The organism is Corynebacterium sp. NML120713, from assembly GCF_001875735.1.
GTDB lineage: Bacteria > Actinomycetota > Actinomycetes > Mycobacteriales > Mycobacteriaceae > Corynebacterium > Corynebacterium pseudogenitalium.
Genome location: NZ_MLCR01000015.1, coordinates 115,343 through 172,242 on the forward strand (window position 1 = coordinate 115,343; position 56,900 = coordinate 172,242).

The 56,900-nt window shown below is 62.7% G+C and carries 57 protein-coding genes and 2 tRNA genes (2 of these 59 running past the window's edge); 18 read left to right on the forward strand and 41 right to left on the reverse strand.

Annotation, left to right across the window (positions count from 1 at the left end):
- Positions 1–688: the 5' portion of a translation elongation factor 4 gene (lepA, locus tag BJP06_RS08430; protein WP_070362058.1), read on the reverse strand. 1,169 nt of this gene lie to the left of the window's left edge; only the first 688 of its 1,857 coding nucleotides appear in the window; it begins with the start codon at positions 686–688; the stop codon falls past the left edge of the window.
- Between the two features lie 81 nt (positions 689–769).
- Here lepA and BJP06_RS08435 point away from each other — a divergent pair, with 81 nt between their 5' ends.
- From BJP06_RS08435 to BJP06_RS08445, 3 genes are all read left to right on the forward strand, one after another.
- Positions 770–1,285, forward strand: coding sequence for a type II toxin-antitoxin system PemK/MazF family toxin (locus BJP06_RS08435; RefSeq protein WP_070362057.1), 516 nt, complete (start codon positions 770–772; stop codon positions 1,283–1,285).
- Between the two features lie 190 nt (positions 1,286–1,475).
- On the forward strand, positions 1,476–1,739 hold the full coding sequence (gene rpsT / locus BJP06_RS08440; protein ID WP_070362056.1) for a 30S ribosomal protein S20: 264 nt from the start codon (positions 1,476–1,478) through the stop codon (positions 1,737–1,739).
- 98 nt (positions 1,740–1,837) lie between these two features.
- Positions 1,838–2,854, forward strand: a complete 1,017-nt coding sequence (locus BJP06_RS08445) for a PHB depolymerase family esterase (protein ID WP_143110601.1) — start codon at positions 1,838–1,840, stop codon at positions 2,852–2,854.
- On the opposite strand, the gene BJP06_RS08450 is transcribed toward BJP06_RS08445, so the two are convergent.
- The 19 genes from BJP06_RS08450 to ndk all read right to left on the reverse strand — a co-directional run bounded on the left by BJP06_RS08450 (position 2,841) and on the right by ndk (position 20,536).
- Complete coding sequence (locus BJP06_RS08450; protein ID WP_071573595.1) at positions 2,841–3,485, reverse strand: LysE family translocator; 645 nt, start codon at positions 3,483–3,485, stop codon at positions 2,841–2,843. The genes BJP06_RS08445 and BJP06_RS08450 overlap by 14 nt on opposite strands.
- The gene (locus BJP06_RS08455; protein ID WP_071573544.1) at positions 3,485–3,889 is read right to left on the reverse strand and encodes an ankyrin repeat domain-containing protein; all 405 of its coding nucleotides are present in this window, start codon (positions 3,887–3,889) and stop codon (positions 3,485–3,487) included. The genes BJP06_RS08450 and BJP06_RS08455 overlap by 1 nt, the downstream gene beginning before the upstream one ends.
- Positions 3,890–3,904: 15 nt before the next feature.
- Positions 3,905–4,831: a DNA polymerase III subunit delta gene (holA, locus tag BJP06_RS08460; protein ID WP_070362053.1), complete on the reverse strand. Its 927-nt coding sequence runs from the start codon at positions 4,829–4,831 to the stop codon at positions 3,905–3,907.
- A gap of 5 nt (positions 4,832–4,836) precedes the next feature.
- The gene (locus tag BJP06_RS08465; RefSeq protein ID WP_071573545.1) at positions 4,837–6,471 is read right to left on the reverse strand and encodes a ComEC/Rec2 family competence protein; all 1,635 of its coding nucleotides are present in this window, start codon (positions 6,469–6,471) and stop codon (positions 4,837–4,839) included.
- Between the two features lie 3 nt (positions 6,472–6,474).
- Positions 6,475–7,134 carry a ComEA family DNA-binding protein gene (locus BJP06_RS08470; RefSeq protein ID WP_071573546.1) on the reverse strand — a complete coding sequence of 220 codons (660 nt, stop codon included), beginning with the start codon at positions 7,132–7,134 and terminating at the stop codon, positions 6,475–6,477.
- A gap of 127 nt (positions 7,135–7,261) precedes the next feature.
- Positions 7,262–8,059: a DegV family protein gene (locus BJP06_RS08475; protein ID WP_071573547.1), complete on the reverse strand. Its 798-nt coding sequence runs from the start codon at positions 8,057–8,059 to the stop codon at positions 7,262–7,264.
- Entirely contained in the window at positions 8,060–8,698 is a 639-nt protein-coding gene (locus BJP06_RS08480; protein WP_071573548.1) for a histidine phosphatase family protein, read from the reverse strand.
- A gap of 4 nt (positions 8,699–8,702) precedes the next feature.
- Positions 8,703–9,173 carry a ribosome silencing factor gene (gene rsfS, locus BJP06_RS08485; protein ID WP_071573549.1) on the reverse strand — a complete coding sequence of 157 codons (471 nt, stop codon included), beginning with the start codon at positions 9,171–9,173 and terminating at the stop codon, positions 8,703–8,705.
- A gap of 56 nt (positions 9,174–9,229) precedes the next feature.
- Positions 9,230–9,871: a nicotinate-nucleotide adenylyltransferase gene (nadD, locus tag BJP06_RS08490; protein WP_369822018.1), complete on the reverse strand. Its 642-nt coding sequence runs from the start codon at positions 9,869–9,871 to the stop codon at positions 9,230–9,232.
- Positions 9,872–9,875: 4 nt separating this feature from the next.
- Complete coding sequence (locus tag BJP06_RS08495; protein ID WP_070975217.1) at positions 9,876–10,292, reverse strand: hypothetical protein; 417 nt, start codon at positions 10,290–10,292, stop codon at positions 9,876–9,878.
- Between the two features lie 28 nt (positions 10,293–10,320).
- Positions 10,321–11,250 carry a cutinase family protein gene (locus BJP06_RS08500; protein WP_070478481.1) on the reverse strand — a complete coding sequence of 310 codons (930 nt, stop codon included), beginning with the start codon at positions 11,248–11,250 and terminating at the stop codon, positions 10,321–10,323.
- A gap of 98 nt (positions 11,251–11,348) precedes the next feature.
- On the reverse strand, positions 11,349–12,614 hold the full coding sequence (locus tag BJP06_RS08505; protein WP_071573550.1) for a glutamate-5-semialdehyde dehydrogenase: 1,266 nt from the start codon (positions 12,612–12,614) through the stop codon (positions 11,349–11,351).
- Entirely contained in the window at positions 12,614–13,522 is a 909-nt protein-coding gene (locus tag BJP06_RS08510; RefSeq protein ID WP_070478395.1) for a D-isomer specific 2-hydroxyacid dehydrogenase family protein, read from the reverse strand. Before BJP06_RS08510 ends, BJP06_RS08505 begins: the two co-directional genes overlap by 1 nt.
- Before the next feature lie 21 nt (positions 13,523–13,543).
- On the reverse strand, positions 13,544–14,680 hold the full coding sequence (gene proB, locus BJP06_RS08515; protein WP_071573551.1) for a glutamate 5-kinase: 1,137 nt from the start codon (positions 14,678–14,680) through the stop codon (positions 13,544–13,546).
- Between the two features lie 17 nt (positions 14,681–14,697).
- On the reverse strand, positions 14,698–16,218 hold the full coding sequence (obgE, locus tag BJP06_RS08520) for a GTPase ObgE (RefSeq protein WP_070975222.1): 1,521 nt from the start codon (positions 16,216–16,218) through the stop codon (positions 14,698–14,700).
- A 112-nt stretch (positions 16,219–16,330) separates the two neighbouring features.
- Positions 16,331–16,651 (reverse strand): 50S ribosomal protein L27, encoded by a 321-nt coding sequence (rpmA, locus tag BJP06_RS08525; RefSeq protein ID WP_070975223.1) that lies wholly within the window; start codon positions 16,649–16,651, stop codon positions 16,331–16,333.
- A gap of 25 nt (positions 16,652–16,676) precedes the next feature.
- The gene (gene rplU, locus BJP06_RS08530; protein WP_071573552.1) at positions 16,677–16,982 is read right to left on the reverse strand and encodes a 50S ribosomal protein L21; all 306 of its coding nucleotides are present in this window, start codon (positions 16,980–16,982) and stop codon (positions 16,677–16,679) included.
- A 200-nt stretch (positions 16,983–17,182) separates the two neighbouring features.
- Positions 17,183–19,930, reverse strand: a complete 2,748-nt coding sequence (locus BJP06_RS08535; protein ID WP_083433252.1) for a translation initiation factor IF-2 N-terminal domain-containing protein — start codon at positions 19,928–19,930, stop codon at positions 17,183–17,185.
- Positions 19,931–20,125: 195 nt separating this feature from the next.
- Positions 20,126–20,536: a nucleoside-diphosphate kinase gene (ndk, locus tag BJP06_RS08540; protein ID WP_070478404.1), complete on the reverse strand. Its 411-nt coding sequence runs from the start codon at positions 20,534–20,536 to the stop codon at positions 20,126–20,128.
- Between the two features lie 72 nt (positions 20,537–20,608).
- On the opposite strand from ndk, the gene BJP06_RS08545 reads away from it, so the two are divergent.
- Positions 20,609–22,075 (forward strand): AMP-binding protein, encoded by a 1,467-nt coding sequence (locus BJP06_RS08545; protein WP_071573554.1) that lies wholly within the window; start codon positions 20,609–20,611, stop codon positions 22,073–22,075.
- Here the strand turns inward: BJP06_RS08545 and BJP06_RS08550 are convergent.
- From BJP06_RS08550 to BJP06_RS08565, 4 genes are read right to left on the reverse strand one after another with little or no spacing between them, the layout of a single operon-like run.
- Positions 22,072–22,506 (reverse strand): DUF4233 domain-containing protein, encoded by a 435-nt coding sequence (locus BJP06_RS08550; protein WP_070975226.1) that lies wholly within the window; start codon positions 22,504–22,506, stop codon positions 22,072–22,074. The two genes, BJP06_RS08545 and BJP06_RS08550, sit on opposite strands and share 4 nt — an antisense overlap.
- Positions 22,503–23,999, reverse strand: a complete 1,497-nt coding sequence (locus BJP06_RS08555) for a folylpolyglutamate synthase/dihydrofolate synthase family protein (protein ID WP_071573555.1) — start codon at positions 23,997–23,999, stop codon at positions 22,503–22,505. The genes BJP06_RS08550 and BJP06_RS08555 overlap by 4 nt, the downstream gene beginning before the upstream one ends.
- A complete protein-coding gene (locus BJP06_RS08560; protein WP_070975228.1) occupies positions 24,000–26,708 on the reverse strand; it encodes a valine--tRNA ligase in 2,709 nt (902 codons plus the stop codon). It abuts the gene before it with no gap.
- A 42-nt stretch (positions 26,709–26,750) separates the two neighbouring features.
- Positions 26,751–27,737, reverse strand: a complete 987-nt coding sequence (locus BJP06_RS08565; RefSeq protein WP_070362033.1) for a malate dehydrogenase — start codon at positions 27,735–27,737, stop codon at positions 26,751–26,753.
- Positions 27,738–27,930: 193 nt separating this feature from the next.
- On the opposite strand from BJP06_RS08565, the gene BJP06_RS08570 reads away from it, so the two are divergent.
- Complete coding sequence (locus tag BJP06_RS08570) at positions 27,931–28,728, forward strand: TetR family transcriptional regulator (protein WP_083433253.1); 798 nt, start codon at positions 27,931–27,933, stop codon at positions 28,726–28,728.
- Between the two features lie 16 nt (positions 28,729–28,744).
- Here the strand turns inward: BJP06_RS08570 and clpX are convergent, their stop codons facing one another.
- Positions 28,745–30,022: an ATP-dependent Clp protease ATP-binding subunit ClpX gene (gene clpX / locus BJP06_RS08575; protein WP_070362031.1), complete on the reverse strand. Its 1,278-nt coding sequence runs from the start codon at positions 30,020–30,022 to the stop codon at positions 28,745–28,747.
- Between the two features lie 87 nt (positions 30,023–30,109).
- Here clpX and BJP06_RS08580 point away from each other — a divergent pair, with 87 nt between their 5' ends.
- Positions 30,110–30,919: an alpha/beta fold hydrolase gene (locus BJP06_RS08580; protein WP_255365825.1), complete on the forward strand. Its 810-nt coding sequence runs from the start codon at positions 30,110–30,112 to the stop codon at positions 30,917–30,919.
- Between the two features lie 49 nt (positions 30,920–30,968).
- Complete coding sequence (locus BJP06_RS12135) at positions 30,969–31,556, forward strand: hypothetical protein (protein WP_177224295.1); 588 nt, start codon at positions 30,969–30,971, stop codon at positions 31,554–31,556.
- Here BJP06_RS12135 and BJP06_RS08590 read toward each other — a convergent pair.
- The 6 genes from BJP06_RS08590 to BJP06_RS08615 form a co-directional block, all read right to left on the reverse strand.
- Complete coding sequence (locus BJP06_RS08590) at positions 31,553–32,848, reverse strand: MFS transporter (protein WP_255365826.1); 1,296 nt, start codon at positions 32,846–32,848, stop codon at positions 31,553–31,555. The genes BJP06_RS12135 and BJP06_RS08590 overlap by 4 nt on opposite strands.
- Before the next feature lie 190 nt (positions 32,849–33,038).
- On the reverse strand, positions 33,039–33,659 hold the full coding sequence (locus BJP06_RS08595; RefSeq protein ID WP_070362028.1) for an ATP-dependent Clp protease proteolytic subunit: 621 nt from the start codon (positions 33,657–33,659) through the stop codon (positions 33,039–33,041).
- Positions 33,660–33,679: 20 nt separating this feature from the next.
- Positions 33,680–34,261, reverse strand: coding sequence for an ATP-dependent Clp protease proteolytic subunit (locus BJP06_RS08600; RefSeq protein ID WP_070362027.1), 582 nt, complete (start codon positions 34,259–34,261; stop codon positions 33,680–33,682).
- Positions 34,262–34,452: 191 nt separating this feature from the next.
- Positions 34,453–35,805, reverse strand: coding sequence for a trigger factor (tig, locus tag BJP06_RS08605; RefSeq protein ID WP_071573559.1), 1,353 nt, complete (start codon positions 35,803–35,805; stop codon positions 34,453–34,455).
- Positions 35,806–35,882: 77 nt separating this feature from the next.
- Positions 35,883–35,956 (reverse strand) — tRNA-Pro (locus tag BJP06_RS08610).
- Between the two features lie 149 nt (positions 35,957–36,105).
- A tRNA-Gly gene (locus BJP06_RS08615) sits at positions 36,106–36,180 on the reverse strand.
- A gap of 152 nt (positions 36,181–36,332) precedes the next feature.
- Between BJP06_RS08615 and BJP06_RS08620 the strand changes: the two genes are divergently transcribed.
- The 5 genes from BJP06_RS08620 to BJP06_RS08640 are packed head-to-tail and all read left to right on the forward strand — an operon-like array spanning position 36,333 to position 41,247.
- Positions 36,333–37,142, forward strand: coding sequence for a hypothetical protein (locus BJP06_RS08620; protein WP_071573560.1), 810 nt, complete (start codon positions 36,333–36,335; stop codon positions 37,140–37,142).
- Between the two features lie 59 nt (positions 37,143–37,201).
- Complete coding sequence (locus BJP06_RS08625; protein ID WP_071573561.1) at positions 37,202–37,981, forward strand: electron transfer flavoprotein subunit beta/FixA family protein; 780 nt, start codon at positions 37,202–37,204, stop codon at positions 37,979–37,981.
- A gap of 23 nt (positions 37,982–38,004) precedes the next feature.
- Positions 38,005–38,985, forward strand: a complete 981-nt coding sequence (locus BJP06_RS08630) for an electron transfer flavoprotein subunit alpha/FixB family protein (protein WP_071573562.1) — start codon at positions 38,005–38,007, stop codon at positions 38,983–38,985.
- Complete coding sequence (locus BJP06_RS08635; RefSeq protein WP_071573563.1) at positions 38,985–40,403, forward strand: cytochrome b/b6 domain-containing protein; 1,419 nt, start codon at positions 38,985–38,987, stop codon at positions 40,401–40,403. Before BJP06_RS08630 ends, BJP06_RS08635 begins: the two co-directional genes overlap by 1 nt.
- Before the next feature lie 10 nt (positions 40,404–40,413).
- Entirely contained in the window at positions 40,414–41,247 is an 834-nt protein-coding gene (locus tag BJP06_RS08640) for an aldo/keto reductase (protein ID WP_070362022.1), read from the forward strand.
- On the opposite strand, the gene BJP06_RS08645 is transcribed toward BJP06_RS08640, so the two are convergent.
- On the reverse strand, positions 41,244–41,708 hold the full coding sequence (locus BJP06_RS08645) for a ribose-5-phosphate isomerase (protein WP_071573564.1): 465 nt from the start codon (positions 41,706–41,708) through the stop codon (positions 41,244–41,246). The genes BJP06_RS08640 and BJP06_RS08645 overlap by 4 nt on opposite strands.
- 21 nt (positions 41,709–41,729) lie before the next feature.
- A complete protein-coding gene (locus BJP06_RS08650) occupies positions 41,730–42,347 on the reverse strand; it encodes a DsbA family protein (protein WP_071573565.1) in 618 nt (205 codons plus the stop codon).
- Positions 42,348–42,429: 82 nt separating this feature from the next.
- On the opposite strand from BJP06_RS08650, the gene pepN reads away from it, so the two are divergent.
- On the forward strand, positions 42,430–44,838 hold the full coding sequence (pepN, locus tag BJP06_RS08655) for an aminopeptidase N (RefSeq protein ID WP_071573596.1): 2,409 nt from the start codon (positions 42,430–42,432) through the stop codon (positions 44,836–44,838).
- Positions 44,839–44,841: 3 nt separating this feature from the next.
- Here pepN and BJP06_RS08660 read toward each other — a convergent pair whose 3' ends face one another.
- Entirely contained in the window at positions 44,842–45,555 is a 714-nt protein-coding gene (locus BJP06_RS08660) for a GntR family transcriptional regulator (protein ID WP_071573566.1), read from the reverse strand.
- 381 nt (positions 45,556–45,936) lie between these two features.
- Between BJP06_RS08660 and BJP06_RS08665 the strand changes: the two genes are divergently transcribed.
- The gene (locus BJP06_RS08665; RefSeq protein WP_071573567.1) at positions 45,937–46,920 is read left to right on the forward strand and encodes a mechanosensitive ion channel family protein; all 984 of its coding nucleotides are present in this window, start codon (positions 45,937–45,939) and stop codon (positions 46,918–46,920) included.
- Positions 46,904–47,326, forward strand: a complete 423-nt coding sequence (locus tag BJP06_RS08670) for a globin (RefSeq protein ID WP_071573568.1) — start codon at positions 46,904–46,906, stop codon at positions 47,324–47,326. Before BJP06_RS08665 ends, BJP06_RS08670 begins: the two co-directional genes overlap by 17 nt.
- Here the strand turns inward: BJP06_RS08670 and BJP06_RS08675 are convergent.
- From BJP06_RS08675 to BJP06_RS12140, 7 genes are all read right to left on the reverse strand, one after another.
- On the reverse strand, positions 47,315–47,953 hold the full coding sequence (locus tag BJP06_RS08675; RefSeq protein WP_071573569.1) for a hypothetical protein: 639 nt from the start codon (positions 47,951–47,953) through the stop codon (positions 47,315–47,317). The two genes, BJP06_RS08670 and BJP06_RS08675, sit on opposite strands and share 12 nt — an antisense overlap.
- Positions 47,954–48,406, reverse strand: a complete 453-nt coding sequence (locus tag BJP06_RS08680; RefSeq protein WP_071573570.1) for a thioesterase family protein — start codon at positions 48,404–48,406, stop codon at positions 47,954–47,956.
- A gap of 24 nt (positions 48,407–48,430) precedes the next feature.
- The gene (ettA, locus tag BJP06_RS08685; RefSeq protein ID WP_071573571.1) at positions 48,431–50,101 is read right to left on the reverse strand and encodes an energy-dependent translational throttle protein EttA; all 1,671 of its coding nucleotides are present in this window, start codon (positions 50,099–50,101) and stop codon (positions 48,431–48,433) included.
- A gap of 106 nt (positions 50,102–50,207) precedes the next feature.
- Positions 50,208–50,816, reverse strand: coding sequence for a single-stranded DNA-binding protein (locus BJP06_RS08690; protein WP_070478429.1), 609 nt, complete (start codon positions 50,814–50,816; stop codon positions 50,208–50,210).
- A 134-nt stretch (positions 50,817–50,950) separates the two neighbouring features.
- Positions 50,951–52,969, reverse strand: coding sequence for a cytochrome c oxidase assembly protein (locus tag BJP06_RS08695; RefSeq protein ID WP_071573572.1), 2,019 nt, complete (start codon positions 52,967–52,969; stop codon positions 50,951–50,953).
- Positions 52,970–53,544: 575 nt separating this feature from the next.
- Positions 53,545–53,826 carry a helix-turn-helix domain-containing protein gene (locus BJP06_RS08700; protein ID WP_143110603.1) on the reverse strand — a complete coding sequence of 94 codons (282 nt, stop codon included), beginning with the start codon at positions 53,824–53,826 and terminating at the stop codon, positions 53,545–53,547.
- Positions 53,827–53,930: 104 nt separating this feature from the next.
- Complete coding sequence (locus tag BJP06_RS12140) at positions 53,931–54,107, reverse strand: hypothetical protein (protein WP_177224297.1); 177 nt, start codon at positions 54,105–54,107, stop codon at positions 53,931–53,933.
- A 79-nt stretch (positions 54,108–54,186) separates the two neighbouring features.
- On the opposite strand from BJP06_RS12140, the gene BJP06_RS08705 reads away from it, so the two are divergent.
- From BJP06_RS08705 to BJP06_RS08715, 3 genes are all read left to right on the forward strand, one after another.
- Positions 54,187–55,131: a sugar-binding transcriptional regulator gene (locus BJP06_RS08705; protein ID WP_071573574.1), complete on the forward strand. Its 945-nt coding sequence runs from the start codon at positions 54,187–54,189 to the stop codon at positions 55,129–55,131.
- A gap of 138 nt (positions 55,132–55,269) precedes the next feature.
- Positions 55,270–55,989, forward strand: a complete 720-nt coding sequence (gene deoD, locus BJP06_RS08710) for a purine-nucleoside phosphorylase (RefSeq protein WP_070478436.1) — start codon at positions 55,270–55,272, stop codon at positions 55,987–55,989.
- Positions 55,990–56,026: 37 nt separating this feature from the next.
- Positions 56,027–56,900, forward strand: partial view of an MFS transporter gene (locus BJP06_RS08715; RefSeq protein ID WP_071567636.1) — the 5' portion only. The gene runs 491 nt beyond the window's last position; only the first 874 of its 1,365 coding nucleotides appear in the window; the start codon lies at positions 56,027–56,029; the stop codon falls past the right edge of the window.

The window sequence follows — 56,900 nt, forward strand, 5'->3', positions numbered from 1 at the left end:
AGGTAACGACGCCGCGGTAGGTGTCGTAGACGGAGTCGAAGATCAAGGCGCGGGCCGGCGCATCGGCGTCAAACTCTGACGATGGTGCCGGGATTAGTTCGACGACCTTATCCAGAAGCTCCGGGACGCCTTCACCTGTCTTGCCGGACACGCGCAGCACGTCCTCCGGCTCGCAGCCGATAATGTTGGCGATCTCCAGCGCGTATTTCTCCGGGTCGGCTGCCGGCAGGTCGATCTTGTTGAGGACCGGGATGATTTCCAGGTCATTGTCCATGGCCATGTACAAATTCGCCAGGGTCTGGGCTTCGATGCCCTGGGCGGCGTCGACAAGCAAGATTGCGCCCTCACACGCCTCGAGAGCGCGCGAGACCTCGTAGGAGAAGTCGACGTGGCCCGGCGTGTCAATCATCTGCAGGACCATCTCCTGGCCCTCGTACTCGCCGGAGCGGGGCGTCCATGGCAGGCGCACGTTCTGGGCCTTAATAGTAATGCCGCGCTCGCGTTCAATATCCATATTGTCCAGGTACTGATCACGCATCTCACGGGCCTCGACGACATCAGACAGCTGCAAAATGCGGTCCGCGAGCGTGGATTTTCCGTGGTCAATGTGGGCAATAATGCAGAAGTTTCGGATCCGCTCCGGGTCCGTGAACGTGGTTTCCGCGAAATTTCGTTTTTGGGCAGCCATAATTGTGCCACTCTACCTCGCAGTGCCCCATTTCGAAACACAACCTTGCCCAGGCCAGGCAAAACACTTAAAGTTTGCACCATGGTTTTCTGGCGCAAGCTTCAACAGCAACGACGTGCCTCCCTCGAGGAGGGGCTCGCGCTGCTCAACGAGCGCCTCGGGCTCACCCCCGGCACCAAGACCCGCACCACCGCCACGCGTATCGACGTCCAACCTACGGAACAGCACGCCCGGAACCTGTATTACGGTCCGGACATGGACGGCAACGCCGAACCCGGCGAGGTCGTGTGGGCGCTCGTGCCGTCGACTCCCCCGGAGGAACGCGCGATGCTCGTCGTCGGACGCGACCACCACGATGTTCTTGCCCTGCTCATCCACTGCGGCGAGGAGCCGGTGTCGGACCCTGCGTCTGCCACTGAGGAGTGGCTCGGCATCGGCACCGGGGACTGGGACGCCTCCGGCCAACCCGGCTGGCTGCGCCTGGACCTGCTGCTTGTCGTGCCGGAGGCAAGTATCCACCGGCGAGGCGCCACCCTCCCCGCCCGGCGCTTCGATCGCGTGGCGAACCGGCTGCGCGACACGTACCACTGGACCTAGTAAGCCTGCCACTTGCCCCGTTTCTCGTGGTGGGGTATCTTAGTCGAGTTGTTTGTATCCGGTTTCGGGTGCGTGATCTACGCGGGCAGGACCTTGGGTTCGCGTCAAGTTCAAAGCATTACGCAGCAACAGCCCGTTGCCGAATCTTCGACATTGCAATCGATACCAACTTATTTAAGAGGTGCACATTATGGCTAACATCAAGCAGCAGAAGAAGCGCGTTCTCACCAACGAGAAGCGTCGCGTTCGCAACAAGTCCGTCCGTTCCGCTGTCCGCACGGAGATCCGTAAGTTCCGTGAGGCTGTTGAGTCCGGCGACAAGGCTGCCGCTGAGAAGCAGCTGCGTTTCGCTTCCCGCAAGCTGGACAAGGCTGTGTCCAAGGGCGTGTTCCACCGCAACAACGCGGCGAACAAGAAGTCGAACATGGCTCGCGCTCTGAACAAGATGGCCTAAGCTTTTCGCGCAGAGCAATCCTGTGCCCCGGCTCCGTCCGGTGCGCAGGATTTTTTGCATTCGTAACATTGCTGGATCTGCTCTACGATACTGAATTTGTGAAGAACTATCGTCGTGCGCTTTGCGCAGCAGTAACAGCTACAACTCTGACGTTGGGCGCCGTAGCGGTGGCCCCTGAGCAGTCCGCCGTCACCCCTACAGCGCAGGCACAGCAGATGCCTGACCTACGTCAGCTCCAGAAGATGTTGAACCCGCAAAACATTCGGTTGGACCGGCTGGCGCTGCTCGTCGGCCTTGTCGCGGCCATTGTGATTTTGGGCCCGGTCACCGGCACGATCGGCTCCTCGCACGAGCCGGGCCGCCGCGGTTCCCAGGAGCGCCGCACCGTCAACGCTGATGGCCTGTCGCGCTCCTACAATGTGGTGTTGCCTTCGGGCTATGAGGAAGGAAAGTCCTACCCCGTCATCATCGGCTACGGCGGGTGGCAGCACACCGCCGACCAGATGCAGGGCTACGCCCACCTCGAGTCCGCTGCTGCGGGCCGCGCCATCGTCGTCTACGCCGAGGGCGAGTCCCAGGCTTGGGCGGGTGCACCGTACGCACGTACGTCGACGCGCGAGGACATTGCATACACCCGCGCGATTATCGACGACCTCGTCGAGAACTTCGGCGCCGACCGCAACCGCGTGAGCGCCGTCGGACTTTCCAACGGCGGTGGCATGGTGGCCTCGCTTGCCTGCCACGCCCCTGAGCTTGTCAACGGTATCGCCTCTGTGGCGGGCGCCTATTACAACCCGACCGTCGAGGGCTGCAAGAGCGGTTCCGTGCCGACGCTCATCATGCACGGCACCAACGACAACGTCGTCGGCTACGACGGCGGCACCCGCCACGGCAAGCCGTTCCGTTCCGTCAACGACGTGTTCAACCTGTTCATGGACAAGAACGGCTGCATCGCGGGCTCCGCCACCGAGACCCGCCTGGGCAACGTCACCACGTTGAGCCCTGCCTGTGGCGCCCGAACTGAGCTGCAGCGCGTCGAAGGTGGCGGCCACACGTGGTTCACGGATCCATCTGCAAGTACCGCCACCGTGGACTTCCTGCTCAGCCTGCGCTAAGCAGACCACGCACCACGAGGAGCGCGCCAACAACGCAGAAGAAGCCGCCGGAGCCCATATCGATTGCGGGCCCGGCGGCTAGTAATTTGCGCCGCACCCGGTTCGTAGACACCACCTGCGTGAGCACGCCGAACAGGATGAACGAGCTGGCCCACAGCGACAGGATCACCACAATCTGCGTTGCCCACGACGGACTGGCTGGCAGCAGTGGCGCAATCATGGCGGACAACGCCAGCACGATTTTCGGGTTCGCCAGGTTCGTCGAAAGTCCCCGAACAAAGCTGGCTCGCAGGCTACCGAGCCTCTGCTCTGCTTCCTCGAGGGAAAGCGGTGGGTTGCGCCGGTCGCGCCAACCCTGGCGCACCGCGTTGATACCCATCCATACCAGATACGCTCCGCCGATCACCTGCACTACCTGCAGCGCGCGCGGCACGGCGGTCAGCAGCGCCGCCGCACCGAACACGGTCAGCGAGCACCACCACAGCACACCCAGCTGGATTCCGCACGTCGTTGCCCACGCGTGCGGCCGCGAGCGCGTCGCGGTACGGGTCACCAGGATGACGTCGGGCCCCGGGGCGGCCGCACCAACCAAGTTCAGACCGACAATGACCGCGAGATCTGCCGGCGCGATCAACGCTGCGTGCCCTTGAGCAGGTCGATGAGGTCCTCACGGCCGAACATGCTCGCCGTGTCGATGGCACTCGGAGTGCCGATGGTGGCGTCGGCACCCGCGTTGATAAGTGCACGGGCGATGTCGTCTTCCTTCTTGAAGATCGTCCCTGCCAGCGGGCTTTGCCCGCGCGCGTTCAGCGCGTTGACGTCTGCGCCGCGCGCGATGAGCCCTTCGGTCAGGGCGAGGTGCCCGGAGTAGCTGGCGAGCATCAACAACGAGTTTCCGTCCTGGTTCGCCAGATTGACGTCGACGCCCTGGTCAACGTAATCGAGCAGGGTTGCCTCGCCGTCACGCGCCATCTGGAAGAGGCGGGCGGCGAAGGCTTGGACGTCTTCGGGGATCTCGTTTGGTTGCTGCGTCATAGTTTTCTTACGCTATCACGCGAGTTGGGCAATCCTGCGGACTGCTTCTTCCACCGCGTACTCCGGCTCCCCGCCATTGCCCTTCACCGTAGACTCCAGCTCAGCGACGATGATGACGGCTTGCGACACCGCATCACCCGACCACTGGCGCGCAACGTTCATGGTCTTCTTCACCACAAAGGGGTGCATCCCGACCGTTCGCGCGAGCTGGTCCGGGTTACCCCGCACCCCGTACAGCTTGGCGATGTCCCCGACCTTGTGCGCGAGCGCCGCCGCGATCGCCACCGGACTCGTGCCGAGCTGCAGTGCCCGGCGTGTGGAGGCGAGCGCGCGGTCGGCGCGCCCGGCGATGGCCTGCTCCGCGATGTCGAAGCCCGCGACTTCCGCCACGCCCGTGTAGTAGTTGCGCACAGCGTTTACGTCGACTTCCCCGTCGGTGTCCGCCACGAGCTGGCTCACCGCACTGGCGAGTTCCCGCAGGTCAGAACCGACGGATTCGAGCAGCGCAGCGACAGTGTCCGGGGTTGGGCGCTGCCCGTAGCGCCTAAACTCCTGGGTGAGCCACGAGTGTCGGTCGCGGTCGCGCAGCGGGTTCGCGCGGTGGACCTCGGCGATCTTCTCGAACTTCTTCACATAGGCTTTTTGACGCCCACCTCCGGAGTGCTCGATGATCAGCGTCATACCGGGCGCCGGGTCCACGCAGGCGCGCAGCAGGATCTCGAGCGGTTCCTTGCCTGCCAGCTCGGTGTTCTTGATCAGCACGATGCGTTCCTCCGCGAACAGTGACGGGCTGGTCGCCATGGCCAGTTCGCCTTCGGTGACGTCGCCTGCGCGCAGGGTGGTGCGCTCCGCAGCTGGGCTGAGCTGGGCAATGATGGCTTTGGTGGCGCGTTCGGCGAGGAACTCGTCTTCCCCGAGGACCAGGTGCACTGGGTTGAGCATGCTTCTTAGCGTAGCTGTTGCCTCCCGTCTGCGTAGAGGACGGGCACCGCTCCCCGGTTGGGGAAGATGACGGGGATGCCGTCCGGGGTTGCTGCCGGGCGCTTGGGTGCGCTGCCTTCCTCGAGTACCACGACGAGCTCGGTGCCTGACGGGACGGGGAGGATGTCGTCTTTGGTGGCCACGACGTGGCTGCGGAGCGTCGCGGGATCCACAACGGTGCCTCGTGGCCACGCGAAACAAGCGCTTGCTACCACCGCGCAGGTCAGGCACAGCGCCAATGTCCGGCGGCGCCACGGCACAAGCAACAGCACGGCGACCACCCACCCATAGCCGATAAGCACCGTCACCGGATTCGCAGCGACGGTCGCGGCGGGCAGCGCCGCTCCACGTTCAGCCACAGTGTGGACCCACCAGGTCAGCGGGGAGATCAACCACAGCACGATCGCCTCAAGACCTCCCGGCAGCACCGCCAGCACCACCGCGCACAGCCCGAGCACCGTCACCAGGGGCGTGACGGGAGCCACCAGCACGTTCGCGCCAACAGAGACCAGCGAGACCTGGCCCGCCATCGCGGCCACGAGCGGCATCGTCGCAACGTCTGCGGCGATGGCGACCGCGACGGCGCGTACGAGGATGTCCGGCAACGCCGTCGGTGCGAGCGCCCTGTAGAACAGCGGGAAGAGCACCACGATGCCGACGGTCGCAGCCACCGACAGCGCGAACCCGTAGTGCATCGCCAGGTCGGTATCGAAGAAAATGAGCGCAATCACCGCCAGGCACAACGCGTGAATGACCTCCGTTTGACTCGACGCCACCACCGCAACGAGTCCCACCAGCCCCATCACCGATGCCCGCAGCACGCTCGGCTCCGGCCCAACGAGCAAGGCGAACACCGCCAACGCAGCACCCGCTGCAACGAGCCTGCCGTAGAGTCCGATGCGCAGCGCTGCAGCTACTACCACGGCGAACGTCGTCACGATGGCAACGTTCGAACCCGATACCGCCGAGAGGTGCGACAGCCCGGTAGCGATGTACGCCTGCTGCTCCGACGCCCCCTGCATCGAGGTATCGCCCAGCACCATGCCCGGGATGAGGCCCTGCGAGTGTTCCCCGACGTGCTCGCGCACCGCATCGGCGAACGTTGCCCGCACGTGCTGCGCCCACCCAGATGCCCCCGTCGGCCCGGTCAACGGCTCGACCGTGCCATTGACCGCCCACGGGTTCACGCCCGCCCGCGAGGACTCCGACACAGTGCCGTCCACCCGCACCGTCGCACCACTGACCACCCCATCGGGGACACCACCGCGGACAAACACCGGCAGCTCGGCGCCACCGCTCCCGGCGCGCACGCGTACCAGCATCCCGCCAGAGTCAAGCTCCTTTGGGGCAGCGGTCACGGTGGCCTCCACCGGCAGGCGCAGCGTTCCCGCCCGCGCCACCGTGATGCGGACCCAGGCCACCACGACGGTCGCCACACCACCGGAACCGACCAGCACCGCCTGGCCCACCGCACGCGCACACCCGCACAGCACTACCGCCGCGGCGACTACAGCGAACCCCGCCCACGGCGCGAGGGCAACAGTCACGATCGTCGCTATCCAGACGCACAGCGCCGTGGGCACCAGCCGAAGCTCCTGCACCGCTTACAGCCCCACCAGCGGCGCAATCGCCTCAAACTTCGCAGGGCCAATCCCCTTGACCTGCATCAGATCCTCGACCTTCTGGAACGGGCCGTTCGCCTCCCTGTGCGCGATAATCGCCGCCGCGGTCGCCTCCCCCACCCCGGGCAGCGTGACCAGCTCCGCGGCCGACGCCCTGTTGAGCGAAATCTGACCTGTCGCCTCCACAGCACCACCACCATCCCCACCCGGCACGGCAGGGCCTTCACCGATTGCGACGACGTGGAGCTGTTGGCCGTCGACAAGCACTTGAGCGAGATTCAACTGCAGCAAGTCCGCGTGGTCGAGCGGCTGCGCAATATCCAGCGCATCCGCCACACGGGAACCCTGGTTCAGCGTCACCAGCCCAGGATTTGCCACCTCCCCCACCACCGCAACCACCACGCGCTCCGGCACATCGGTCGCAGTAGCAACGTTCTCCCAAACAGGCGCGTCCTCCTCCGCAACGTCCGGTCCGCGGACCTGCACCACCGCCCACAGCACCAGTAGGCTCATCACAACCCCCATCACCGCAGCCGCCGGCTTCACCGGAACGTGCACGCGAGGAGTCGGGTACTTCACCTGCAGCAGCGCCTCCTCACCAGTCGGGCGCGTAAGCTCTTGAATCCGTTCACTGACCTGCATAACCACAGGCTAAAACCGGCGTCCTCGCCCCAACAGACCAAGCAAACCCGTTGTGGACAACCCCCAAACCGCACACCCCGTGCAGGCTACTTCTCCACAGCCGCAGCCAACCCCCTTGACAGCGCCGCTACGTGCGCGAACCAAACACGACCGACAGCCCGATCGCGCCGGGCCCGGTGTGCGCAGCAAGCACATCGACCATTGGCTCCACCAGCACCCGCGAGTGCCGCGGCAGCACCTCATCAAGCATGCCCGCCAGCTGCTGCGCGGACTCTTCCGCGTCCGCATGCTGCACCGCAGCAAACACCGGCTGGGAATCCGCACGCTCCAGAACAAGCTCCGTGAGCTTGGAAAACGCCTTCGTCTGGGTGCGAGTCTTGCCTGCTAACTCGAGCTTGCCGTTGTGCATCCGCAGAATCGGCTTCGTTGCCAGCAACGCCGCCGACAACACCGCAGTCCCCGTGGAAATCCTGCCAGACTTGCGCAACCAGTCCAGCTGGTGCAGGTAGCACCACGTCTCCGAGCGCTTCAGCGTGGAGGACGCCATCGCTTCTACCTCGTCGAGGCTCGCCCCCTCGCGCGCGACGGTCGCCGCCGCCATCGCTGCCGCCCCGACCGCCATGCCGACGGTACTAGTCTCGAGCACCCGCACGTTCCCCGGGAACACCCCCGAAGCAGAAACCGCCGCGGACCAGGTGGAAGAAAAGTGCTTCGACAGGTGTAGGGCTACCACGCCATCGTCCCCAGAGCGCTCGAGCTGACGCCCGTAAGCCGCTGCGAGTTCCAAGGCCGACAGCCCGCTCGTCGATACTTCATCGTCTTCGACATGCTCCATGACGTGCAGCGGGAGCACCGTAATGTCGAGCTCACTGGCAATATCAGCTGGCAAACCCGCCGAGGAATCAACAACAACCCGTACCGCCATTTAGACCGTCAACCCCTGGTTCCACGCCTCGAGGTACCACTGCACGCCAGTGTCCGGCTCGCCGTAGCGCGGCAACGCCTGCAGCTGCGCAAAGTTCGCGTTACGCAGGCTCTTCATCATCGGGTACTGCGAGATCTCCAGGTCTAGCAGGCTCGACGTCAGCGCCGCGATCGTACCTCCGTGGGCGACAAGCAGCACCGCCGCGTCATCCCACCCGTCGAAGTGCTCCATCAACTCGTCAACAACCGGGCGTGCCCGTTGCGCGACGTCAATCCGGCTCTCGCCTTCCGGCGGCGCCCACGTTGGGGTATTGCGCCAGTGGGCGCGAACGCTGCCGTCGGCGCCATCGACCTCGGCGTGTGTCTTGCCCTGCCACTGCCCGAGGTGCGTCTCGCGCAGGCGCGCATCATAGGTCACCGGCAGCTCGAGGTGCTCCGCGACGATCTGTGCCGTGACTGCAGCCCTGCTCAGGTCCGAAGCCACAATCTTGGCGACGCCCATTTCTGTCAACACCGGCGCAATGTTTCGCGCCTGCTGCCTCCCCTCTTCCGACAACTCCGTGTCGAGTTGCCCCTGCATCCTCGACGTGGCGTTATACGTGGTTTGGCCGTGTCGCAGCAAGATGAGTCGTCGCGCCATGGTGTTAGAACTCGTCCTCGTCCTCAGGGGCATCGCCTGCCAGCGGAAGGTCTTCAATCTGCTGCGCCGAACGCACACTCTCGCCGTCCGCGAACGCACCAGGGCGTTCGTAGGCTGGCAGGCCCTCCACGCTAATTGCCGGGCAGTCTGCGTACAGGCGGTCCAGGCCGTAGAAGTCGCGCTCCGGGCTGCGCTGCACGTGCACCACGATGTTGCCGTAGTCCAGCAGCACCCAGCGGTTTTCGCGAACGCCCTCGCGGCGCTTCGGCTCGAAGCCGGCGTCGGTCATGTCGTCCTCAATCTCCTGGACGATCGCGTTTACCTTGCGCTCGTTGTCCGCGGAGACCATCACAAAAATATCGGTAATGCCGATCACGTTCGACACATCGATGACGCCGATGTTCTCGCCGAGCTTCTCGTCGGCGGCCTTCGCGGCGATCGCGGCCTGATCAAGAGAGATCTGCAGAGCAGTCAAGTACTCAGTCCTTCGTCAGTAATGAAAAATAGCAGTAACGCGCCTATTGTCCCACGCTAAGGGCGCTGTTCGCCACTTGAACGATATAGGTCGTTTTTCGCAATGTACTGCACCACGCCATCTGGCACCAGGTACCACACCGGGCGGCCTTCTTTGGCGCGCTCGCGGCACCCCGTGGACGAGATCGCCATCGCAGGAATCTCAATCAAATGCACCTGCTCCTGCACGTCTTCGGGCAGGAAGGATTCGCTCAGCTCGTAGCCGGGGCGCGTCACGCCGACAAACTGCGCCAGGTCAAACATCAGGTCCCAGTCGCGCCACGACATTATCGACGCCAACGCATCCGCGCCCGTGATAAAGAACAGTTCCGCCTGCGGCAACAGGGCGCGCAAATCCCGCAGCGTGTCCAGGGTGTAGGTCGGCCCCTCTCTGTCAATGTCTACCCGAGAGACCGAGAACCTCGGATTCGAGGCAGTCGCGATGACCGTCATGAGGTAGCGATCTTCAGAGTCGGTGATCTGCCGATCCGCCTTCTGCCAGGGCTGACCCGTCGGCACAAACACGACCTCGTCGAGGTCAAAACGGTCGGCGACCTCGCTCGCGGCCACGAGGTGGCCGTTGTGGATCGGGTCGAAAGTACCGCCCATGACGCCCACTCGTCGGGCGTCGCGCAATGATGCTGCTACGGCCTCTGCCACGTGCTTACCCGATCCAGACGTTCGCCTGCTCGAAAGCGAGCCAGAACGCTGTAAGCCCCACGCCAACAATTGAGCCAAGCACAATGAGCAGGATGCCCCACCACGGCAACTTCTCCTTGCCTTCTGCGGATGAATCTGGGCGCTGCTTCATCGATGACATCGAGCTGGCGTTGAGGTCTTCACACACCGGCTTGCCATGCTCGTCAAGCACTGGGATGCGCTGCCCGTTGGCGTCGACAAGTACGTTGCCCTTGCCATCCGTCCGGAACTGGCACTTCTGCGACTGGATGTATACCCCGCGTGACGGCGTCGGCACCGCCACGCCTGCTTCAGTCTCCTGAGCCTGCGCAACCGACACCCCACTGGTCAACAGCGTCGCTGTTACAAGAGCGCTACACGCTGCCCGCTTCCACGAAACCATGACTGTGTCCTTGTCCTTCCTTCAACTCTTAGCGGTACCGAACCTGATCAACAAAGCGACCAAAAGAGTCTGCCACCTGGTCATCCCAACGGTTCCACCGCAGGAAGTACTGGCCGTGGGTACCGCCCGTCGGGGCAGCGGCCCGCAGGACCTGGACGGAAAGATCGCACACTGCATCCAGCGGCAAGCAGTAGTTGACCTTGTTGCGGGTCGCACCCGCGGTGCGGGTGTTAAACGGCAGGAAGCCGAGCATGCCGCCTGCACCGCCGTTTGCCACGCCCACCGTGCCAGCATCACGCGCGGCAGTCATCGGGTTGCCAAAGTAGACAACGCCCGCCAGCTTGCCGCGGCGTGCCAGCTCACGCTCGTGCTCCAGCAGGATCATCGCGCCCTGTGAGTAGCCGGACAGCACGTACTTCGGATGGCACCCGCTCGCGCGTTCGTAGTCGTTCACCAGCGCCATCACGCCAGTGCGCCCAATGTTGACGGAGTCCATAAAGTCCGTGCCAGCCTGTCGCGCCATCGTAAACAACGGCACCGCGTACTGGATAGCCAAACCCAGCGCCTGCAGCAGCGTCGCGGGTGCTGCGACGGAAGGGACATCATAATCCGGGTAAATCGCTGGGTAGTAGCGCGGCTCCATACCGAGGACTTCCACGTCCTTCATCAGGGAGTTCCCGCCGTGAGTGGCACGGTAGCGCGACTCCGAATAGCGAAGGAAAGCGCGAATGGTCTCCCCCTCCCAACCATTCGAGGTCCACGGGGCTTCCCCGGCATAGCGTGTTCGGTAAATCTGGTTATTCTGACCGGAGCCGCGTGCAGCGATTACCGCGACCGAAGGGCACCGCTGCTGGGCGGTCGCTTCTTCCGTCGGCAGCACGGGGGTAACCACTGCAGCTGCTGCTGCGGCGAACGCAACTGCAGTCACGGGTAGCCGACGACGGAAAAACGTACGCATTTTGCGGAACACTATGCACCTTCTCTATGGATGAGTCACACCTTGGACTCCGGGTGTGAAGAAACTGCGCATTAGTGTAGCCCGCCCACACCATTTTCCTAACTTCGAGTCTGCCCGCTGCCCTCCAGGATCCACTTCGTGCTTGTCAGTTCAGGCAGCGCCATCGGTCCACGTGCGTGCAGTTTCTGGGTAGAGATCCCGATCTCTGCACCCATGCCGTATTGCTCGCCATCCGTAAACGCGGTCGAGGCATTGAGCATGATGGCTGCCGAATCCACGTGGTCCGCGAAGTACTGCAGCACGCGCGCATCAGTGGCGACCACGGCTTCCGTGTGCCCCGAGGAGTAGCGTGCGATGTGCTTCGCGGCCTCCTCAACGCCGTCGACGACACCGACGGCAACGTCCATCGAAAGGTACTCCTCCGCCCAATCGTGCTCGTCGGCCTCGACTACGTCGCAAGCCCCGAACGCACCAAGTGCTGCCGGGTCCCCGTGGACGGTCACGTCGGCGTCCTGCAGTGCCTTTACGACGGCCAGCTTGTCCGCATCCGGCAACGCCGCGTCAAGCAGCACCGTTTCGGTCGCGTTGCACACCGACACCCGGCGCGTCTTGCCATTGACGACAATGTCGGTCGCCTGCTGAATGTCCGCTGAAGCATCCACGTATACGTGGCAGTTGCCAGTGCCGGTCTCGATGGTTGGCACGGTTGCTTGGGTAACGACGGCGTCGATAAGCCGGGCGCTGCCGCGCGGAATGACCACATCGACGAGGCCGCGTGCCGTGATGAGCGCGGTGACGGAGTCGTGCGAGTCGCTCGGCAGCAGCTGGACCGCCTCGGTTGGCAGCCCCTCCTTCGCCAGCACGTCCTGCAGCACCGCGACCAGCGCCGCGTTCGAATGCGCCGCCGACTTCGAACCACGCAGCAGTGCCACGTTGCCTGACTTCAGCGCCAGGCCAAACGCATCGACCGTGACGTTCGGGCGGGCCTCGTAGACCATGCCCATCACGCCGAGCGGCACGCGAACCTGGCGCATCCGGATCCCGTTGTACATCGTGCCGCCGCGCACCACATCCCCAACTGGGTCGTGGAGGCTCGCGACCTGACGCAGTCCGTCCGCGATGCCCGCGATGCGTTGCTCATCCAGCGCGAGCCTGTCTACCAACGCTTCGTCCATGCCAGCCGCGCGGCCTTCCTCGATGTCGCGGGCGTTGGCCTGCAGAATCTCCGCAGTACGTGCTTCCAGCGCCTGCGCCGCGTGCTGCAGCACAGCGTTTTTGCGGACGGTCGGTAGCGTCGCGATCACCGGCGCCACCTGCTTCGCAGCCTTCGCCAACTGCAGTACCTGAGCTTCGATAGTCGTCATTAGTATCCTTCCTCCACATCAATCTGCGTCGGCAACGGGCGGCCCTCTTGCAGTGCCTCCCAGTTTCGGCGTGTCAGTTCACCCACGCGCGCTTGCATGTAGCGCGGGATGTTCGCGGTGTGCGGGGTAATCAGGCAGCGGTCCATCTGCCACAGCGGGTGATCCTCCGGCAGCGGCTCAGGGTCCGTCACGTCCAGGCCAGCGCCAGCAATCGTGCCATCCTGCAGGGCCTTGGTCAGCGCCTCCGTATCAATCAGTGGGCCACGGCCAACGTTGACCACCACCGCGTTCGGCTTCATCGCGCGCAGCACCTCCGCGTTGACGAGGTGGTGCGTCTGCTTCGTCAGTGGCGCGATGAGCACGAAGTAGTCCGCCTCCGACCACACATCCTGCGCCTCGGACATCGCCACGGTGCGTTTGGCCCCCGGCACCGGGTTGCCGGAGCGGTTCACTGCGATAATCTCCGGCCCGAACGGCTCGAGGAAGCGGATCAGCATCTTACCGATGCCACCCGCCCCAATCACCGCGACCTTCTTGTTGTCGAACAGGTAGTCCGTCTCCTCGTTGAGCTGCCTGTCGTTCCACTGCGGCGTCACCGCCTTGTGCCGGTGCAGCACCCCCAACAGCAGCGCCAGTGCCGCCTCGGCCACAGTGTCGTCGTATATCCCGGCGGCATTAGCCACCGGCACATCGACATCGAGCACCCCTGCCTCTACCAGCTTTTCGACGCCCGCATACGCCACCTGCACAAGCTTCACGCTCGGCGGTAATTCCTCTGGGAAATCTTCCGGATTCCCGCGAAACACCAACACGTCTGGAGACTCGTCGAGGTCCACAAACGTGTGGCCGTGATCTGTCAGGTCATCGACGACTGCGTCCCAAGGTTTCGGTAAGAATGCAAATTTCATGCACCCCAACCTAGCGTGTATTTACAGACGGGTGGCGAAATTTGATAAATAGTCGGCGTGCACGACGGGTTTGCGCTGCCCTTCCGGCAGCTCATCCGTGTGCTTGCCCAGCATGCCGGCAAGCTCCGCGGCATCATACGCAACCTCGCCGCGCCCGACGGCTTCCGAGTCGGGCCCCAGGATCTCCACGATGTCACCGGCGTGGAAGTCCCCCTCGATGTCGGTGATACCCACCGCGAGTAAGCTCGTGCCCCCACTGGTGACGGCCTGCACGGCGCCTTTATCCAGGCGCAGCACGCCTTCAGCGTCCGCGGCGTAGAGCGCCCAGAATTTCCATGCCCTAAGCGTTGACTGCTCACGGGTGTGGAATACGGTTCCGCAGCTTGCGTCCTGCAGCGCCTGCGAGATTTTGGTCGCGCTGGTCAGCAGCACTGGCACTCCGCCGCGGGCTGCGAGCCGCGCCGCCGACACCTTCGCCGCCATCCCCCCGGTCCCGAGCGCACCACCGTCACCGGCCACGACGCCCTCGAGGTCAGCGCCGGTGCGGACCTCAGAGACAAAGCGCGCGCTCGGGTCGGCCGGGTTGCGGTCGTAGAGGCCGTCGACGTCTGAAAGCAACACGAGCGCATCGGCTCCGATGAGCGTCGCCACAATCGCCGAGAGCCTGTCGTTATCGCCGAAGCGCATCTCGGAGGTCGCCACCGTGTCGTTCTCGTTCACGATCGGCACAGTGCCCAGCTGCCGCAGCCTGTCGATCGTGCGCTGGGCGTTCCGCGCGCGCTCCCGCACGCCGGCATCAGCTTGCGTGAGCAGCACCTGCCCCACTGTGCGACCATGCCTGGCGAAGGAGGCGCCCCATTCCTGCGCGAGGTGCACCTGCCCCACCGCTGCAGCGGCCTGCTTCGTGGCAAGATCCCGCGGGCGAGTCCGCAGCCCCAACGGGCTCATTCCCGCCGCGATCGCGCCGGAGGACACCACCACGACGTCGGTGCCCGCATCCATGCGGTCCACCAGCGCATCAACGAGGCGGTCAATCTTGACCCTGCTCACCGAGGAATCCTCATTGACCAGTGAGGAGGTACCAAGCTTGACGACGACCCGCTTCGCACCAGCAATGTGCTCGCGAAGCTGCGCCTCCGTAGTTGTTGCTGCGTTCATAGCAGCTCAGTGTAGCGCTAACCCTGCCAACGTTCCCGGTCGGCTGTCTCCCCGTCGCCGAAATCGAACTCGTCGATAAGGCCGCGGCGCGCCTGGGACGCGCGCTTGCGCTCCGATGCGGACGCGCGCGTGGTGTCGTAGAGTCGGGCGTCCTGGCCACGTCCCGCCATGGTTGGGTCGCCCGCTCGCGATGGCTCCCAATCAAACGAGATCTCGCCGATGGTGACGGTGTCTCCCTCCTTCGCGCCGATCTTACGCAGTTGGTCTTCCACGCCGGCCTTGTTCAGGCGGTCCGAGAGGTAGCCGACCGCCTCGTCGTTTTCGAAGTCGGTCTGGCGAATCCAGCGCTCTGCTTTCTCGCCAGTGACCAGCCAGCCGCCCGGCCACATCGGGTCAGGAACAACTTCGATGCCGCCCTCCTGCGCGTGCCCACGGCGCCGTGGCGCAACCGCCTTCGGTCGCAGCACCTCCGTAGGAGTTGCCTTCTCGGCTTTCACGCGTCGCTTCCTGGCACGCTCCACGATCTTCCACAGCGCCCACTTCAGCGGGTCAAGGCCCTCGCGGGTCGCGGTGGAGATCATGTATACATCCCAGCCGAACTTTTCCTTGATGTCGTCTTCCAAGAACTCGGCGAGCTCCCGGGCCTCCGGCACGTCCATCTTGTTCAGCACGACGATGCGAGGGCGCTCACGCAGGTCACCGAGGCCAGAGTCCAGGTCAAGCTGGTCGGCGTAGGAGTCAAGCTCGTGCTCGAGCGCTTCAATGTCAGAGATCGGATCGCGCCCCGGCTCCATCGTGGCTACGTCCACAATGTGCGCGAGCACCGCGGTGCGCTCGATGTGGCGCAGGAAGTCCAGACCCAGGCCCTTACCCTGGCTCGCGCCAGGGATCAGGCCGGGCACGTCCGCGATAGTGTACGTATCATCGCCGACGTTGACCACGCCAAGGTTCGGAGCGAGCGTCGTAAAGGGGTAATCCGCGATCTTCGGCTTCGCGGCCGAGAGCACCGAAATCAGCGAGGACTTCCCCGCCGACGGGAACCCCACCAGCCCCACATCCGCCATGGACTTCAGCTCGAGGATCAAATCGTGCGCTTCGCCAGGCTCACCCTTGAGTGCGAAGCCCGGGGCCTTTCGCTTCGCAGTGGCAAGAGCCGCGTTGCCCAACCCACCGAAGCCGCCTTCAGCCGCAAGGAAACGGGTGCCCGGCACCGTCAAGTCGGCGAGGATTTCGCCATCCTCACTACGCACAACGGTTCCGACTGGGACCTCCAAGATAAGGTCCTCTCCGCGGGCGCCGTTTCGGTGATCGCCCTCCCCATTGCCGCCGCGCTTCGCCTTGACGTGCGGGCGGTACTGGAAGTCCAACAGCGTGTGCACCTGGTTGGACACCTCCAGCACAATGTCACCACCGTGGCCGCCGTTGCCGCCATCCGGGCCACCGAGGGGTTTGAATTTTTCGCGGTGGACAGAGACACAGCCATGTCCGCCGTCACCGGCCTGGAGGTGCAGCACCGCGCGGTCAACAAATTGGGCCATTAGTTCCGCCTTCCTTGCAAAAGAGTTCTAGTAGTGGAGGGTACCGGGTTGTGGGAAAGAAAAACACCGCGCACCCGGTCGGGGTGTGCGGTGTTTCAAGTATTGCTACGGGCTACGCAGTTTCCTGTGCGACGCCAGCTGCCTCTGCAGCCTCGAGCACCTCTGCCGAAACGCCCTCGCCGTCCGCTGGGACGATGTTGACGATGCGACGGTTGCGCTTAATGCCGAACTGGACTGCGCCCGCTGCAAGTGCGAACAGCGTGTCGTCGCCACCGCGGCCGACGTTGTCGCCTGGGTGGAACTTGGTGCCGCGCTGACGAACGATGATCTCGCCAGCCTTTACCTGCTGACCACCGAAACGCTTCACACCGAGGCGCTTCGACTCTGAGTCACGACCGTTCGTGGAGCTGGATGCACCCTTCTTGTGTGCCATGTCTGAATCTCCTTAGATGGAAGTCTTACTTGATACCAGTGATCCTGATGGTTGTCTGTGGCTGGCGGTGGCCCTGGCGGACCTTGTAGCCAGTCTTGTTCTTGTACTTCAGAATGTCGACCTTCTTGCCTTTGCCGTGCTCGACAATCTCAGCCTCAACAGAAACCTTGGACAAAGCATCAGGGCCTGCGGTGACATCCGCGCCATCGACGAGCAGAACCGGGGTGAGGGCAACCTTGTCGCCCGCTTCACCCTCGATCTTCTCGACCTTGACGAGGTCGCCTTCGGCAACCTTGTACTGCTTGCCGCCAGTCTTGACGATCGCGTACATAGAGGGTTACCCCTTATCTAAACTCGTTGTGTCTCCCCGCATGCTCAGAAGACAGTTGGTACAGTTCTCTAGCGCTTTGTGGCCTTTCGCGTTCCACCGTGCCTGCATGCGTAAACGGCGCGGCTTCACAGCCCAAAACAGCGACTGTCAAATACTACACAGAAGCGGGTGCGATTATCAAACCGCACCCCTCTGTCCCTCTATTTGGAAGAGGTTCGGCGTGTCGCGCGTCGCCGCCTGCGCCGCGCACTCGCCTTCGACTCCTGTTTCTTCGTCGCAGGCTTGGTTGCCTTCTGCTTCGTTTCCTTCGCCTTCGGTTGCTCCTGCTGCTGCGGCTGGGACGTCTTGCGCACTGCGCGCCGACGCCCGCGCCGGCGAGGAGACTCCGTCACCTTCACCTTCGGCTGCTCTTGCGCTTCCTCGCGTGGAGCTTCCTTCGCAGGTTCCTTAACGTGCTCCTGGCGTTCAAAGTCTTCACGCTTTGGCTTGTGGTCCGAACGGGAGTTACCGCGGGTCGCTCGCTTCCGGCGCGGGGAGCGCTCGAAGGCGTCGACGGCATCCTCGTACGTCTGCTCAGGCTTGCCCTTCTCCTGAGCCTGCTCCTGCGGCTTGTCCTGTGGCTTGTCCTGTTCCTGCGCGCGCCCGCGCCCGCGACCCGTGCCTCGACGCCCACGGCGGCGCGAACCAGACTCGCGCTTGGAGGATTCACCTACTGTAGGCGGCTTCGGCTCGTCGTTGTCTTCGTGTGCTTCATTATCTTCGGAAACAACCGAGCCGACCAGCTCGTCGATAGCCTTTTCGTCCAGCTTGCTGCGGCGCTTCTCCTCCGCCTTCTTGTTGGAACGCTCGCCATTCGACTTCCCACGACGCTTGCCGCGGCCACCGCGGTGCTGCAGGTCGTCCTCCTCCGGGTTGTACGTCGCGTGCTCAACAGGCTCCTCGGTAATGATCACACCGCGGCCACCACAGCACTCGCACGGCTTGGAGTAGGTCTCAAGCAGGCCGTCGCCGAGCTTCTTGCGAGTCAGCTGCACCAGGCCGAGCGAGGTGACCTCGGAGACCTGGTGGCGGGAGCGGTCGCGGCCCAGCGTTTCCTTCAGGCGACGCAGCACCAGCTCCTTGTTTTCATCCAGGATCATGTCAATGAAGTCGATGACCACCATGCCGCCGATGTCGCGCAGGCGCAGCTGGCGGACGACTTCCTCCGCGGCCTCCAAATTGTTCGCGGTGACCGTCTCCTCGAGGTTGCCGCCGGAGCCAGTGAATTTGCCGGTGTTGACGTCAATCACCGTCATGGCCTCGGTGCGCTCAATAACGAGCGTGCCGCCCGACGGCAGCCACACCACGCGGGCAAGCGCCTTCTGCACCTGCTCGTCGATGCGGTGCTCCGCAAAGGCGTCGGCACCGTCGTGTTCGGAGCGGTCAAACTTGGTTACGCGGTCCAACAGGTCAGGCGCGACGGACTGCAGGTAAGCGTGCGCAATGTTGTAGGACTTCTTACCGTCAATGATCAGCTCAGAGAAGTCCTCGTTGAAGACGTCGCGGACGACGCGGACGATCAGGCGCGGCTCTTCGTAGAGCAGCACCGGGCGCGAGCCCTTCCCGTTCTTCGCGGCTTCTGCCTTTTCCTGCACCATTTCCCACTGTTTGTGCAGGCGCTGGACGTCCTCAGCAATCGCTTCCTTCGACATGCCCTCGGCAGCCGTACGAATAATCGCCCCACCCTTGCCAGGCACAACCTCGTTGAGGATGCCCTTGAGGCGCTTGCGTTCGGTGACGGGCAGCTTGCGGGAGATTCCGGCGTTACGGCCACCCGGCACGTACACGAGGAAACGTCCGGCCAGCGAAATATGCGTTGTCAGGCGAGCACCCTTGTGCCCGTTAATATCCTTCGAGACCTGCACCATCACCTGGTCGCCGGACTTCAGCGCGTGCTCAATCCTGCGCTTCTTCCCGCCAAGCTTCGCAGCCTTCCAGTCAACCTCGCTGGCGTAAAGCACCGCGTTGCGCCCGGTTCCGATGTCGATGAACGCCGCCTCCATGCCCGGCAGCACGTTCTGGACACGGCCCATGTAAATGTTGCCGATGATCGACGCATTATCGTCCGTGGACACAAAGTGCTCCGCGAGCAGCCCGTCTTCCAGGACCGCTACCTGCGTGATGCGGCCTGGGCCGTCGTTGCGGTCGCGCTCGCGCACCACCATCGTGCGGTGCACCGACTCGCGCCGCGCGAGGAATTCCGCCTCAGAAACAATGCGGGAGCGCTGGCGCTCCGCTTCTCGACGCTCACTCCGCCGACGACGCTGCGCCTCCAGACGGGCGGAACCGCTGATCCCCTTCGGCTCGTCAATAACCTCGACCTTAGGCTCTTCCTCCTTGGGCTCCTCAGCCTCACTCTTCGGTGCGGCATCCTCATCCGCTTCCTTCGGTTCGGAGGTGCGCACTGCTCGGCGGCGCTTTGGACGCGTCGGCGCCTTGAAGATCGGCGCGTATTCGACCGTTGCTTCCTCTTCAGGTTCGGGCTCCGGCTCTTGTGCAGACTCCGGTTCAGGCTCTGGTGTTGGTTCAGGCTCCGACTCCGGCTCGTCGGCGACTTCGAATGTGGCGTCGACTTTCTCCTCGATCTGGTGGATCTCGTTTTCTACGTCCTTGCGCACCCGCTCGCGGATCTTTTCGTCGCTACTGTCTTTCGACTTCTTCGCCTCAGCTTCATCCGCGGGCTGCTGCAGCGCATCGATGACCTTCTCGGCTTCCTCCCGAGTAACCGAGGACTGCGCAACCTTTGTAATTCCCAACTCAGTCAGCGCGACGACAACGTCCTTCGACGCCACCCCCAACGCCTTCGCGAGCTGGAACACCCGCATTTTGTCTTTCAGGGTTGATCGATCAAAGTCCTGAATTTCGGTATGAGATTTTTTCGCCACGTACGTGCTCCTATATTTTTGCATCTGCAAGCTGCGTCAACCGGGCGCGAAGCCGTTGCCGCTGCCACACGGCTGACACACGTTCCTACAGAAAGTTGTAAAAAGCTTGCCCCCATTGTGGCACACGACGCCGACTGCGCCTATTTCAGCGTCGCCGCCAACACAACAAAAGCGCCCACCCTGCCATGTACAGCAGGATGGGCGGTTGAAGCGTGGTTCTTACTTATTCGGGAACCAGATTGCGATCTCGCGCTCGGCGGACTCTGGGGAGTCGGAACCGTGGACGACGTTCTCGCCAACGGTCAGGGCGAAGTCGCCGCGGATGGTACCAGGGGTTGCCTTGGCAACCGGGTCGGTGCCGCCGGCGAGCTGACGCCAAGCCTCGATAGCGCGCTCGCCCTCGACGATACCTGCTACCAGCGGAGCAGAGGTGATGAAGTCAACGAGTTCACCGAAGAACGGCTTGTCCTTGTGCTCTGCGTAGTGCTTCTCTGCGGTCTCACGGTCTGCGGTGCGCAGGTCCATCTCGACCAGCTTGAGGCCCTTACGCTCAATGCGGGAGATGATCTCTCCGACGTGGCCGTTTGCAACGCCGTCTGGCTTAATCAAAATCAGTGTACGTTCAGTCATGTCTCCCTACCCTACTAAACAACAACCACCGGGTGCGAACATCTTGATGTGGGGGTGATTAAAGTTTGCTCCATGACATATGAGAGTCCCCTGCCGCCAATTCCGGACGTCGGCACGCGAGCGCGCTCCATCACCGATCTGCTCTTCGGCAACCTCGGCGAGCATGCGTCGGCGCCGGCGCTCACGGAAGTCGAGACGGGGCGCAGCGTGACCTATGCGCAGCTTCACCAGGAGGTGCTGGCGCTCGCCGCCACGTTGCGCCACCGCGGCATCGGTCCCGGGGATTGCGTCGCGGTGCAGCTGCCCAACGGCATCGATTTCGCAGTCACTTTCCTCGCGTTGGTGCAGGTGGGGGCGTCGGCAAGCTTGTTGGGGACGAGTCTCACTGCTGCCGAACGTGACCACCTCTGCGCGCTCGCCGAGGCCAAAGTTCTTCTCGACGCCCCCATCGCCCCCACCGAACCTGCCGAGCACAGGGCCTCCCCAGCCGGGCCGGAAGATATCGCCGCGGTTGCCTTTTCCTCCGGTACCACCGGTTTGCCGAAGGCCGTCGAGCTGACGCACCGCAACCTGTGCGCGAACATGCTGCAGTTTTCGGCCGCGCTGCGCGCAAGCGGCATCGGCGCGGGCACCTCGACACTGGCGCCGCTGCCGTTCGCCCACATCTACGGGCTGAACACGCTGCTGCTGTCGTCGCTCTACGCGCGCCACCATATTCACACGATGGCAGGCTTCGACCTGGGAGCGTTTATTGAGGCGCAGCGAAGCCACCATATTGAGCTGGGCTTTATTGCCCCGCCGATCGCGCTCGCACTCTCACGACACTCTGAGGCGACCGCGGAGGCGTTCGCGGACTCCCGGTTCATGGTGTGCGGCGCCGCCCCGCTGGACGATGCGTTGGCGGACAGCGTTGAGCAGCGGCTCGGCACGGTGATCCTGCAGGGCTACGGCACCACGGAGACGTCCCCGGTGACCCACGTAGGCATTGCCGGGAGGTCGAAGCCGGGCTCGATTGGGTTCGCGGTGCCGAATACGCAGTTCCGCATCGTCGACCTTCGCGACGGCCACGACGTCGCCCCCGGCGAGCCCGGTGAGATGCTCATCCGGGGCCCGCAAGTGATGCGGGGCTACCGCAACGACCCGGAGGCAACTCGGGCGACGATCAGTGGTGGGTGGCTGCACACGGGGGATATCGTCACGCTGGCTGAGGACGGCACCGTCTACATCGTCGACCGGGCGAAAGAAGTAATTAAGTACAAGGGCTTCCACGTCGCCCCCGCCGAGCTTGAGGCACTGCTACGCACCCACCCCGCGGTTGCCGACGCCGCCGTCGTCCGCCATATCGTGCGCACTCACGGGGTCGACTGCGAAGTCCCGCGCGCCTGCATCGTCGTCGCCGACGGCACTACGCTGAGCCGCGAGGAAATCATGGAGTGGGTCGCCGAGCGGGTGGCCGGATACAAAAAGATCCGTGAAGTCACCTTCACGGATCACATCCCCCGCAACGCGGCGGGGAAGATTCTGCGGCGCGAACTCTAGTCGGCGTCCAGGTGCTGCGTGGTCAGGTAGCCGCCACGCATGCGCTGCACAATGTCGGAGCGCAGCTTCACGATGAAGAACCACACCAGGCCGAACATCAGGCCAACCACCGTGACCGACCAGTGCACGAAGAACCCAAAGATGAGCGGCACCTGCAGGGCCAAGTTAATCCACATCGCGCCCGGCACCTTCTGCGCGAACGCCATCACCGCGTGGGCGACGCCGATGACCACGATGTACACCCAGTTGAACGTGGTCCAGTAGGCGCCACCGTCGACTTTAAGAATCACGAGCAGGATGAGCAGCACGGTGATCGATTCCATGATCAGCGTGCCGGAGAGCACCCCGCGCAGTCCTGCGATTGGGTCCTTGACCGGCTCGTGCCCGAGCCCGAGCGGGCTGATCGGCGGTTGGCGTTTTTCTCTGCTCACTCTGGGTCCTTTCCAAACATGGTGCGGGCCTCCCCCGCGGTCACGACGGAGCCGGTGATGATCACACCGGAGCCGGACTGCACGCCGACTTCTGCAAGGGCGTCCTCGGCAAGCTCAACGGCCAGCTCGTAGGCGGACGGCAGGTGCGGCTGCACGTGCACGCGCTCATCGCCGAAGATGGAGCGGGCGATCTCGGCAAGGTCTTCGGCCTCCATCGCGCGTGGCGAGGAGTTCTGCGTAATCACGACTTCCGTGAGCGCCGGTTCTAGCGCCTGGAAAATGCCAGCGGCGTCCTTGTCACCGAGGATGCCCAGCACGCCGATGAGTCGGGTGAAGTCGAAGTCGTGCTGCAGTGCCTCCGCGAGGGCGGTTGCGCCGTGTGGGTTGTGGGTGGCGTCGATAAACGTGGTGGGTGTGGCGCGCACTCGCTCGAGCCTGCCCGGAGAGCGGACCGCCGTAAAGCCTTCCCGCACCGCCTCAATGTTGAGCGGGTGCTCGGCGTGTGCACCGTGGAATGCCTCGACCGCCGCGAGCGCGACGGCCGCGTTGCGGGCCTGGTGTGGGCCGGACAGCGGCAGGAAGATGTCGTCGTAGCTGCCGGCGAGCCCGCGCAGCCGTAGCTGCTGGCCTCCGACGGCCACCCCGGCTTCCTCAACGCCGAACTCGGAGCCGAGGCGCGCGACGGCGCTACCGACCTGGACGGTCTGCTCCAGCACCACACGCATGGCCTCCGGCTGCTGGTCGGCGATGACCGTGACGGAGTCCGGATTTGTGATGATGCCGGCCTTCTCTCCCGCGATCTGCTCGATCGTATCGCCGAGGTACTGCGTGTGGTCGATGCCGATCGGCATGATCACGTTGACGTCCGCGTCGATCACGTTGGTTGCGTCCCAGCGGCCACCCATGCCGACTTCCACCACGGCGATGTCCACCGGGGCGTCGGCAAACGCGGCGTAGGCGATGCACACCATGGCTTCAAAGAAGCTCAGCGGCTGGCCGAAGTGGTCGTCAGCCATCGCGAGGTACGGCTTGATCTCCTCGTAGATGCGCACAAAGTCCGCGGGGTGGATTGGTTGGCCGTCGATCCCGATGCGCTCGGTGATCAACTGCAGATGCGGGCTCGTCGTGCGCCCCACCCGGTGCCCGAGGCTGCGCAGCAGCGACTCGATCATTCGGGTTGTCGACGTCTTCCCGTTCGTCCCCGCGACGTGAATCGCTTTGAATGAACGCTGCGGGGAGCCCAGCAGATCCATGACGTACTCGACGCGCTCCAGCGTCGGGTCAATTTGCGTTTCGCCCCAGCGTTCCTCGAGCTGCTGCTGGACCTCACGCAATGCCGCGAGGTCCTCAGGCGTGACCTCGCGCGCGACGACGTCTTCCGTCTCCTCCGCCTGCGGCGCGCCCAGGTTCAGGCGCAGCCCGGACTCCTCGACAGAGATATCGAACTGCTCGGGTAGCTCCGGAAGCTCCGGCAGGTCAGCATTGTCGGCCATCTACGCCTCCGGCAGCTGCGCCAGGCGCGCCGTCACACGTGCGAACTCTTCCTTCGCAACCTGCTGGCGCACCTTGATCTTCTCAACGACCTGCTCCGGCGCGTTCGCCAGGAACTGCTCGTTGCCGAGCTGACGGCCAGTGGTATCGAGCTCCTTCTCCGCCGCCGCGAGTTCCTTCTCCAGGCGCTTGCGCTCGGCCGCAACGTCGACGGTGCCGGAGGTGTCCAGCGCCACGTCGAGCGTCGCCTGGCTCAGGCGCATCTCAATGCTTGCCGACGCCGCAAAGCCCTCAGCAGGCGTCTCCACCCGCGCGATATCGCGGATAACGTTTTCCAGCCCAGCCAGGTCCGCCTTGGCAAAGTCAAGCTTCGCCGGCACCTTCTGGTTCGGCTTCACACCCTGGTCAGCGCGGAAACGACGCAGCTCGGTAATCAGCTTGATCGCATCCTGGATCCTGCGGCGCGCCACATCATCCGTTTCGACGCCACCATTGGTGTCCTCCGCAGTCGGCCAAGGCGCCTGCGTCACCGAAGGCTGCTGCGTCAACGCGGTCCACAGGACCTCGGTGATGAACGGCATCGTCGGGTGCAGCAGGCGCAGCACCACGTCGAGCACGCGGCCGAGCACGATCTGCGTGTTACGGCCCTGCGCAGTCTCGCCCTCGCGCGGGATCTGGGTCTTTGCGATCTCCAGGTACCAGTCACACAGCTCATCCCACGCGAAGTGGTAGAGATCCTCGTTCGCCTTCGCGAACTGGTAGTCGTCCAAGTAGGCGTCGACCTTCGCGCGGACTTCTTCCGCGCGGTCCAGGATCCAGCGGTCGGCGTCCGTCAGCTCCTCGCGGGCCGGCAGCGGACCAACCGCTGCGCCGTTCATCAGAGCGAAGCGGGTCGCGTTGTACAGCTTGGTGGCGAAGTTACGCGCGGACGTGGCGTTGTCCTCACCGATCGGCAAGTCCACGCCCGGGTTCGCGCCGCGCGCAAGGGCGAAGCGCAGCGCGTCAGCGCCGTAGCGCTCGACCCAATCCATCGGGTCGATGCCGTTGCCCAGGGACTTCGACATCTTGCGCCCCTTCTCGTCGCGCACCAGGCCGTGCAGGTACAGGTCCGTGAACGGGATGATCGGGCGGCCGTCAACCCCCTCGCCGAGGATCTCAGGGGTGTTCTTTCCAGCAAAGGTGCCGAACATCATCATGCGGGCAACCCAGAAGAACAAAATGTCATACGCGGTGACCAACACGGACGTCGGGTAGAACTTCTCCAGATCCGGCGTCTTCTCAGGCCAGCCGAGCGTCGAGAACGGCCACAGCGCAGAGGAGAACCAGGTATCCAACACGTCCGGGTCCTGGGTGTAGCCAGCCGGCGGCTCCTCGTCAGGGCCGACGCAGACCACTTCGTCATTCGGTCCGTACCAGATCGGGATGCGGTGGCCCCACCACAGCTGGCGCGAAATCGTCCAGTCATGCATGTTGTCCACCCAGTCGAAGTAGCGCTTCTCCATCGATGCCGGGTGAATCTTCGTATCGCCGTTGCGGATCGCATCGCCGGACATCTTCGCCAGCTCTTCAACCTTGACGAACCACTGCAGGCTCAGGCGTGGCTCAATCGGTTCACCGGAGCGCTCCGAGTGGCCCACCGAGTGCACGTACGGGCGCACCTCCTTGACGATGCGCCCTTGCTCCGCCAGCGCCTCACGCACCGCGACGCGAGCCTCTTCGCGGCTCATGCCGTCGAACTTGGTGCCGGTGTCGGCGATGTGGCCGGTCTCGTCCATGATGATCGGCATGTCCAGGTTGTGGCGCAGGCCCATCTCGTAGTCGTTCGGGTCGTGTGCAGGCGTGATCTTCACCGCGCCGGTGCCCAGTTCCATATCGACGTAATCGTCGGCGATCACCTGAATCTTCAGGTCATCGCGGAACGGGTGGTCGAACTCCTGGCCAACCAGGTCCGTGTAGCGCTCGTCGTCTGGGTGGACGGCAATGGCGACGTCGCCCAGCATGGTCTCAACACGGGTCGTGGCAACGACCAGGTGTGGCTCGTCGTCGTTGAGCGAGCCGTAACGGATGGAGACGAACTCGCCCTCAACGTCCTTATAAACGACCTCAATGTCGGACACCGCGGTCTCCAGCACCGGCGACCAGTTCACCAGTCGGTAGTCGCGGTAGATCATTCCGGCGTCGTACAGCTGCTTAAAGATCGTCTGCACTGCGCGCGAGAGGCCGTCGTCAAGCGTGAAGCGCTCGCGCGACCAATCCACGGAGTCACCGATAGCCCGCATCTGCGTGGTGATGGTGCCGCCGTACTGGTGCTTCCACTCCCATACCTTGTCCACGAACTCTTCGCGGCCATAGTCGTAGCGGTCCTTGCCCTCCTCGGCCTTCAGCTTCGCCTCGACCTTCGTCTGCGTAGCGATGCCCGCGTGGTCCATGCCCGGCAACCACAACACCTCGTAGCCCTGCATGCGTTTGCGGCGCACCATAACATCAATGAGCGTGTGGTCCAGGGCGTGGCCCATGTGCAGCTGGCCCGTCACATTCGGCGGGGGCAGCACCACAGAATAAGCAGGCTTGTCCGAGGAAGCGTCGGCGGTGAAGTATCCCTTCTCCACCCAGCCCTCGTACAAAGCCTGCTCGTGTTCGCCGGGCTCCCAAGACTTCGGGAGCGCATCGGCTCGGTTCTTGCCTACCAAATGTTCAGTCGCGTCAGTCACGGTTGACTATCTTAGCCATCAACCTCCGGTAGGCGCGACCGGTTAGAAAAGCTTGGACGCAATCTCCCACTCGCCGCGCATCGCTTCGACGTTCTTGTCGATGCGCTCGCGCTGGAAGTCGCTGATCTCCAGCCCCTCGACGACCTCCCACTTGCCATCGCGGCCGATCACCGGGAAGCCGAAAAGCAGCCCCTCCTCGACACCGTACTGGCCGGTGGAAGGCAGCGCTGCCGTCGTCCACTTGCCGTCGGTGCCGTTGACCCAGTCACGCATGTGGTCAACTGCCGCCGAAGCAGCCGAGGCCGCCGAGGACTTACCGCGAACCTCGATGATCTCTCCGCCGCGCTTGGCAACGCGCGGGATGAACTCGTCGACGTACCAATCGCGGTCTAGCTTGTCGGCAATCTTCTCGCCGCCGACCTCAGCGAAGGTCACATCCGGGAACTGAGTATCCGAGTGGTTGCCCCACACCACCATCTTTTCAATTGTCGACGACGGCACCTCCAGCTTCTGGCCCAGCATGGACAGTGCGCGATTCTGGTCCAGTCGCATCAAGGCGTTGAAGCGCTCGGCAGGGACATCCGCCGCGGCCTTCGCAGCGATACGCGCGTTGGTGTTCGCCGGGTTGCCCACGACGAGCACCCGGATATCGTCCGCAGCGCCAGCGTTGATGGCCTTGCCCTGCTCGACGAAGATCTTGCCGTTCGCGGTGAGCATGTCCGCGCGGGACTCCCCCTTACCGCGTGGCTTCGCGCCAACCAGGAACGCGGCGTTTGCGCCCTCGAACGCCTTGAACTGGTCATCGGAAACGTTGATGCCAGTCACCAGTGGGAAGGCAGAGTCGTGCAGCTCCATCGCGGTACCCTCCGCCGCGCGGACAGCTGCCGGGATCTCTAGCAACGTCAGCTCGACCGGCTGATCCGCACCGAAGACATCGCCGGAGGCAATACGCCACAGCAGGGAGTACGCGATGTTGCCTGCTGCGCCGGTGACAACGACTTTAACGGGAGTGGAAGAATGGTGTGACATAGAAAAACCTCGGGTCAATAGAGTGCGGTACCTGACATTCAAAGTATAGGTAGTACAACCGACACACTACCCCCGAAATCGTGCATACCCTCCCCCCTTTAGGCCTAAAAGGCATAGTAAGGCAAACAAATTCCCGTTTTACACGGTGCAAATTCTCAAATGGGGGCATCATAGAGAAAAGTAGATGTCACCAATGAGCCAACATTCACGCATGCGTAGTAAATCAGGAGCGGATACAACGATGGATTTCCCCACCGACCCCACCTCGGCGAGTATCAAAGCACCTGAACCAGATATCAACGCAGAAATCGACAGTGTTGTTGACATCGCCCTCGATATGTTCGCCCGCGGCGGCTTCTCCCAAACAAAGCTGGGTGCCATCGCAAAGGAAACCGGCATGTCGAAGAGGATGATCCATTACCACTTCAGCGACAAAAAGGGCCTCTACGCAAAAACGATCAGGCGCGCGCTCGACCGCCTGGCTCCACCCGAAGAGATCCTGCAGCGCTCCTACGCAGTCCCAGTTGATGGCATGCGCCGCTTCGTAGACAGCATGTTCCACTCCTTCCAGGACAACCCTGAGGCAGTTCAGCTGCTCATTCGTGAGCGGCTCGAGCCGGTCCTCGAGGACGCCTCGGCGGACATTGTGCACGGCCGCAGCGAGATCACGCTGCACGTCGAGCGCCTCCTGCTCGTGGGCCAAGACGCCGGCGCCTTCCGGCCGGGGATCTCCGCCGATGACGTACTCGCCCTGCTCACGGCGCTAAGCACGCTGCGGGTATCGGGCAACGCGGCGTCGATAATTACGAGCCACCTCGACCTCGACGAGCCGCGGAACGTCGAAGGGATGCGGCGCATGGTTATTGATACCGTGCTGGCGTTTTTGACGTCCAACATCGCGCCCTCGGGCTACGAAAGCTACCTCGAGGCCACTCCCCTGCCGGACAGCGAAGGCACCGGCGCCAGCGACGACCTCTACGACATCTACTAGCTGCGACTCGGCAGCCTTACGCCGAGCGCTGCCCTTCCGCTTCCACGAACTGCGGCTCTGCAGCGCCCCGCACCACGTCGCCGTTGATGACGACTTCGCTGACGTTCTCGCGGTCGGGCAGGTCGTACATGATGGGCACGAGCACTTCTTCCATGATGGCGCGCAGGCCACGGGCGCCAGTGTTGCGCTCGGCAGCGCGGTCCGCGATCTCCTCGAGGGCGTCCTCGGTGAGCGTGAGCTGGGCGCCGTCCATCGAAAAGAGGCGGCTGTACTGCTTCACCAGTGAGTTCTTAGGCTCGGTGAGTACGCGCACCATGGCGTCGCGGTCGAGGTTCTCCACGTTCGCAATGATCGGCAGGCGCCCAATGAACTCAGGGATGAGGCCGAACTTCACCAGGTCACCCGGCTGCACCTGCGCCAGCATGTTGGCTTCGTCGCGCTCCTGCTTCGAGTCAATCTCCGCCCCGAAGCCGATGCCCTTCTTGCCCACGCGCTCCGCAATCACCTTGTCCAAGCCCGCGAACGCACCGGCGACGATGAACAGGATGTTCGTCGTATCAATCTGGATGAACTCCTGGTTCGGGTGCTTGCGCCCGCCCTGCGGCGGCACGGACGCGACGGTGCCCTCCAGGATTTTCAGCAGTGCCTGCTGCACGCCTTCGCCGGACACGTCGCGGGTAATCGAGGGGTTCTCGGACTTGCGGGAGATCTTGTCTACCTCGTCGACGTAGATGATGCCGTGCTGCGCCCGGTTAACGTCGAAGTCCGCGGCCTGCAGCAACTTCAGCAAGATGTTTTCGACGTCCTCTCCGACGTACCCCGCCTCGGTGAGACTGGTGGCGTCGGCAATTGCGAATGGCACGTTGAGCATCCTGGCAAGCGACTGCGCGAGGTACGTCTTGCCGGAGCCCGTCGGCCCCAGCAGCAAAATATTCGACTTCGCGATTTCCACTTCCTCATCACGCTTGCGGTTCGTTACATTCTCCGACTCCGCTCGGATGCGTTTGTAGTGGTTGTACACCGCCACCGCGAGCGTGCGCTTCGCCGAGTCCTGCCCGATGACGTACTGGTCCAAAAACTTGGTGATCTCACTTGGCTTCGGCAGCCGATCCGCAGCCTCATCCTGCTCAGCCTGCGCCCCGCCGAGTTCTTCCTCGATGATTTCGTTGCACAGTTCGATGCACTCATCACAAATGTAGACTCCGCCACCGGCAATAAGCTTGCGAACCTGCTTCTGCGTCTTGCCGCAAAAGGAGCACTTCAACAGGTTTGAGGTGTTTTGGGATGTTGCCATAGATGCGTTGGACTCCAGCTTCTTCGTCTCGCCTAAGGGTTGACCTTAGAGCTTAGCGGGTACGTCAAACTCACACACTCTCGCACGTTGTCGCGCATCGTGGCGATCAAGGGCACAATGGAGCGCATGACGCATATACATACTGTGGAATACGGCAATAAAGACAACACCAGCACCGTGGTGCTCGTCTCCTCCATCGCGACGACGCACGAATCCTGGTCGAAGCAGATTCCTGAGCTGGCGAAGCACCACCGTGTCATCGCGGTCGATCATCGCGGGCACGGCGACTCCGACGTCGCCCAGGTGGCTCCCGGTTCCGCAACCGTGAAGCTGCTTGCGCAGGATATCTTGAGCGCGCTCAACCGTGAGGGGGTCGACCGCTTCAGCGTTGTCGGCCTCTCCCTCGGCGGCGCCATTGCGCAGTATCTTGCGGCGTACAGCGGGCGCGTGGAGAAGGCAGTCTTCGCTTGCACCGCGACTTACCTCGGTGGCAATGAGCAGTGGGACGAGCGCACGCGCATCGCACGGGAGGAAGGCATGGGCCCCATCGCCGACATGCTCATTCCTAACTGGTTCACCCCAGCATTTATCGACGCCCACCCAGGGGAAGTCGAGCGCATCCACGACATGGTCAGCGCCATCGACCCCGAGGGTTACGCCCAAAACGGCGATGCCTTGGCAAAGTGGGACTTCGCTTCCCACCTGGATCAGATCACCTGCCCAGTGCTGACCATCGCGGCCGCCGGCGACGCCGGTACCGGCCCGGACAAACTGGCCGAAATCGCCGACGGCGTCGCAGGCCCCGTGGAGTCTGTGGTCATTGAGCCGGGCTCGCACCAGGTGCCCATCGAGAACCCTGCTCCGTTCAATGAAGCGCTGCTGAAGTTTTTGGGCTAAGATTTGTCGGCTACGCTAGACGCAGAAGTCTGTCAGAAAGGATCCCCTAGTGATGAACACCCGGCCCAAACTTGTGCTTGCCGCACTCTTGACGTGCACGACGCTGTTGGCCGGGTGTAACTCGTCGCCGGAGGATCGTTTGGCGGAGCCTGAGATCTCGTTCCCGGCGAAGGAGACGTCGACAAGCCCGGCGCCCGACGATGATGACGAGGACGCGACCGAGACCGAGACGTCCACCTCGACAAAGACATCGACGAGTACCTCGAAGAAGAGCTCAAGCTCGTCTAGCTCCTCGAGTTCTTCGAAAAAGTCGAGCTCTTCTGCCTCCTCTAGCGATGATGACAGCGACGAGCCCGCGCCAGTACAGCCTGCCGAGCCCGCCCCTCAGAACGGCGCAGCGTGCGCGTGGCCGAAGCAAGGCCAGCAGTCAGCGAGCGACGAATACAGCACCTTCTGCGACGGCGACTGGGCCCGCACCGTGATGCCGAACGGCCAGGAGTACTTCTGGGCCTCCAACGGCAACTCTTGGGCATCCGTTGACCCCGTCGGCGAGCACGAAGGCAACGCCTGCTGGGACCGTAAGGACTTCGCCTCCGCGCCGGCCGCGGTGCGCGACGCGGTCCCGTACTGCCCTTAAGCCTGCAGTACCTCCGCTGGCTTCTCGACGACGACCGGCTTCGCGGCCGGCGCACGCAGGCCTACCAGGGCGACCGCACTCAACACGAACACGCCTGCCGCAACGATGTAGAGCCCACGTGGCCCCAGCCCGGCCTCGGCGAGGTAGCCGATGAGCAGTGGTCCGCAGACCGAACCAACTCGCCCCACAGCCAACGCCACTCCAACGCCGGTCGCCCGCAAGTGCGTCGGGTAGGACGCCGGAGTCACGGTGTACATGCCGGTAACACACGCGTTCAGCAACATACCAACCAGTACGCCCAGCGGGAACGCCACCAACGACGCGCCCGCGGAGAAGATGAAGGCCACCAACGCGCCCGCGCCACCGATGGCGAAGGCGATGAGCAGCACGCGGGCGTCAACACGCGTGGTAATCACTCCGAAGATCAGCGAGCCGATCGTGCCGCCGAACGCGATCATGATGCCGCCGAAAATACCCTGCTGCGCGGACAGTCCCAGTTCGTTGAGCAACTTGGGCGTCCAGGAATTAGCAAAGGCAAAACCAAAGCTGATCAGCGAGAATGCAATCCAGATCCGTACAGTCGTCGACAGCCATACTGGGGAGACGATTGCGCGCAGGGCGCCCGAGGCGGAAGCCGGGGCGCTCGTCTGGGCCGGAACCACTGCTCCCCCGTGTCCAATACGGCGTGCGATACGCTCAACGCGCGCAGCGTCACCACGGCTTGCGAGCACGTCCACCGACTCCGGCAGCAACGCCGTTGCAAGCACCAGCGCCACGGCAGACAGAGCCGCGCCCACGAAGAAGATCCAGTGCCAGCCGTGGCTCTCCACAACCTTGGACGCCAGCACGCCGCACAGCGTCGCTCCAACGCCGTACCCCGACGCGTAGACCGCCATCGCCAGCCCACGGAACCGGTCGTTAGAATACTCACTGACCAGCACCGTCACGCACGCGAGCACGCCGCCCACGCCCACACCAGTGACGAAGCGCCACGCGATAAACGCCGCGGTACTCCCCGCGAAGCCCGACAGGAGCAGGCCCACGGTATCAATCAGCAGCGCCACAAGAATCACGTTTCGACGCCCCCATCGATCCCCCGCAGGCCCAAAGACCGCCGCGCCGACACCAACGCCGAGCAGCGCCGCCGACAGCACCCAACCCAGCAGGGACGAGCCGATCGCGAACTCCTCCGCCAGGTGCGGCGCCGCAAATGCGGTTGCGACGAGGTCATAGCCGTCAAGGGCGTTCAAATAGGTAATGACGGCAATGATCAGCCACTGGTACGGGCTCATCGGCCGAGTGTTAATGGAGGTTCTAATATCCACCGCGGTCTTTCCTTTATCTTCACGTGTCGTGTTTTCGCAGATGTGTGAAGAATGTACCGCACGGTCTGTCTATTCGCGTCCTTTTATTCACGTTTGGTCAAGCACACAAAAAGACGCCACCCGGTTACCCGTGGTGGCGTCGACAAGCGATCAGAAGTTAGCCGTTCAGCTTGCGGTAATCAAAGACCTGGTCGATGATGCCGTACTCGACAGCTTCCTGCGCGGTAAGGATCTTGTCGCGATCCGTATCAATACGGACCTGCTCCGCAGTGCGACCGGTGTGGTGCGCGAGTGTGTCCTCCATCAGGCGACGCATGCGCTCGATCTCATTGGCCTGGATCTCGAGGTCAGAAACCTGGCCCTGGGTACCCTGCGTCGCGGGCTGGTGGATCAGCACCCGCGAGTTCGGCAGCGCAGCGCGCTTCCCCGGCGCACCTGCGGCAAGGATGACCGCCGCAGCGGACGCAGCCTGGCCGAGGCACACCGTTTGCACGTCCGGGCGGACGTACTGCATCGTGTCGTAAATCGCCATCAGCGCGGTAAACGAGCCACCCGGCGAGTTAATGTACATCGTGATGTCGCGGTCCGGGTCCTGAGACTCCAGCACCAGCAGCTGCGCCATGATGTCATTCGCGGAAGTGTCATCGACCTGGGTGCCCAGGAAGACGATGCGCTCCTCGAAAAGCTTGCCGTATGGGTCGATCTGCTTCGTGCCGAAGGAAGTCTCCTCCAAGAACTGTGGCAGCACGTAGCGGGAGGAAGGCATTTGGAAAGACATACGTAAATTCTCCTGTCTACTTAGTTGCTGATCGAGCCCTGAGCGCTCTCAATAACGTGGTCCACGATGCCGTACTCCATCGCCTCTTGGGCCGTGAACCAACGGTCACGGTCGGAGTCCTTCGTAATCTGCTCAAAAGTCTGGCCGGTATGCTCAGCGATAAGCTGGGCCATCTCGCGCTTCGTCGCAGCGAACTGCTCAGCCTGAATAGCAATGTCGGCAGCAGTACCGCCAACGCCTGCGGACGGCTGGTGCATCATAATCCGAGCGTGCGGAAGCGCGTAACGCTTGCCTTTCGTGCCGCCGGAAAGCAGGAACTGCCCCATCGACGCCGCCAAGCCCATGCCGTACGTAGCAATATCGCACGGCGAGTACTTCATCGTGTCATAAATCGCCATGCCGGCAGTCACGGAACCACCCGGGGAGTTAATGTACAGCGAAATGTCGCGAGTTGGATCCTCCGCGGACAGCAGCAAGATCTGCGCGCACAGCTTGTTCGCAATTTCGTCGTCAACCTGCTGGCCCAAGAAAATAATGCGCTCGCGCAGCAGGCGCTCATAGACAGAATCACCCAAGTTCATGCCCTGCGATGGGGATGTCATAAAAATGGCTCCTTCGTGGTTCAAACTCTTTTATGTAGCGTCAACAATGCCACCACCCTACTCCGATAGTCCACTTTGCACGGGGTTGTTCGCTGATGGCGTACACGTACGTTGTGAACCCGTAGTGAATGGCGAAACGCCCCGGCGTAGGCGCAACGCGTGCGCATCGCCGGGGCGTTTCAACTCACGATTTAGTCTTCGGAAGCCTCTGCTTCTTCCTCTTCAACCTCACCGAAGTATTCGTTCGGGTCGACGGTCTCGCCCTTGTCGTCCTTCACGGACACGCGGCAGATCGCGGTAGCGAGTGCCTTGCCGCGGCGGACGTCTGCGAAGAGGTTACCGATCTGGCCTGCCTGCTGCAGCTGCGCCACGAACTGGTTCGGGTCCATGCCGTAGGACTGCGCGGTGAACAGGATGTGGTCGGTCATCTCCTGCTGGGAAACCTCAGGCTCCTCCTGGTCAGCAACAGCGTCCAGGAACAGCTGGGTACGGACAGCGGACTCAGCCTGCTCGTGGTTCTTCTTGTCGAACTCCTCGCGGGTCATGCCCTGTGCCTCGAGGAACTGTGCGACAGCAGCCTCGTCGTGTGCCAGCTGGCCGAGCATCTGGTGGAGCATGTTGTGCTCCTGCTCCTCCACGATGGACTTCGGAAGCTCGAACTTCGTCTCCTCGAGCGCTGCCTTCAGTACCTCGTCGCGGATGTCAGCTGCCTGCTGGGTCTTCTTGTCCTCAGCGAGCTGCTCCTTGGTGGATTCACGCAGCTCCTCAGCGGTGTCGAACTCGGAGGCCATCTGAGCGAACTCGTCGTCAAAGTCAGGAAGCTTGCGCTCCTTCGACTGCTGGACGTGTACCTTGATGGTGGCTTCCTTGCCCTTGTGCTCGCCGAACTCGATCGTCGCTGTGAACTCGTTGTCCTCGCCGGTCTTCATGCCGCGCAGCGCGGTGTCGAGGCCCTTGATCAGGTCGTCCGAGCCGATCTGGTAGGTCAGGCCCTCAGTGGAAGCCTCCTCAACCTTCTCGCCGTCAACCTCAGCGTGCAGGTCGATGACTGCGAAGTCGTCGGTCTTCATCTTGCGCTTGGTGTCCTTGAGCTCGCCGAAGCGCTCGCGGAGCTGGTCGATCTCCTTGTCGACGTCCTCGTCGCTGACCTCGAGGGCCGGAACAGTGACGTCAATCTTGGAGAAGTCAGGGACAGTAATCTCTGGGCGAACGTCGACCTCAGCGGTGAACTCGACGACGTCGTTGTCCTCGATCTTGGTGATGTTGATCTCTGGCTGACCGATCGGGTTCAGGCCATTTTCCAGGACAGCCTTCTCGTAGCGGGTTGGCAGCATGTCGTTGACAACCTGCTCCAGGATCGGGCCACGGCCGAAGCGGGCGTCGATCAGCTGGCGAGGAGCCTTACCGCGACGGAAGCCAGGAATGTTGACCTGCTGCGCAATTGACTTGTACGCCTGGTCGATTTCCTTGCCGAGCTCATCGAAAGGAACGCTGACGTCCAACTTGACACGAGTCTCACTGAGCTTGTCGACGGAAGTCTTCACGGATTACTCCTGTAATTAATCGGGTAAATTGTACGGATATGTAAACAAGCCCGCTATTTCTAGCGGGCTTGTTGATGTCGGGGCGACAGGATTTGAACCTGCGACCCCCTGCTCCCAAAGCAGGTGCGCTACCAAACTGCGCCACGCCCCGCGAATGATTGCTCATTGCGACGTTGGCAACTATAACCATGCCCCAGAGCAATACGCAAATCCACAGGACAACACTACTTTTGGGCTATATTCACAGAAACAAAAACGCGGCTACACATCTCGTGCAACCGCGTCTTCCGCTTAAACATTTGGAGGGAATGACGGGAATCGAACCCGCGTCTTCAGCTTGGAAGGCTGAGGTATTAGCCACTATACGACATTCCCACTTCACCAAAAGGTGATGGGCGCAAGTGTAACCCACCGCCCACTTTGAGACAAAACCACCCGCTTAGCGTGGAACTTTCTCCCAACCACGTGCGTTGCACGTTGTAAGTACTGATAATTTGTGGCCGATCCCGAAGGAGCTTTGCCTCACTATGAACCTCATTTTGATCCTCGCTATCGTTGGCGCCGCGGTGTACCTGATAAAGAGCCGCCAGAATGGCGCGACCAACCAGCGCGAACAGCTCCAGTTCGAGGACGCGATTGCGGACGCACGCCGCTGGACAGAGCGACTTGGCTCCCAAGTCCTTACTATTTCCGGCACCGACGCCGCTTCGACCCAGGCGATGGCCGACGCCTCTGAACGCTACAACGCAGCAAGTGGCGCGCTGGGCCAGGCGACCACACCGAAGCAGGCCATGCTCGCTCGCGAATCTGCCCTGGAGGGGCTGCACTATGTCAACGCAGCGCGCGAAATCATGGGCATGCCCGCGGGCCCAGAGCTTCCGGAACTGGAAGGCCAGCGTCGCGCGGGCCGGGTGACCGAGGAGCGAACGATCCGCCAGGAAGACGGCACCACCGTCACCGCATCCCCGTACGCTTCTGAGCGCACCCCAAACTACTACCCTGGCGGCGTTGTCGCCGGCCGTCCAGTACCGGCCGGCTGGTACTCCACCGCCTGGTGGGCTCCAGCGATGATGACTGGCATGTGGGCTGCGAGCTCGATGATGTTCTACTCCGCGATGTTCGCAGGCATGGCCGGCACGCCATCGCCTGAGGCCTTCGCAGCGGGTGACTTCGGGGACGCCGGCGCAGGCGACTTCGGCGATATGGGAGATGCTGGAGACATCGGCGATGCCGGGGAGATGGGCGATATGGGCGACGTCGGCGGCGAGGGCCTGTTCGGTGACGGCGGCCTCTTTGGGGATGGCGGTGGCTTCGACTTCGGGGGATTTGACTTTTAGTCCAGGCCAGTGCGCTAGAATGCCTACCGTTTAGCACCCCACCGTATAAGGAGCGTTTCGTGAACATTGCAGTGTTGCTCAAGGAAGTCCCGGATACGTACGGCGACCGCGACCTGAATCTGGAAACCGGCCTGACCGATCGCTCTGGTGATGTCGTCGCTGACGAGGTCTGCGAACGCGCCGTCGAAGCCGCGATGCGACTCAAGGAGGCCCGCGGCGACGAGGAAACCATCGTCGACCTCATTACGGTAGGGCCAGAAACAGCGCATGCCAGCGTGCGCAAGGGCATTGCGATGGGCGCGGATGATGCCTACATCATTGCCGACGACGCGCTCCTCGGCGCGGACGTGACGCTGACGGCAGAAGTGCTCGCGGCGGCACTGCGCAACAAGGACTACGACCTGGTTGTGCTCGGTACCGCGTCCTCTGACGGCGGTGGCGGCGTCATGGGTGGGCTGCTCGCAGAGATGCTCGGCTGGCCCGCCATCGCCAACGCGACCGAGGTCACGCTCAGCAACGACACGTTGACCGCGACGCAGGTCAGCGATCACGCCACGCTCACCCTGGAGGCGCAGCTCCCGGCGCTGGTCGCGGTCTCGGACGAGTACCCTGATGCCCGCTTCCCAAACTTCAAGGGTCTGATGGCGGCAAAGAAGAAGGAACTGCACACGCTGACGCTGGCGGAGCTCGGTGTCGACGCGGAGGATTTCGCACGGCCGCGGGCGATCATGGTGGACGTCGAAAAGCGTCCTGCGCGTGAGCGCGGCGAGATCATTGACTACGGCCCGAACGCTGTGGGCCAGCTGGTCGACTTCCTTGCAGAGAAGCACTACATCTAACCCGCCGAACGAAGGATACTGACATGGCAACCTCCCCCCGCACAGTTTTGGTCGTGCTCGATGCGACGCACGACGACCAGCTCGACTCCACCGCCGTCGAACTCATCGGCGCAGCCGCGCCTCTGGGTACCCCGGTGGTGCTGACCACCAACCCTGCACACACCGAAGCGCTCGGCGAGCTCGGCGCAGCCGTGGTGCTGACCACTAACGTTGACGCGCAGCAGCAGGCAGTCCCACTTGTCGACGCCGCCGAGGCCGCGTTCAACGCCATCGACCCGGCAGCCGTGATCCTCGCCCACTCCGTCCGCGGCCGCGACGTCGCGTCGCGCCTGGCCGTGCGCAAGGGCAAGGCCCTGCTCACCGACGCGATTGATGTCCGCCGAGACGACCAGGGCATTGTGACGGACCACGAGAACTACGGCGGCGCCTACACCGCAACCGCTGCAGCGACCCACTCGGCGCCAATTATTACGGTGCGCATCGGCGCGATCGATCGCCGTGCGGACGCCACCGCGCCCGAGGTTCACGAGTTGGACGTCACTGCCTCCGGGACGCGCGCCGCGACGGTGACTTCGGTGACACCGGTGGTGCGCACCTCGACGCGCCCGGAGCTGCTCACCGCAGATCGCGTGGTTGCAGGAGGCGTTGCTTTGGGTGACGCGGACATGTTCGAGCAGCTCGTGGGCGGGCTTGCCGACGAGCTCGGCGCCGCAGTCGGCGCGACCCGCTCCGCTGCGGACGAGGACCAAATCAGCCACGACGCCCAGATTGGGCAGACCGGCATCGTGGTCAGCCCGAAGCTCTACATCGGCATCGGCATTTCCGGCGCTGTGCAGCACCTCGTGGGCATGCAGACAGCCGACACCATCATCGCGATCAACAACGATGAGGACGCTCCGCTGTTCGATATCGCGGACTTCGGCATCATTGGCGATCTCTTCGACGTGGTGCCGGAACTCATCGAGCAGATCGCAGCTCGCCGCGGCACGGAGGCGTCCGAGTAATGCAGGTGCACCTTCGTCGTGGCCTGCCCCGCGTAGCGAGCGGCCAGCCGTGGCCACCAGTTGATGAGGTCGCGCTCGAACCCGACCCGGCCGTAACCGGTGATCTGGTCGGCGCTCAAGCGGCTCCGGCCCCAGCACAACCCGAAGGCCTATCGACGCCCCTCCGTCGCGGCCTGCCTCGTATCCCGAGCGGCCAGCCATGGCCTCCTACCGACTCGGTCGCAGTCGCTGCGGACCCTGCCGTGCAGCAGGTGTTCCCAGCGGCTGCAGAGCAACCAGCTGGCCCGCTCACCACGGTCGCCGTGCGCCAGGGCCTTCCACGTACTGCCGGGGCTGGCCCGTTCCCGCCTGTCGCCAGTGTCGACGTCCCAGAGGACCCCGCTGTGGCGGTTCCTCCGCTCTACGGCGCAGCGGCGCAGACTGCAGAACAGGCACCGGAACAGGTAGCGGCAGTCGAGTCCTCGCCGCAGCTAGCACAGCCCGAGCGGCCGAAGTTGGCGGCACAGCCCGTGCCTGCGCCGACTCAAACTCCATCGCGTCGCTGGTGGGCGTACGGTGGCGTCGCGCTGCTCGCTGCGTTCGTAGTCGCGGTCTTGGTGGCGCGCTGGTTCGTCAGCACCCCGACGGGCAGCAGCTTCATCGAGCGCTACACCGGCCAGCAGCCCCTGCCGGAAGGCGCACCTGTTGGGCTGCCCGCATGGTTGGGGTGGTCGCACTTCTTCAACATGCTGTTCATGGCGCTCATCATCAAGACTGGTATGACCGTGCGCCACGAGCGCAAACCCGAAGCGTATTGGGCGCCGCGCACAAACCCCAAGAAGAAGATTTCTCTTACCCTGTGGCTGCACCTCACTATTGACGTGCTGTGGGTGGCGCTCGGCGTGGCGTTCTACATCGTCCTGTTCGCCACTGGCCAGTGGATGCGAATCGTGCCCACGAGCTGGGAGGTCATCCCGCAAGCGGTCTCCGCGGGGATCCAGTACCTCAGCCTGGACTGGCCGACGGAGAACCCGTGGGTGCACTACAACGCGCTGCAGGAGCTGTCGTACTTTGCGGTGGTGTTCATCGCTGCCCCGCTGGCGATCCTCTCCGGCGCTCGCATGAGCGAGTGGTGGCCGAAGTCCTGGTCCTTCTTCTCGCTGAAGGCTGCACGCGCTATTCACTTCCCCACCATGCTGTTCTTCGTCCTGTTCACCGTGGTACACGTCTTCCTGGTGCTCACCACGGGTCTGCGCAGGAACATGAACGCGATGTTCGCTGCCTCCGGCGACGTCGACCCAGACGTGTACGGTACGAGCTGGACTGGCGTCATCGTGTTCCTCGTTGCGGCAGCCGTGATCGCGGTGGTGTGCAGGCTGGCTCGCCCCGCACTGGTAGCCCCGGTGGCGCAAGCGACTGGCAAGGTGACAAGCCGCTAAAGTAAAGCGCATGGTACCCATGTTTGCGCTTCACGACGGCACATCAATCCCCCAGCTCGGCTACGGCCTCCACCGCGTAGATCCGCAGGAGGCCGAGCGGTTGGTCAGCGAAGCGCTGGAGGCAGGTTACAGGCACTTCGACACCGCCCACATTTATGGGAACGAAGAGGGCGTCGGCAAGGCAATCGCGAAGTCGGGGATCCCGCGCGAGGAGCTGTACATCACCACGAAGCTGTGGAACAACCGCCACCACGATGCCCCGGCGGCGCTCGAGGAGTCGCTAGAGAAACTCGGTCTTGACCACGTGGATCTTTACCTCATTCACTGGCCTCTGCCCGGACAGGGCGCATACGTGGATGCGTGGAAATCCCTCATTGGACTCCGCGAGGCTAAACTCACGACCTCCATCGGCGTCTCAAACTTCCTGCCAGAGCACATTGAGCAGATTGAGATGCACACCGACGTCACCCCCGTGGTTAACCAGGTTGAGCTGCACCCGCTGTTCCAGAACTGGAAAGAGCTCGACGCGATGCGTGTGCACAATATCGCAATCGAGGGCTGGGCTCCGCTCGGTGGCGGCGCCTACGACCTCACGGACTTCCCCGAAATTACTGACGCCGCCGAGGCACACGGCAAAACGCCAGCGCAGGTGGTGCTGCGCTGGCATCTACAAAACGACGTGATCGTGTTCCCCAAGACCACGTCCGCGGAGCGGATGCGTGAAAACATGGACATTTTCGACTTCACGCTCAGCCCCGAAGAAATGTCCGCCATCGTCGCGCTCGACGAGGAGGAGTTTGGGCGCCACGGCCCGCACCCCGCGGACTACGAAGAACTGGGCTAGATAGCCGGGGCTTCGCCCGTCTCCTCGTACTTGGACAGGATGTCGATGCGGCGCTGGTGGCGCTCCTCGTTGCTCCACTCCTGACCAATGAACGCGTCGACGATCTTCAGCGCTTCTTCCTCGGTGTGCATGCGCCCACCGATACCGATGAGCTGCGCGTTGTTGTGCTCGCGTGCCAGGCGCGCGGTCTCCTCAGACCACGCCAAGGCGCAGCGAGCGCCCTTCACCTTGTTCGCGGCGATCTGCTCACCATTGCCAGAGCCGCCCAGCACGATGCCGAGGGAGCCTTCGTCCGCTACCGTCCGCTCAGCTGCGGCGATGCAATACGCCGGGTAGTCGTCGAGGGCGTCATACTCGTGCGCACCACAGTCGATGACTTCGTGGCCCTGCTTTTCCAGGTGGGCCTTAATCTGATTCTTTCGTTCGAAACCGGCATGATCTGCCCCAAGGTAAATTCGCATGCGCTCTACCCTACCTTCCTGCTAGCTCACCTGCGGCGGTTCCGTGCGGGAACGCTTCAGTTCGAAGAAGTAGGGGTATTCGCTCAGTGCCAGGGAGGCGTCGAAAAGCTTGCCTGCCTCCTCACCCGTTGGGACGCGGGTGATGACCGGCCCAAAGAATGCGGTGTCTCCTAGCTTGACCACCGGGGTGCCTACCTCGTCACCGACGGCGTCCATCGCGCCCTGGTGGTAGGTGCCCAGCAACTCGTCCATCTCATTGGTGTTGGCAAGGTCAGCGTAGCTGGCGTCGAGCCCTACCTCTTTGAGCGCTGCCGCGATGATCTCATCGTAGGCACCGTAGCCCTTCTTGCCGCCCTGCTCCCCGGCGTGAATGGCGGTGCCCATCGCGGTGTAGAGAGCGTCGATCTTCTCTGGGTGGTCGCGCTTCACCGCTGCGAACACGCGCGCGGGACCCCAGTTAGCCTCCATCATCTTGGCGTAGTCGGCGGGGATGTCGCGGCCGTCGTTAAGAATGGACAGTGACATCGGCACCCACTCGACCGTGATGTCGCGGACCTTTTCTACTTCCTTCATCCAGCGCGAAGTGAGCCAGCAAAATGGGCAGCTTACGTCGAACCAAAAGGTAACTGGTGCAGTCACAGAATCATTCCTCCATTCGTTCCGGAAATTATGCAGCCACCATAGCGAAAAACACACAGGTACGGCGAGTATGTTGGAGGACATGAAGACAAACCTCAAGCGCAGCGACGCACAATTTCGCGCACAACTTATCTCAGATGTCCATTACGATATTGCGCTCGATGTCAACGGAGCAGAGCAGTTCACGTCGACCACCACGGTCACGTTCCGCTCGGGCGCAGGCGAGACGTTCTTCGACCTGGTCGCCGACGAGTTCTCCGCAACGCTCGACGGCACCCCCGTCGACGGCCGCACCCTCACGCTCACCGAGGGCGAGCACACCTTAGTTGTCGACGCCACCATTACCTACAACCACACTGGTGAAGGCCTGCACAAGTTCGTCGACCCGGTGGACAACAAGGATTACCTCTACACCCAGTTCGAACCCGCGATGGCGATGAAGGTGTTTGCCTGCTTCGACCAGCCGGATATCAAGGCCACGTATAAGATTGCCGTCGACGCGCCAGAGGCCTACACGGTCGTACTCAACGAGGAGGCAACCCGTGAGGGCAACGTGTGGTCCTGCACCATTGATTACCCACTGTCGACGTACCTGGTGGCAATCTGCGCCGGCGAGTACGAGTTCGTCGAAGACGAGTACGTCGACGATCTGAAGCGTATCCCGCTTCGCATCTTTGCCCGCGCCTCACTCATGGAGCACCTCGACGCAGAACGCTTGTTCCGCCAGACGAAAGACGGCTTCGCGTACTACCACAAGAATTTTGCGATTGCGTACCCGTTTGGCAAGTACGACCAGATTTTCTGCCCCGAGTACAACATGGGCGCAATGGAGAACGCCGGCGCGGTGACCTTCCGCGATGAGTACGTCTTTACTTCCGAGCCAACCCCGTATCGCCTCGAGCGCCGCAACGACACGATCCTGCACGAGATGGCGCACATGTGGTTCGGCGACCTCGTCACGATGCAGTGGTGGGACGACTTGTGGCTCAACGAGTCCTTCGCGACCTGGTCCGCGGCCATTGCCCAGACTGAAATCGGCGAGTACCCGAATGCGTGGACGACGTTCGCGGCCGTCGAGAAGGCATGGGCCTACCAGCAAGATCAGCTGCCGACGACCCACCCGATCGCCGCTGACGCCCCGGACATTGAGACCGCCGAGCAGAACTTCGACGGCATCACCTACGCCAAGGGCGCGTCCGTGCTGAAGCAGCTGCACGCATACGTTGGCCGCGACGAGTTCTTCGCGGGCGTGCGCGATCACTTCAACAACCACAAGTTCAGCAACGCTACCTTCGACGATCTGCTAGGCGCGTTGGAGAAGTCGTCGGGCCGCGATTTGAGCGAGTGGTCCCAGCAGTGGCTGCGCACCACCGGTGTGTCCACCCTTCGCCCTGAAATCACCGAGGATTCCTTCGCAGTCGTGCAAGAGTCCGACGTACTGCGCACCCACCGGGTCGGCATCGGGCTGTACAAGCTTGACGGCGACAAGGTCGTGCGCACCCACCACGTGAACGTCGATATCGAGGGGGCGCGCACCGAGGTTCCCGAGCTCGCCGGCATCGACCACGATCTCGCGTTGGTCAACGACGAGGACCTCACCTACTGCAAGATGCGCCTCACGCCGGAACACACCGAGTTCGTGCTGGAGCACATCGGGCAGATCGAGAACCCGCTTGCGCGCACCCTGTGCTGGTCATCCCTGTGGGAGGCCGTCCGCGACACGCTGCTGCCAGCGCGCAAGTTTGTGATGGCTGTGGCCAACTTCAGCCGCCTCGAAGACCAACCGAGTGTGCAGGAGCGCCTCCTCGCGCAGGCGACGCTGGCGGTCAAGCAGTACGTGGCATGGTCCTGGCAGCGCACCGGCTTCTACATGCTCAGCGAGGCATTCCGCGGCCAGGAGCCTGCAGGTATCTACCAGCGCGCGCTCGCCCGCCTGCAGCCTTCGAAGCAGAACACGACGTACTTCCACGAACTCCTACAGTCGCTGGATAACCAGGAGATTCGCTGGCTCGTGCTCACGAACCTTGTCGCAGGCGGCGCCATGCTGGCCAAGACCGCCAAGAACGAGGAGGATCCGTCCTCCGAGGGTGCGCTGTCGCGCCTGCGCATCGACGCCGTCACGAACAAACAGTGGGCGTGGGATGAGATCGTCAGCGGTACACGCACAAACCTCGAGGTGCGCTTCCTTATCGACGGCCTCACCTTCACCTCCGAAGGCATGGACGGCTTGGCCGAGCGCTACTTCGAGATCGCGCCAGAGCTGTGGGACAAACTGACCAACGAGATGGCTCAGAACACGCTCGAGGGCCTGTTCCCGCTGTGGGATATTTCGATTGCTACAGTCGAGCGCGCCGAGGCGCTCCTTGCGCGGGAGGACATTCCGGCGGGCCTGCGCCGCATCGTTTCGGAGGGTAAGGCCCGCGTGGAGCGCGCGCTGCGCAACCGTGTTGGCGACGCAGGCGCGGAAGGCGCAGCGAAAACGCTGCGCTAGAGGCTAGAGCTCCTCGACGATGCGGATCTGCGCCGCATCCGTGCGAGCCACGATAGAGGCGAACATGACCAGCGTGTCACCCTCAAAGAGCTTGCGCGTGATGCGGTGCACCGGGGTGTTCGCCGCCAAGGAGAGGCTCTCGCGCTCCTTATCGGTCGGGTTGGCCGGGAACAGGATGTCCTCGCGGCGCAGGTGAGGAGTCACGCCACCCAGGTCGGTACGCTGGCCACGTGCGTAGTCGACGGAGCTACGGCTGTACTTGGACTCATAACCGGGACGAACGTACGTGGTTTCAGCGAACACCGGGTTACCGTTGGCAAAGTGAACGAGCTCGCTGGTGAGCAACTTATCGCGGGAGTCTACGCCGAATGCAGAGACGACGATCTGCGGTGCGGGCGCAGCGGTCTCCGAAATCAGTTCGGAAGAGACGTCCAGACCATGCGCGATAAACTGCTCCGTCAGCGATACCTTGCCCGTCAAGTCGATGATCGGAGGTAGCGCGCGAACGAATGTGCCACCGGTGCGGCCACGCTTACGCTCAATAATTCCCTCGAGTTGCAATAGGTCCAGTGCATGGCGCACGGTCATGCGTGCCACCCCGTACATGTCTACAAGTTCGCGTTCTGGGGGTAGCTTGTCGCCGGGTTCGAGCTCGCGCGATTCGATCTGGCTCCGCAGAGCGTCAGCAATCGCTACATACGCTGGCTTTTTCGCCATAAATTCCTCCTATTTTTGCGGCTGCGTTTAGGTTCACTGCCGCCCGCCCATAACTCCAGGTGTGACGCCAAAAGGTACAACACCAAAATCTCAGTTGTTTCTAATATAGTTCATTGGACCATAAAAGTACCTAACAATAAATTTGAGCAAAATGCGCGACACTTGATGCGGCCACAAATGGCAAAGTCATACTTTCAGTTGAACCCTATCGACGTGCCAAATTCAGGAATCTCCAACGCCAATGCCAACATCGCCCAAGCCACTGCGAACACCCCCATTTGCGGTAAACCGGGTGCTCGACAGCCACTCGAAACGTAGCGCGTAAACTAGAGCACAATGTTTTCTATTACGCAGTTATCTCCATCAGTCTTAGCCAAATCCGTGAGCGTTCCAGATGTCGACGAAGCCGTCGACTCCGTCACATCGTGGTGGAACGATCCAGCCACACGGGACATTTTTGTCACCCGCCCACTGTGGATCCTGCTCATCCTTGCAATTGCACTCGTGCTGCATCTCGTGGTGCGCAGAGTCATCACGAAAGCGGCGAACAATGCCATCAATTCCCCGGGTAGTGCCCTACCGTTACGGCGCCGCGCTGGCGCTTCAGAGCCAGATACTGCCCACTCTCGCTCGCAGGAGCAACGACGTCAGCAGCGCATTCTCACGCTGGCGAACGTCGGGCGCTCCGCGGCAGCCATCGTCATCTGGGTGTGGGCGGTGCTTGCGGTGCTGGACCAGCTCGGGGTCAATGTTGCACCACTCGTCGCCTCTGCAGGCGTTGTGGGCGTCGCCCTCGGCTTCGGCGCGCAGTCGCTGGTGAAGGACTTCCTCAGCGGCATCTTCATGCTGCTGGAAAACCAGTACGGTGTCGGCGATGTCATCGCCGTCAACGGTATCGAAGGCACCGTCGAGCACGTCACGATGCGTATCACCACCGTGCGCGATATTGACGGCACACTGTGGTACGTCCGAAACGGCGATATTGATCTGCTGGGCAACCAGAGCGACGTCTACTCCGTTGCCCGCCTCGAAATCCCGGTTTCCATCCAGGCGGACCCAGATCAGGCAGCCAGCGTCGTCGAGGCCGCGATGCAGGACGCAGTAACGCGCCCCGAGATCGCGGATAAGCTCGTCGGCGAGGCGACCATGCTGGGTATTTCCAAGTTCGACCCAGAGTGCGCGACTCTGCGCGTGATGGTCAATACGCTGCCCGGCGAGCAGTGGGGCGTCTCCCGTTTTATGACTGCGGTTATCCTCGAGGCACTCCACGCGAACGGCGTGCCGCTGCCTGGCACGGAACCGACCTATATCCGACACTTGGACCACACCCCTGGAGGCGAAAACAACAATGCAGATCAGCAATAAGAGCGAAGCGGAGCAGACGCTCTACGAGGCCGTCGGCGGCGAGGAATTCTTCCGCACGCTCGTCCAACGCTTCTATGCCCAGGTCAAGGAAGACGACCTCATCGGGCCGATGTACCCCGACGATGATTGGGAAGGCGCCGAATCACGCCTGCGCTGGTTCCTCTCCCAATACTGGGGCGGCCCGCGCACCTACCAAGAGCGCCGCGGCAACCCGATGCTGCGCCGCCGACACTTCCCGTTCGCAATCCGGGAAGCCGAAGCGGACCGCTGGCTCGAGCTGATGGGCAAGGCCGTCGCCGAGTTTGACGACGCCACCTTGCCCCAGCCATACCGCGATGCCCTGTGGAATCACATGCAGCGGGTCGCGTACATGATGATCAACCAGGGCCCGCGGTCATACGAATAGGCTCAGCGACTTGCTGTGGTAGACGGTGCCGAAGGGGGCGTCGATACGCACCCACCTGCCGGCGCTTGAAATCCGCAGGTAGCGAGGCACCTCGACCGGGGCTTCGAACCCGGGGATGAGCCCGAGCGAGGTGCAGGTAAACACCGCGCGCATAGGGATTTCGAGCTTCGGACCACGCTCATCTGCGTCGACGGTGATGACGACGCCATCCAGGAGCGAGACTGGCGGGCCGAGCGGGCCCGCGAATTGGCGCGCAAGGTTGCGGCCTTCGTCGGCGAGCTGGCGCGCGGTCGCAATCGGCACCTCTTCGCGCAGCGTGAACCCTTGCGCCGGTGGCAGTGCCCCAGGCCAGTTCTGATCCTGCGCCGCGCCAAGTGTTCCCGTCGCAGTTTCGAGTGCCTCGAGAACCCGGCGCGCAGGCACCACCGCACCGTCGCGGGAGATAGTTCCGCGGACCCGGCGCGAGGCGACGCAGTCGAACGGGGTGGTGACAAAGACGTCGACGTCGTGTTCCCCGACTCGCTGGAACCGTGCGTAGGCGTCATCCTGGAGTGCGAGGGCGCGCTGCAGCAGGGCGCGCAGTCCGCGCTCCCCCTGCTCAACAGTCAGCGTTTCGGTGGTAGCCACCTATGCCTGCCCCAGCTCGTCGTCACCGTCGAGCGTTGTGTAGGCGCGGGCAAGGATGCCGAGCTCCTGCGAGGTGATTGCTCGCGGGCTCGCCGTCCGCTTATCCACGGTGACCTGTACGCAATCAATCACACAACAGACGCTGCCTTGTGCGTCCTTGATCTCCTGACGCGTCGTAAACGACGTGTTGCCGAGGTGGATCACCTGCGTATCAACGGTCACTGCCTGCGTGTTCGGCAGCACCGGGCGAACGTAGTCCGCCTCGATGCGCCGAACGAACACCACAAACTCGTACCCCTGAGACTCGAAGAACTCCTGGGCAAACGCGAGTCGCGCCTGCTGCGCGATCTCGATGTAAGCCGAGTTTGTCACATGGCCGTACCGGTCAAAATCGTTCCACCTCAGCGAGATGGAGTGCGTGTGAATCCTGCCGCGCATATTCTGTTCCGACATAGCCAATTCCTACCTTTTCCACTGTTAGCGGCTGAGCTTGCGGTGCGTGACGCGCGATGGCTTCGCCGCTTCCTCACCGAGGCGCTCAACCTTGTTCTTCTCGTAGTCGCCGAAGTTGCCCTCGAACCAGTACCACTTGCCTTCCTCAACGTTGCCTTCCCAGGCGAGGATGTGGGTACAGGTGCGGTCCAGGAACCAGCGGTCGTGCGAAATCACGACAGCGCAACCTGGGAACTTTTGCAGCGCATTCTCAAGCGAGCCAAGGGTTTCGACGTCCAAGTCGTTGGTCGGCTCGTCGAGCAGGATCAGGTTGCCGCCCTGCTTCAGCGTCAGCGCCAGGTTCAGGCGGTTACGCTCACCACCGGAGAGCACCTTGGACGGCTTCTGCTGGTCAGCGCCCTTGAAACCGAACGCCGAGAGGTAGGCCCGCGACGGCATTTCGTTCTGGCCGACCACGATGTAGTCGAGGCCGTCCGAGACTACTTCCCACACCGTCTTTTCCGGGTCGATGTTTTCGCGGTTCTGGTCGACGTAGGACAGCTTCACGGTCTCACCGACCACGACGGTGCCTGCGTCTGGCTCTTCCAGCCCAACGATGGTCTTGAACAGGGTGGACTTACCCACACCGTTCGGGCCGATCACGCCCACGATGCCGTTGCGCGGCAGCGTGAAGGACAGGTCCTTGATCAGGACGCGGCCGTCGAAGCCCTTGTCCAGGTGCTCGACCTCGACGACCTTGTTGCCCAGGCGTGGAGGCGTCGGGATCTGGATTTCTTCGAAGTCCAGCTTCTTGTACTGCTCTGCCTCGGCAGCCATTTCCTCGTAGCGTTCCAGACGCGCTTTGTTCTTCGCCTGGCGCGCCTTCGGCGAGGATCGTACCCACTCGAGCTCGTTCTTCAGACGCTTCTGCAGTTTCTGGTCCTTCTTGCCAGCAACCTCGAGGCGCTCGGCCTTCTTCTCCAGGTAGGTGGAGTAGTTGCCCTCGTATGGGTAGAGCTTGCCGCGGTCGACCTCACAGATCCACTCGGCCACGTTGTCCAGGAAGTAGCGGTCGTGGGTAATCGCCAGAACTGCGCCCGGGTAGGACTGCAGGTGCTTCTCCAGCCACAGGACGGACTCGGCGTCCAGGTGGTTCGTTGGCTCGTCGAGCAGCAGCAGGTCCGGTTCGGACAGCAGCAGCTTCGCCAGCGCGACGCGGCGGCGCTCACCACCGGAAAGCTTGGTCACCGGGCTATCGGACGGCGGGCAGCGCAGTGCTTCCATCGCCTGCTCAATCTTGGAATCGACCTCCCAGGCGTCAGCGGCGTCGAGCTCCTCCTGGAGTTTGCCCATTTCTTCCATGAGCTCGTCGGTGTAGTTCGTCGCCATCTCTTCAGCGATTTCTTCGAAGCGCTGCTTCTTCTCGAAGATGTCGCCGAGGCCCTCTTCGACGTTCTCTCGAACGGTCTTCTCCTCGTTCAGCGGTGGCTCCTGCAGGAGGATGCCGACCGTTGCGCCGGGATCCAGGAATGCTTCGCCGTTGTTTGGCTGGTCAATCCCCGCCATGATCTTGAGTAGCGAGGACTTACCTGCGCCGTTTGGCCCAACGACACCAATCTTGGCGCCGGGATAAAAGGCCATGGTGACATTGTCCAAAATGACCTTGTCACCGATGGCCCTGCGAACGTTTTTCATCGTGTAGATGAACTCAGCCACGTAAAAACCCCTTTAACTGAAGCGGACATACATCGTTTCACAGGGTACATCAGCGAAAGGTGAACGTGCGCTTCCCCAGCGCCGAGCGAGAGCGCAACCGCGGGCGTCAGAACGGCGCGGGGCCGTCGTCACTTTCGCCGCTGCCAGCACCCACAGCTACCGGCTCGAGTTCAGGCGACTGCGGTTGTGGTTCCGTAGCCGCCGCCGAGTCCGACGCCTGCATCTTCATTTGCTCGAAGTAGAACTCGCGCTCCTCTTCCGTCATGAAGTCGACCGCCGTCTTGATCTTCACCGCAGGCTGGCCCTCGAGTGTGTGGCCGTTCTCGGTGATCTTCCAGGAGGAGATCTGGTGCATGCCGAGCTCGAACGCGACCTTGTCCGCTTTCAGCACGGTGCGGTACCGGTTGAGCTTCTCACCGGCGTCGTTAGTTTCCACCCAGGTCTCCGTGACCAACCGTCCGGAGACCATCACCGGCGCGCCACGGAACAGTGAGGTGCGCGCGTTGATGGCGAGCTGGTTCCAACACTCGACGTCGATGTAGAGCTGGTCCGTGTCCTCCCAAATGTCGCGGCCTTGGTTGTCCTGCTCGCCCGTGCGCCGCCTGCGGGAGGACGCGATGCGCATCTTGCACACCGAGTTTCCCGACGCCGGGAACCACTTAAAGTACGGTGCTGCCGTCAAGTTTCCGCATACGGTGACGTTCATCTGGCTCATTGTTGTGTCCTTTCAATTGTTTGCTGAACTGGTACAACTCGGAGCTTTCCAGTGCAGAAACAGAAAAGAAAGGATGCGGCCTTGCAGCCTGTGGATTGATTTTTGGAATTCCACAGATCCCAGGGAATCGTCGATTAGCCCTTGTGCTGCGGGGTATCCGACGTGTACTGTGCGAGCATTTCGTTGTAGGCGCGCCACTCGGCGTCGTCAGTCTCGTCCGCGATGCGGTCGACCTCTGCGGTTTCTGCGCGGTCCTCGCGCCACCACAGGATGAACAGCACACCGAACACGATAACCAGCGGGAACGAGCCCGACGCCCAGGCGATACCGCCGCCCACCTTCTGGTCCGCCAGCAGATCCGGGTCCCACGGCAGGAGCAGCGAACGGTAGAACTCCTCGCCCATCACGGTGTTGAGCTGCATGAGGTACACGCCCATAAAGAGGTGCACCGGCATGGAGATCCACAGCCACAGCAGGCGCGTCTTCGCCGTCACGCGCCCCTCGATGTAGTCCGGGCCGATGAGCTCCCAGAAGTAGAAGTAGCCCGACACCAGGAACACCGCATTCATGATGACGTGGCCGGCGTGCTCCGAAATCATCAGTTCGTAGAGATCAGTGAACACGTACATGACGTAGAAGAACACCAGGAACTGCACCGCGGACACCGGCGGGTACGTCACGATGCGCAGGAACTTACTGCGCTGGAAGGACTCCGCCCACAGCCGGGGGTTGAACTCGCCGGACGGGTAGGCGTCGATAATGAGCGTCAGCGGCGCGCCCAGCACGAGGAACACCGGCACACCCATCGACAGGATCATGTGGACCGTCATGTGCGCCGAGTAAGAGGCCGGCATGTGCAGCCCAATGCCGGAGCACATCGTGACTACGACGGTCGCGCAACCCAGCAGCCACCACGCCGTGCGCCCCTTGGACCATCCGCTCACCCGGCGCGTCAGGTGCAGGTAGTAGACGGCCAGCAGGATCGCGATCACGCTGTAGAGCAGCTCGAATCGCCACAGCCCGACCCAGTTCGACCAGGTCAGTGGGTCCTCGAGGTTGTAGCCCATCTGGATCTGCATCGGGGTGAGGTTCGGGTCCCGCGGCGGTGGCGGCGGAGTGCGCCCGAGCGTCACCGCTAGGCCGGTCACAGCGGCCATCACCAGCACTTCCACCGCGCCGAGCCGTACGAACGCTCTGCGTTGCGACGGCCCCTCCGCCTCAAGCGCCGGAATCGTCCGCTCGCGGTGTGCGTACCCCATCAAACCAAGCAGCAGGATGCCGACCAGCTTGCCCACCAGCACCCAGCCGTAGGCGTAGCGGGTGATGTCGTCCAGGTGCACGCGGATCGCACCGTTAATCACGCCCGACACCGCCATCGCTACGAAGGCGAACAACGCGATGCGCGAGTATCTGCGCACCGCTGGCGCCAAGTCCGGCCCCAACCTGAAACCGTGCGCCACCAGCGCCATCAGGGCACCAACCCACACCAGCAGGAATACCAGGTGCCAGATGAAGGAGTTCGTGCCGAAGTCGTGGTCGCCACCGGTCGCGGAGTGACCAGTCAGCGCCAGCGGCATAATCGCCAACAACGAGCCGATGAATAACGCCACCTGCGACCACCAACACGACACCCGATACCCCGCCACGGACACACACGCCGCGATCGCCGCGACAATGAGCCAGACGCGGGCGTCAGCAACCTTGTCCAGCGCTAGGGCCCAGGCGTCGACCTCAAACATTACGGTGCTCAACGGCTGGCCTGAGACGTCGGAAAGCACCAGCGGCACCATCACCACACCGATCAGCGCCAACCCCGCGGATGATGCCGCCCCCGTCCGGGAAGCAATCACCCCGTCGACGGTCAGGCGCGCGCCGTTGAGGTCAGCGCCCGTCTGCTTCGGCGGCAGCAACCACGCAGAAAAGAGGTAGGACCCGGCAGCCAGCGCGGCCAGCACCCATGCGGCGCCGCGTAGGGCCGGCAGGCCGAACGTCGTCACAGCTCCCGGATCCGGGATACCCAACGCTGCGAGCGAGGCGCCCGCGAACATCTCCGAAATCACCCCGGCGATGAGCGCCGCGACGAGCCCCGCCGCAAGATACAGCGGAAACGCCGCTTTCACCGCCGACTTTGAGGCAACCTGCGCATTTGACATGCTCACTACCCTACGTTCGAAATCTGCCTGTTCCCAAGTTTTTCGACGCCCACTTCTCCCCCTCCACGTCACTAGTGTGAGCAATAGCTTCTTGCTCTGCCCCACCAGGACTCGGACCTGTCGGGGACAGTTCACTTAAAAGAACGCTGCCATCCACCATTCGCCGATTCCGCGCCGCGGACAACCTGCATGCAACACCATGTCCGCGGCAGCACGTTCATCAGCCGTTTGAGAAAACCAACCACTTAATCTGTCCGCCGCACGGACACTCACCCGGGGATGCCCCAACCCAGAAAACCTGTCCGCCCCGCGGACAACTGGCATGCCACACCATGTCCGCGGCACCTCTCCCACCTCGCGGATTGGGCAGAACCAACCACTTGCCCTGTCCGCCCCGCGGACACTCAACCGGTGAGACCGGATCGCCAAAGAACTGTCCGCCCCGCGGACACCCTGACCGCACTCTGTCCGCGGCAGCCCTCTCACCAGCAGCTCCAGAAAACCCACCACCAATAAGTGTCCGCCGCGCGGACACCCAACGCAGAGGGTCCGTCGCGAAAAACGCCACGGTGGATTTACGAGTCTGATTCAGCAGCGCGGCGCTGACGCTGTAGCTTCCCGTGTGCACGGGCGATGCGGTAGAAAGTCCGCAAGCTCGCGAGCTGCAACCCGCTGTCTTGCGCCTTCTGATAGATGGCGTCCGCGCTCAGGTCGGGGTGGGCGTCGAAAAGATCGAGAATCTGTTGTACATCTGAATCCGGAATACGTGGGATGTTTCGTTCGCGGTGAGGGATCGGATTTTCCTTTTTGGGCCTCGGGTTGGTCTGGTAATAGCGCCTCGAGCGTGAGATCTTCAAAATTTTGCAGGCGCGACTCATAGAATGCCCGACGCCCATGAGTAGATCCAGGAACTCGTTTTCTTGACGTACTCCTTCCTCGTACCGCTTCGTTTCTTCGGGGCTTAGAATTTTTCCGCCGCGTCGGAGGTCCCGCCATGTTGCTTTGGCAGAGACCCCATAGCTTTTCCCAGGACATCGCTAGTGTCCTTCCACAGCTTGGCTTCTTTGCGCAGTCGAGCATTTTCTCGTTTCAGCGCCTCGTATTCTTTGCGTGGCATCGTTACTTCGTCGTTGCTCATGGTTTTCCTTTCGCTTAGGGCCTAGCCAAGATATTGCCACACAGTTAAGGGCAAACCCCCAGGCGCTACGCTGTAGTGCATGGACACACGTGATCGGGATGCGCTGACGGCTGCCAAGTTGTATTACCGCTCGGAGCTGAGTCAGGCGGAGGTTGCTGCGGAGATGGGCTGCTCCCGTCCTACGGTGGCGAAGCTTCTGCAGCACGCGAAGGACCGTGGCTACGTCACTATTGAGGTACACGACCCGCAGGAGGCGGACGAGATCCTGATCGAGGATCTCACCTCCCGGTACACGCTGGAGGGTGTGCGGATTGTTCACCCGGCGAACCCATCTGCAGCGATCATGGAGGATCTTGGGGTGGCTGGCGCACGCTACCTGGAGTCGATGCCGTTGGATGGCCTTTCGGTGGGGGTGTCCTGGGGAAAAACGCTGCTCAACATTGCGCGGAATCTACGATCGACGAACATGCGGGCGCGCCAGATTGTGCAATTGAAAGGTGGGTCGTCGCGTTCCAACCTGGCAACGAATGACTTTGAGACGATCACCGGTTTCTGCACCGCGTTCAACGCGCCCGCGTTAACGCTCCCGTTGCCTGTCATTTTTGAGCGGGTGGAAACCAAGGAGATTGTGGAGCAGGATTCCCATATCGCCGACGTGCTGCAGCATGGGCGGGAGACGGACGTGGCGGTGTTCACGGTGGGATCGGTACGAAAACAGAGCCTGCTGATGAACCTGGGGTACCTCTCTGAGGAGATGTCGCGGGAGCTGCTCGGCGTTGCGGTGGGTGACGCTTGTTCGCGGTTCTACACGCGGGAGGGGGATGTGGCGTCGAAAAGAATTGATGATCTGACGGTGGGCATTGAGCTTGACGAGCTGCGGGCGAGACCACGTCGAGTGCTGGTAGCTGGGGGTTTGTATAAAGCTGAGGCGATTGAGACGGCGCTGTGGATGGGGCTGGCCAGTGATTTGGTGATTGATCAGCCGACGGCGGTTCGGGTGCTGGAGATCGCGAAGACCCGCTAATTGACGCCCCTTCTCCCCCATCTGGGGTGGTTTGCACCCCCAATCAGAACATTTGCAAACTTTGATATTGTCATATGTTCCGAACGGTCTTAGAGTGGACAGCGAAAGGTCAACCAGCTACCGAAAAAGGAGTTGCACATGTCCACCCCGACCGTCTCCACACCGCACATCGTCCCAACCGGACCAATCGCTGAAACCGTCCTCATGCCGGGCGACCCACTGCGCGCGAAGTTCATCGCAGAGACCTACCTGGAAAACCCAGTCCAGTTCAACGCCGTGCGCAACATGCTCGGCTACACCGGCACCTACCAAGGCCACGAAGTTTCCGTGATGGGCTCCGGCATGGGCATTCCGTCCATCAGCCTCTACGCCTACGAGCTCATTCACTTCTTCGGCGTAAAGAAGCTCATCCGCGTCGGCTCCTGCGCATGCTTCCAGCCTGACATGAAGCTCTTCGACATCATCGTCGCCTCCTCCGCATCCACGGACTCGCACTTCATCGAGCAGTACGACCTGCCGGGCACCTACGCCCCGACCGCGTCCTGGAAGCTGCTCGAGGCAACCTACAAGGAGTCGCAGAAGCAGGGCGTCGACATCCATGTGGGCAACATCTTGTCCTCCGACGTTTTCTACAACTTCAAGGACGACGTCAACGACCGCTGGGCCAAGATGGGCGTGCTCGGCGTCGAGATGGAATCCGCCGGCCTCTACGCCGTCGCTGCCGAGGCAGGCGTTGACGCGATGGGGATCTTCACCGTCTCCGACGTCATTGGCTCCGGCGAGAAGGCCTCCGCTGAGGAGCGTCAGAGCGCGTTTACCCAGATGATGGAGCTGGCACTTCCGCTGGCCGCCGTCTAAATCACAACCCGTCCCTACACGTTTGAAGGAACTCACCATGACATCTCAAACAGTTCAAAAGGCGCTCAGCCCGAAGCGGGCCGTGCCGATCATCCTGTTTACCTTCGTGTTCTCGCTGATCATCGATAACGGTTTCAAGTTCATGACCGACTCGATGGGTGAGGCGCTCAACCTTTCCCTCAATGAGGTCAGCTTGCAGGCCTCGCTCGCGGGCGTGATCATCGGCATCGGCGCGGTGGTGTACGCGGCATTGGCTGACGTGGTGAGTATCCGCAAGCTACTGATGGTCGGTATCACGCTGACGCTGGTCGGCTCGGTCATCGGCTACCTGGGTCAGAACGTGTGGGGGCTGGTCCTGGCCGGCCGCGTGGTGCAGACCACCGGCCTCGCTGCGGCGGAGACGCTCTACGTCATCTACGTGACCAAACACCTCAGCGAGAAGGATCAGAAGACCTACCTGGGCTTTTCCACGTCTGCTTTCCAGGGCGCGACGCTCTTCGGCGCGCTGACCTCGGGCTACATCGCCACCCATATCTCGTGGACCGCGATGTTCCTCATCCCGCTCATCCTGATCTTCGCCGTCCCCGTCATCATGAAGACGGTCCCGGAGGAGGCCTCCCTGGAGTCGGGCCATGTCGACTGGCTGGGCTTGTTCCTCATCGCCGTGCTCGCGACCAGCGCCATCATGTTCATGCAGGCCTTCCAGGTACTGTGGCTCATCCCGCTGGTTCTCGCGCTGGTCGCATTCATCGCCCACGTGAAGAAGGGCAAGCGCCCGCTGGTCAACCCGGAGTTCTTCCAGAACCGCGCCTACGTCACCGCCATCGTGCTCGTCGCGATTGTCTACTCGGTGCAGCTCGGCTACCTGGTGCTCTTCCCCGCAATGGCGAAGGCCGTCCACGGGCTCAGCG

Bases quoted from the DNA above. Each gene is read 5' to 3' on its own strand.
- BJP06_RS08600 (WP_070362027.1), bottom strand. From the start codon at position 34,261: ATGACATCCCCATCGCAGGGCATGAACTTGGGTGATTCTGTCTATGAG.
- deoD (WP_070478436.1), top strand. From the start codon at position 55,270: ATGTCCACCCCGACCGTCTCCACACCGCACATCGTCCCAACCGGACCA.
- rplU (WP_071573552.1), bottom strand. From the start codon at position 16,982: ATGTACGCGATCGTCAAGACTGGCGGCAAGCAGTACAAGGTTGCCGAA.
- BJP06_RS08495 (WP_070975217.1), bottom strand. From the start codon at position 10,292: ATGGTTTCGTGGAAGCGGGCAGCGTGTAGCGCTCTTGTAACAGCGACG.
- BJP06_RS08480 (WP_071573548.1), bottom strand. From the start codon at position 8,698: ATGGCGCGACGACTCATCTTGCTGCGACACGGCCAAACCACGTATAAC.
- BJP06_RS08690 (WP_070478429.1), bottom strand. From the start codon at position 50,816: ATGAGCCAGATGAACGTCACCGTATGCGGAAACTTGACGGCAGCACCG.
- BJP06_RS08565 (WP_070362033.1), bottom strand. From the start codon at position 27,737: ATGTCACACCATTCTTCCACTCCCGTTAAAGTCGTTGTCACCGGCGCA.
- BJP06_RS08470 (WP_071573546.1), bottom strand. From the start codon at position 7,134: ATGCAGGTCAGTGAACGGATTCAAGAGCTTACGCGCCCGACTGGTGAG.
- BJP06_RS08545 (WP_071573554.1), top strand. From the start codon at position 20,609: ATGACATATGAGAGTCCCCTGCCGCCAATTCCGGACGTCGGCACGCGA.
- BJP06_RS08555 (WP_071573555.1), bottom strand. From the start codon at position 23,999: ATGGCCGACAATGCTGACCTGCCGGAGCTTCCGGAGCTACCCGAGCAG.
- BJP06_RS08645 (WP_071573564.1), bottom strand. From the start codon at position 41,708: ATGCGAATTTACCTTGGGGCAGATCATGCCGGTTTCGAACGAAAGAAT.
- BJP06_RS08670 (WP_071573568.1), top strand. From the start codon at position 46,904: ATGCAGATCAGCAATAAGAGCGAAGCGGAGCAGACGCTCTACGAGGCC.
- clpX (WP_070362031.1), bottom strand. From the start codon at position 30,022: ATGGCAACATCCCAAAACACCTCAAACCTGTTGAAGTGCTCCTTTTGC.
- rpsT (WP_070362056.1), top strand. From the start codon at position 1,476: ATGGCTAACATCAAGCAGCAGAAGAAGCGCGTTCTCACCAACGAGAAG.
- BJP06_RS08590 (WP_255365826.1), bottom strand. From the start codon at position 32,848: ATGAGCCCGTACCAGTGGCTGATCATTGCCGTCATTACCTATTTGAAC.
- BJP06_RS08630 (WP_071573562.1), top strand. From the start codon at position 38,005: ATGGCAACCTCCCCCCGCACAGTTTTGGTCGTGCTCGATGCGACGCAC.
- BJP06_RS08570 (WP_083433253.1), top strand. From the start codon at position 27,931: ATGAGCCAACATTCACGCATGCGTAGTAAATCAGGAGCGGATACAACG.
- BJP06_RS08680 (WP_071573570.1), bottom strand. From the start codon at position 48,406: ATGTCGGAACAGAATATGCGCGGCAGGATTCACACGCACTCCATCTCG.
- rpmA (WP_070975223.1), bottom strand. From the start codon at position 16,651: ATGGCACACAAGAAGGGTGCATCCAGCTCCACGAACGGTCGTGACTCA.
- BJP06_RS12140 (WP_177224297.1), bottom strand. From the start codon at position 54,107: ATGAGCAACGACGAAGTAACGATGCCACGCAAAGAATACGAGGCGCTG.
- pepN (WP_071573596.1), top strand. From the start codon at position 42,430: ATGAAGACAAACCTCAAGCGCAGCGACGCACAATTTCGCGCACAACTT.
- BJP06_RS08500 (WP_070478481.1), bottom strand. From the start codon at position 11,250: ATGCGTACGTTTTTCCGTCGTCGGCTACCCGTGACTGCAGTTGCGTTC.
- holA (WP_070362053.1), bottom strand. From the start codon at position 4,831: ATGCTCAACCCAGTGCACCTGGTCCTCGGGGAAGACGAGTTCCTCGCC.
- BJP06_RS08455 (WP_071573544.1), bottom strand. From the start codon at position 3,889: ATGACGCAGCAACCAAACGAGATCCCCGAAGACGTCCAAGCCTTCGCC.
- obgE (WP_070975222.1), bottom strand. From the start codon at position 16,218: ATGGCCCAATTTGTTGACCGCGCGGTGCTGCACCTCCAGGCCGGTGAC.
- ndk (WP_070478404.1), bottom strand. From the start codon at position 20,536: ATGACTGAACGTACACTGATTTTGATTAAGCCAGACGGCGTTGCAAAC.
- BJP06_RS08595 (WP_070362028.1), bottom strand. From the start codon at position 33,659: ATGTCTTTCCAAATGCCTTCCTCCCGCTACGTGCTGCCACAGTTCTTG.
- BJP06_RS08535 (WP_083433252.1), bottom strand. From the start codon at position 19,930: ATGCAAAAATATAGGAGCACGTACGTGGCGAAAAAATCTCATACCGAA.
- BJP06_RS08510 (WP_070478395.1), bottom strand. From the start codon at position 13,522: ATGAAATTTGCATTCTTACCGAAACCTTGGGACGCAGTCGTCGATGAC.
- BJP06_RS08695 (WP_071573572.1), bottom strand. From the start codon at position 52,969: ATGTCAAATGCGCAGGTTGCCTCAAAGTCGGCGGTGAAAGCGGCGTTT.
- BJP06_RS08620 (WP_071573560.1), top strand. From the start codon at position 36,333: ATGAACCTCATTTTGATCCTCGCTATCGTTGGCGCCGCGGTGTACCTG.
- BJP06_RS08635 (WP_071573563.1), top strand. From the start codon at position 38,985: ATGCAGGTGCACCTTCGTCGTGGCCTGCCCCGCGTAGCGAGCGGCCAG.
- BJP06_RS08660 (WP_071573566.1), bottom strand. From the start codon at position 45,555: ATGGCGAAAAAGCCAGCGTATGTAGCGATTGCTGACGCTCTGCGGAGC.
- BJP06_RS08505 (WP_071573550.1), bottom strand. From the start codon at position 12,614: ATGACGACTATCGAAGCTCAGGTACTGCAGTTGGCGAAGGCTGCGAAG.
- BJP06_RS08475 (WP_071573547.1), bottom strand. From the start codon at position 8,059: ATGGCGGTACGGGTTGTTGTTGATTCCTCGGCGGGTTTGCCAGCTGAT.
- proB (WP_071573551.1), bottom strand. From the start codon at position 14,680: ATGAACGCAGCAACAACTACGGAGGCGCAGCTTCGCGAGCACATTGCT.
- BJP06_RS08705 (WP_071573574.1), top strand. From the start codon at position 54,187: ATGGACACACGTGATCGGGATGCGCTGACGGCTGCCAAGTTGTATTAC.
- BJP06_RS08435 (WP_070362057.1), top strand. From the start codon at position 770: ATGGTTTTCTGGCGCAAGCTTCAACAGCAACGACGTGCCTCCCTCGAG.
- BJP06_RS08640 (WP_070362022.1), top strand. From the start codon at position 40,414: ATGGTACCCATGTTTGCGCTTCACGACGGCACATCAATCCCCCAGCTC.